Annotated in this window: 57 protein-coding genes and 3 pseudogenes (1 of these 60 cut by a window edge); 25 read left to right on the forward strand and 35 right to left on the reverse strand. The window is 67.4% G+C overall.

Annotated features, from left to right (window positions below; translation table 11 throughout):
- Positions 1–448: 448 nt before the first annotated feature.
- Positions 449–637, forward strand: a pseudogene (locus tag A9X00_RS32665) (sensor domain-containing protein); the annotation flags it as partial.
- On the opposite strand, the pseudogene A9X00_RS01985 reads toward A9X00_RS32665, so the two are convergent.
- The 9 genes and pseudogenes from A9X00_RS01985 to A9X00_RS02025 all read right to left on the reverse strand — a co-directional run.
- Positions 633–1596 (reverse strand): annotated as a pseudogene (locus tag A9X00_RS01985) (serine/threonine-protein kinase); the annotation flags it as partial. The pseudogenes A9X00_RS32665 and A9X00_RS01985 overlap by 5 nt on opposite strands.
- Positions 1597–1713: 117 nt before the next feature.
- On the reverse strand, positions 1714–3420 hold the full coding sequence (locus A9X00_RS01990; RefSeq protein ID WP_067148474.1) for a serine/threonine-protein kinase: 1707 nt from the start codon (positions 3418–3420) through the stop codon (positions 1714–1716).
- A 71-nt stretch (positions 3421–3491) separates the two neighbouring features.
- Entirely contained in the window at positions 3492–4190 is a 699-nt protein-coding gene (locus A9X00_RS01995) for a C39 family peptidase (RefSeq protein ID WP_067148477.1), read from the reverse strand.
- 176 nt (positions 4191–4366) lie between these two features.
- Positions 4367–4699, reverse strand: a complete 333-nt coding sequence (locus A9X00_RS02000) for a DUF732 domain-containing protein (protein WP_067148480.1) — start codon at positions 4697–4699, stop codon at positions 4367–4369.
- Positions 4700–4787: 88 nt separating this feature from the next.
- Positions 4788–5921 carry a BTAD domain-containing putative transcriptional regulator gene (locus A9X00_RS02005; RefSeq protein WP_067148778.1) on the reverse strand — a complete coding sequence of 378 codons (1134 nt, stop codon included), beginning with the start codon at positions 5919–5921 and terminating at the stop codon, positions 4788–4790.
- Between the two features lie 87 nt (positions 5922–6008).
- A complete protein-coding gene (locus tag A9X00_RS02010) occupies positions 6009–6707 on the reverse strand; it encodes a hypothetical protein (protein WP_067148483.1) in 699 nt (232 codons plus the stop codon).
- A 128-nt stretch (positions 6708–6835) separates the two neighbouring features.
- Positions 6836–7123, reverse strand: a complete 288-nt coding sequence (locus A9X00_RS02015) for a DUF732 domain-containing protein (protein WP_067148486.1) — start codon at positions 7121–7123, stop codon at positions 6836–6838.
- 88 nt (positions 7124–7211) lie between these two features.
- On the reverse strand, positions 7212–9089 hold the full coding sequence (locus A9X00_RS02020) for an ABC transporter ATP-binding protein (RefSeq protein ID WP_067148489.1): 1878 nt from the start codon (positions 9087–9089) through the stop codon (positions 7212–7214).
- On the reverse strand, positions 9086–10831 hold the full coding sequence (locus A9X00_RS02025) for an ABC transporter ATP-binding protein (RefSeq protein ID WP_067148492.1): 1746 nt from the start codon (positions 10829–10831) through the stop codon (positions 9086–9088). The genes A9X00_RS02020 and A9X00_RS02025 overlap by 4 nt, the downstream gene beginning before the upstream one ends.
- Before the next feature lie 110 nt (positions 10832–10941).
- On the opposite strand from A9X00_RS02025, the gene A9X00_RS02030 reads away from it, so the two are divergent.
- Together A9X00_RS02030 and A9X00_RS02035 are read left to right on the forward strand one after the other, a co-directional pair.
- Positions 10942–11508 (forward strand): DUF3558 domain-containing protein, encoded by a 567-nt coding sequence (locus A9X00_RS02030; protein WP_369830703.1) that lies wholly within the window; start codon positions 10942–10944, stop codon positions 11506–11508.
- Positions 11505–12050 carry a DUF3558 domain-containing protein gene (locus A9X00_RS02035; RefSeq protein WP_067148498.1) on the forward strand — a complete coding sequence of 182 codons (546 nt, stop codon included), beginning with the start codon at positions 11505–11507 and terminating at the stop codon, positions 12048–12050. The genes A9X00_RS02030 and A9X00_RS02035 overlap by 4 nt, the downstream gene beginning before the upstream one ends.
- Here A9X00_RS02035 and A9X00_RS02040 read toward each other — a convergent pair.
- From A9X00_RS02040 to A9X00_RS02050, 3 genes are read right to left on the reverse strand one after another with little or no spacing between them, the layout of a single operon-like run.
- The gene (locus A9X00_RS02040) at positions 12047–12559 is read right to left on the reverse strand and encodes a histidine phosphatase family protein (RefSeq protein WP_067148500.1); all 513 of its coding nucleotides are present in this window, start codon (positions 12557–12559) and stop codon (positions 12047–12049) included. The two genes, A9X00_RS02035 and A9X00_RS02040, sit on opposite strands and share 4 nt — an antisense overlap.
- Positions 12560–12600: 41 nt before the next feature.
- Positions 12601–12783, reverse strand: coding sequence for a rubredoxin (gene rd, locus A9X00_RS02045; RefSeq protein ID WP_067148503.1), 183 nt, complete (start codon positions 12781–12783; stop codon positions 12601–12603).
- Positions 12784–12820: 37 nt separating this feature from the next.
- On the reverse strand, positions 12821–13897 hold the full coding sequence (locus tag A9X00_RS02050) for a fatty acid desaturase (RefSeq protein WP_067148506.1): 1077 nt from the start codon (positions 13895–13897) through the stop codon (positions 12821–12823).
- 103 nt (positions 13898–14000) lie between these two features.
- On the opposite strand from A9X00_RS02050, the gene A9X00_RS02055 reads away from it, so the two are divergent.
- Entirely contained in the window at positions 14001–15179 is a 1179-nt protein-coding gene (locus A9X00_RS02055) for a CdaR family transcriptional regulator (protein ID WP_082974638.1), read from the forward strand.
- Between the two features lie 52 nt (positions 15180–15231).
- Here the strand turns inward: A9X00_RS02055 and A9X00_RS02060 are convergent, their stop codons facing one another.
- Entirely contained in the window at positions 15232–15660 is a 429-nt protein-coding gene (locus A9X00_RS02060; protein WP_156771892.1) for an ester cyclase, read from the reverse strand.
- Between the two features lie 9 nt (positions 15661–15669).
- Complete coding sequence (locus tag A9X00_RS02065) at positions 15670–16434, reverse strand: AraC family transcriptional regulator (RefSeq protein WP_232006647.1); 765 nt, start codon at positions 16432–16434, stop codon at positions 15670–15672.
- Between the two features lie 114 nt (positions 16435–16548).
- On the opposite strand from A9X00_RS02065, the gene A9X00_RS02070 reads away from it, so the two are divergent.
- Genes A9X00_RS02070 through A9X00_RS02080 form a run of 3 tightly spaced genes read left to right on the forward strand, consistent with a single transcriptional unit; the run spans position 16549 to position 21589 of the window.
- Positions 16549–17688, forward strand: coding sequence for an exonuclease SbcCD subunit D (locus A9X00_RS02070; protein ID WP_067148509.1), 1140 nt, complete (start codon positions 16549–16551; stop codon positions 17686–17688).
- A complete protein-coding gene (locus A9X00_RS02075) occupies positions 17685–20297 on the forward strand; it encodes an ATP-binding protein (protein ID WP_067148512.1) in 2613 nt (870 codons plus the stop codon). Before A9X00_RS02070 ends, A9X00_RS02075 begins: the two co-directional genes overlap by 4 nt.
- A 38-nt stretch (positions 20298–20335) precedes the next feature.
- Positions 20336–21589: an alpha/beta hydrolase gene (locus A9X00_RS02080; RefSeq protein WP_067148514.1), complete on the forward strand. Its 1254-nt coding sequence runs from the start codon at positions 20336–20338 to the stop codon at positions 21587–21589.
- Here the strand turns inward: A9X00_RS02080 and A9X00_RS02085 are convergent.
- Genes A9X00_RS02085 through A9X00_RS02100 form a run of 4 tightly spaced genes read right to left on the reverse strand, consistent with a single transcriptional unit; the run spans position 21576 to position 27004 of the window.
- Positions 21576–23312 carry an ABC transporter family substrate-binding protein gene (locus A9X00_RS02085; protein WP_082974639.1) on the reverse strand — a complete coding sequence of 579 codons (1737 nt, stop codon included), beginning with the start codon at positions 23310–23312 and terminating at the stop codon, positions 21576–21578. The genes A9X00_RS02080 and A9X00_RS02085 overlap by 14 nt on opposite strands.
- Entirely contained in the window at positions 23305–25128 is a 1824-nt protein-coding gene (locus A9X00_RS02090; RefSeq protein ID WP_067148521.1) for an ABC transporter ATP-binding protein, read from the reverse strand. The genes A9X00_RS02085 and A9X00_RS02090 overlap by 8 nt, the downstream gene beginning before the upstream one ends.
- On the reverse strand, positions 25125–25991 hold the full coding sequence (locus A9X00_RS02095; protein ID WP_197515029.1) for an ABC transporter permease: 867 nt from the start codon (positions 25989–25991) through the stop codon (positions 25125–25127). The genes A9X00_RS02090 and A9X00_RS02095 overlap by 4 nt, the downstream gene beginning before the upstream one ends.
- Before the next feature lie 35 nt (positions 25992–26026).
- Positions 26027–27004, reverse strand: coding sequence for an ABC transporter permease (locus A9X00_RS02100; protein ID WP_067148527.1), 978 nt, complete (start codon positions 27002–27004; stop codon positions 26027–26029).
- 136 nt (positions 27005–27140) lie between these two features.
- Between A9X00_RS02100 and A9X00_RS02105 the strand changes: the two genes are divergently transcribed.
- The gene (locus A9X00_RS02105; RefSeq protein WP_067148530.1) at positions 27141–27632 is read left to right on the forward strand and encodes a carbonic anhydrase; all 492 of its coding nucleotides are present in this window, start codon (positions 27141–27143) and stop codon (positions 27630–27632) included.
- 82 nt (positions 27633–27714) lie between these two features.
- Here A9X00_RS02105 and A9X00_RS02110 read toward each other — a convergent pair whose 3' ends face one another.
- A complete protein-coding gene (locus tag A9X00_RS02110) occupies positions 27715–28134 on the reverse strand; it encodes a PaaI family thioesterase (protein ID WP_067148533.1) in 420 nt (139 codons plus the stop codon).
- An 86-nt stretch (positions 28135–28220) separates the two neighbouring features.
- Here A9X00_RS02110 and cysD point away from each other — a divergent pair.
- From cysD to A9X00_RS02130, 4 genes and pseudogenes are all read left to right on the forward strand, one after another.
- Positions 28221–29224 (forward strand): annotated as a pseudogene (cysD, locus tag A9X00_RS02115) (sulfate adenylyltransferase subunit CysD).
- Positions 29224–31065: an adenylyl-sulfate kinase gene (gene cysC, locus A9X00_RS02120; protein WP_067148539.1), complete on the forward strand. Its 1842-nt coding sequence runs from the start codon at positions 29224–29226 to the stop codon at positions 31063–31065. Before cysD ends, cysC begins: the two are co-directional and overlap by 1 nt.
- A gap of 32 nt (positions 31066–31097) precedes the next feature.
- Positions 31098–31583 carry an RrF2 family transcriptional regulator gene (locus A9X00_RS02125; RefSeq protein ID WP_067148542.1) on the forward strand — a complete coding sequence of 162 codons (486 nt, stop codon included), beginning with the start codon at positions 31098–31100 and terminating at the stop codon, positions 31581–31583.
- An 88-nt stretch (positions 31584–31671) separates the two neighbouring features.
- Positions 31672–32085 (forward strand): DUF6188 family protein, encoded by a 414-nt coding sequence (locus A9X00_RS02130; protein WP_067148789.1) that lies wholly within the window; start codon positions 31672–31674, stop codon positions 32083–32085.
- Between the two features lie 21 nt (positions 32086–32106).
- Here the strand turns inward: A9X00_RS02130 and A9X00_RS02135 are convergent, their stop codons facing one another.
- Both A9X00_RS02135 and A9X00_RS02140 read right to left on the reverse strand, forming a co-directional pair.
- Entirely contained in the window at positions 32107–32496 is a 390-nt protein-coding gene (locus A9X00_RS02135) for a VOC family protein (protein WP_067148544.1), read from the reverse strand.
- 96 nt (positions 32497–32592) lie between these two features.
- The gene (locus A9X00_RS02140; protein ID WP_067148792.1) at positions 32593–33006 is read right to left on the reverse strand and encodes a VOC family protein; all 414 of its coding nucleotides are present in this window, start codon (positions 33004–33006) and stop codon (positions 32593–32595) included.
- Positions 33007–33045: 39 nt separating this feature from the next.
- Here A9X00_RS02140 and A9X00_RS02145 point away from each other — a divergent pair, with 39 nt between their 5' ends.
- Positions 33046–33924, forward strand: a complete 879-nt coding sequence (locus A9X00_RS02145) for an LLM class flavin-dependent oxidoreductase (RefSeq protein WP_067148548.1) — start codon at positions 33046–33048, stop codon at positions 33922–33924.
- Here A9X00_RS02145 and A9X00_RS02150 read toward each other — a convergent pair.
- Positions 33921–35636, reverse strand: a complete 1716-nt coding sequence (locus A9X00_RS02150; RefSeq protein WP_067148550.1) for an NAD-binding protein — start codon at positions 35634–35636, stop codon at positions 33921–33923. The two genes, A9X00_RS02145 and A9X00_RS02150, sit on opposite strands and share 4 nt — an antisense overlap.
- Before the next feature lie 92 nt (positions 35637–35728).
- Here A9X00_RS02150 and A9X00_RS02155 point away from each other — a divergent pair, with 92 nt between their 5' ends.
- A complete protein-coding gene (locus tag A9X00_RS02155; RefSeq protein WP_067148553.1) occupies positions 35729–36214 on the forward strand; it encodes an SRPBCC family protein in 486 nt (161 codons plus the stop codon).
- Here A9X00_RS02155 and A9X00_RS02160 read toward each other — a convergent pair.
- The gene (locus A9X00_RS02160) at positions 36188–36559 is read right to left on the reverse strand and encodes a nuclear transport factor 2 family protein (RefSeq protein WP_067148556.1); all 372 of its coding nucleotides are present in this window, start codon (positions 36557–36559) and stop codon (positions 36188–36190) included. The two genes, A9X00_RS02155 and A9X00_RS02160, sit on opposite strands and share 27 nt — an antisense overlap.
- Between A9X00_RS02160 and A9X00_RS02165 the strand changes: the two genes are divergently transcribed.
- Positions 36540–37133, forward strand: coding sequence for an NUDIX domain-containing protein (locus A9X00_RS02165; protein ID WP_232006648.1), 594 nt, complete (start codon positions 36540–36542; stop codon positions 37131–37133). The genes A9X00_RS02160 and A9X00_RS02165 overlap by 20 nt on opposite strands.
- Before the next feature lie 30 nt (positions 37134–37163).
- A complete protein-coding gene (locus A9X00_RS02170; protein ID WP_067148559.1) occupies positions 37164–37697 on the forward strand; it encodes a pyridoxamine 5'-phosphate oxidase family protein in 534 nt (177 codons plus the stop codon).
- Positions 37698–37739: 42 nt separating this feature from the next.
- Here A9X00_RS02170 and A9X00_RS02175 read toward each other — a convergent pair whose 3' ends face one another.
- From A9X00_RS02175 to A9X00_RS02185, 3 genes are all read right to left on the reverse strand, one after another.
- Entirely contained in the window at positions 37740–38075 is a 336-nt protein-coding gene (locus A9X00_RS02175) for a DUF732 domain-containing protein (RefSeq protein ID WP_067148562.1), read from the reverse strand.
- Between the two features lie 136 nt (positions 38076–38211).
- A complete protein-coding gene (locus tag A9X00_RS02180; RefSeq protein ID WP_067148566.1) occupies positions 38212–38811 on the reverse strand; it encodes a TetR/AcrR family transcriptional regulator in 600 nt (199 codons plus the stop codon).
- The gene (locus tag A9X00_RS02185; RefSeq protein ID WP_067148569.1) at positions 38784–39773 is read right to left on the reverse strand and encodes an NAD-dependent epimerase/dehydratase family protein; all 990 of its coding nucleotides are present in this window, start codon (positions 39771–39773) and stop codon (positions 38784–38786) included. Before A9X00_RS02185 ends, A9X00_RS02180 begins: the two co-directional genes overlap by 28 nt.
- An 83-nt stretch (positions 39774–39856) precedes the next feature.
- Between A9X00_RS02185 and A9X00_RS02190 the strand changes: the two genes are divergently transcribed.
- Positions 39857–40669 carry an SDR family NAD(P)-dependent oxidoreductase gene (locus A9X00_RS02190; protein WP_067148572.1) on the forward strand — a complete coding sequence of 271 codons (813 nt, stop codon included), beginning with the start codon at positions 39857–39859 and terminating at the stop codon, positions 40667–40669.
- A gap of 246 nt (positions 40670–40915) precedes the next feature.
- On the opposite strand, the gene A9X00_RS02195 is transcribed toward A9X00_RS02190, so the two are convergent.
- Entirely contained in the window at positions 40916–41704 is a 789-nt protein-coding gene (locus A9X00_RS02195) for an SDR family NAD(P)-dependent oxidoreductase (RefSeq protein WP_067148797.1), read from the reverse strand.
- A gap of 59 nt (positions 41705–41763) precedes the next feature.
- Between A9X00_RS02195 and A9X00_RS02200 the strand changes: the two genes are divergently transcribed.
- Positions 41764–42330 carry a carboxymuconolactone decarboxylase family protein gene (locus A9X00_RS02200; protein WP_067148575.1) on the forward strand — a complete coding sequence of 189 codons (567 nt, stop codon included), beginning with the start codon at positions 41764–41766 and terminating at the stop codon, positions 42328–42330.
- Here A9X00_RS02200 and A9X00_RS02205 read toward each other — a convergent pair whose 3' ends face one another.
- Entirely contained in the window at positions 42331–42723 is a 393-nt protein-coding gene (locus A9X00_RS02205) for a DoxX family protein (protein WP_232006649.1), read from the reverse strand.
- Positions 42724–42770: 47 nt separating this feature from the next.
- Positions 42771–43229, reverse strand: a complete 459-nt coding sequence (locus A9X00_RS02210; RefSeq protein WP_067148580.1) for a MarR family winged helix-turn-helix transcriptional regulator — start codon at positions 43227–43229, stop codon at positions 42771–42773.
- A gap of 62 nt (positions 43230–43291) precedes the next feature.
- On the opposite strand from A9X00_RS02210, the gene A9X00_RS02215 reads away from it, so the two are divergent.
- On the forward strand, positions 43292–43660 hold the full coding sequence (locus A9X00_RS02215; RefSeq protein ID WP_067148583.1) for a VOC family protein: 369 nt from the start codon (positions 43292–43294) through the stop codon (positions 43658–43660).
- Between the two features lie 43 nt (positions 43661–43703).
- Positions 43704–44204, forward strand: a complete 501-nt coding sequence (locus A9X00_RS02220) for a nitroreductase family deazaflavin-dependent oxidoreductase (protein ID WP_067148586.1) — start codon at positions 43704–43706, stop codon at positions 44202–44204.
- Between the two features lie 12 nt (positions 44205–44216).
- Here A9X00_RS02220 and A9X00_RS02225 read toward each other — a convergent pair whose 3' ends face one another.
- Both A9X00_RS02225 and A9X00_RS02230 read right to left on the reverse strand, forming a co-directional pair.
- Positions 44217–44897 carry a thioesterase II family protein gene (locus A9X00_RS02225; protein ID WP_067148590.1) on the reverse strand — a complete coding sequence of 227 codons (681 nt, stop codon included), beginning with the start codon at positions 44895–44897 and terminating at the stop codon, positions 44217–44219.
- Positions 44898–44918: 21 nt separating this feature from the next.
- Entirely contained in the window at positions 44919–45308 is a 390-nt protein-coding gene (locus A9X00_RS02230; protein WP_156771893.1) for a hypothetical protein, read from the reverse strand.
- Between the two features lie 361 nt (positions 45309–45669).
- On the opposite strand from A9X00_RS02230, the gene A9X00_RS02235 reads away from it, so the two are divergent.
- Positions 45670–46104, forward strand: a complete 435-nt coding sequence (locus A9X00_RS02235; RefSeq protein ID WP_067148596.1) for an FHA domain-containing protein — start codon at positions 45670–45672, stop codon at positions 46102–46104.
- Between the two features lie 199 nt (positions 46105–46303).
- Here the strand turns inward: A9X00_RS02235 and A9X00_RS02240 are convergent, their stop codons facing one another.
- The gene (locus A9X00_RS02240; protein ID WP_067148599.1) at positions 46304–47842 is read right to left on the reverse strand and encodes a class I adenylate-forming enzyme family protein; all 1539 of its coding nucleotides are present in this window, start codon (positions 47840–47842) and stop codon (positions 46304–46306) included.
- 277 nt (positions 47843–48119) lie between these two features.
- Between A9X00_RS02240 and A9X00_RS02245 the strand changes: the two genes are divergently transcribed.
- The 4 genes from A9X00_RS02245 to A9X00_RS02260 all read left to right on the forward strand — a co-directional run bounded on the left by A9X00_RS02245 (position 48120) and on the right by A9X00_RS02260 (position 52647).
- Positions 48120–48908, forward strand: coding sequence for an SDR family oxidoreductase (locus A9X00_RS02245; RefSeq protein WP_067148602.1), 789 nt, complete (start codon positions 48120–48122; stop codon positions 48906–48908).
- Positions 48909–49193: 285 nt separating this feature from the next.
- The gene (locus A9X00_RS02250; protein ID WP_082974640.1) at positions 49194–50540 is read left to right on the forward strand and encodes an amidohydrolase family protein; all 1347 of its coding nucleotides are present in this window, start codon (positions 49194–49196) and stop codon (positions 50538–50540) included.
- Positions 50537–51715, forward strand: a complete 1179-nt coding sequence (locus tag A9X00_RS02255; RefSeq protein WP_067148605.1) for a thiolase family protein — start codon at positions 50537–50539, stop codon at positions 51713–51715. The genes A9X00_RS02250 and A9X00_RS02255 overlap by 4 nt, the downstream gene beginning before the upstream one ends.
- Positions 51716–51777: 62 nt before the next feature.
- Positions 51778–52647, forward strand: a complete 870-nt coding sequence (locus A9X00_RS02260) for an LLM class F420-dependent oxidoreductase (RefSeq protein WP_067148608.1) — start codon at positions 51778–51780, stop codon at positions 52645–52647.
- 8 nt (positions 52648–52655) lie between these two features.
- On the opposite strand, the gene A9X00_RS02265 is transcribed toward A9X00_RS02260, so the two are convergent.
- The 3 genes from A9X00_RS02265 to A9X00_RS02275 form a co-directional block, all read right to left on the reverse strand.
- Entirely contained in the window at positions 52656–53192 is a 537-nt protein-coding gene (locus A9X00_RS02265) for a MarR family winged helix-turn-helix transcriptional regulator (protein WP_156771894.1), read from the reverse strand.
- Between the two features lie 130 nt (positions 53193–53322).
- A complete protein-coding gene (locus tag A9X00_RS02270; protein ID WP_067148615.1) occupies positions 53323–54123 on the reverse strand; it encodes an SDR family oxidoreductase in 801 nt (266 codons plus the stop codon).
- Positions 54124–54160: 37 nt separating this feature from the next.
- Positions 54161–54544 carry the 3' end of an acyl-CoA dehydrogenase family protein gene (locus A9X00_RS02275; RefSeq protein ID WP_067148618.1) on the reverse strand. Its footprint extends 786 nt past the window's final position, so the window shows 384 of its 1170 coding nt (coding positions 787–1170); its start codon lies beyond the right edge, outside the window — the gene reads right to left on this strand; its stop codon occupies positions 54161–54163.

Consider the following 54544-nt stretch of genomic DNA (forward strand, 5'->3'; position numbering starts at 1 on the left):
CGTGCCGCCGGTGCCGCCAGCGCCGACAGCACCCGCGGTCCCGCCCGTGACCCCGCCGCCGCCCACCCCGCCGCCGGGGCCGGCGCCGGGTTACCCCGCGTCCGGCCCGATTCCGCAGGCCGGTCAGACGCCGCGGCCCTGGGCCCCCGACAGCGGGCCGATGCCCGCGGCGAGCCCGCCGTACTACCAGGGCGGCAGCGGCAGCTGGGGCGGCCCGCCCGCGCAATTCACCGGCCCGGCGTCCGGGGGGTGGAATCAGCCACCCGCCAAGCCCAAACGCAGCCCGTGGCCCATCGTCGCCGCCGTCGCCGCCGTGATCGTCCTCGCCGTCGGCGCGGTCGGGGTATGGCTGATCATCAAGCCCAAGCCCGCGCCGCCACCCCCGGATCCCGTGCCGCCCAGCCGGCTCAGCGCCCTGCTGCTGGACCCGTCGGACATCAACAACATCATGGGCTCCTCCGAGATGACGCCCGGCAAGCCCATCACCTCGATGGACACCTCCACGGTGACGCTGTCGCTGCCGAACTGCCTGGGCGCGCTCTACACCAGCCAGGACCCGGTCTACGCGGGCACCGGCTACAGCGGAATCAGCGGGCTGGTGTCCGCAGAACCGGGCGATAACAACGACCACTGGGTGAACCAGGCCGCCGTCGCATTCCCGTCCGCCGACAAGGCCAAGGCGTTCGTGCTGGCCTCGGCGGTGGCGGGCAGGGTGGCTTCCTGGCTGCGGCGGACGATGTTGTTGGCGTGGTCCTGGTCGGGGTCGCTGAGGGCCTCGTGCGCGGCCAGGGCCAGGTCGCCCGCGCTGGCGTAGCGGTCTTCGGGCTTCTTGGCCATGCCGCGCGCGATCACCGCGTCGAACGCCTTGGGGATGCCCGAGCGAGTGTCGCTCGGCTTCGGGATGGGGTCCAACAGGTGGGCGTGGACCAGGGTGCCGGCGCTGTCGGCGCGGTAGGGCGGTGATCCGGTCAGGGCCTCGTGCAGCACACAGGCCAGCGCGTAGATGTCGGCGCGGTAGGTGACCTCGTCGTTGGAAAACCGTTCGGGCGCCATGTATTTCCAGGTGCCCACCGCGGTGCCGAGCTGGGTCAGCTTTTCATCGGTGGTCGCGCTGGCGATGCCGAAGTCGACCAGGTAGGCGAAGTCGTCGCGGGTGACCAGGATGTTGGGCGGCTTGACGTCGCGGTGCATCACCCCGGCCGCGTGCGCGGCGTCCAGCGCGGAGGCGATCTGGGTGATGATGGCCACCGCCCGCGGCGGGGTCAGCGGGCCGAACCGCTTGAGCAGGCTGTCCAGGTCGACGCCCTCGATCAGGCGCATCTCCATGTACATCTGGCCGTCGATCTCGCCGTAGTCGTGGATGGGCACCACGTGGGGTTCCTGCAAACGGCCGGCGATGCGCGCCTCGCGCTTCATCCGCTCGCGAAACACCGGGTCCTTGCTGAACGTGTCCGACATCAGCTTGACGGCGACGGTCCATTCCTTGACGGTGTGCTCGGCCTCGTAGACCTCGCCCATCCCACCGCGGCCCAGCAGCCGTTTCAGGTGATAGGGCCCGAACATCGAGCCCACCCGTGAGGCCTGCGCGTCGCTCATCCCTGACCCTCCAAACCAACCCCGGACCCGCCGACCATATCAACATCGGCCGACCCGAGCGGCTAACCGCGAGCCCCCGACTCAGCAATCAAGACGGTGAGCCCCAGGCAAGCGTCACTACGAGTGCGCGGCCCACCACTTGTACAGCTGGTCCAGGTTCGGCCCCTGCACATCCCCGCCGACGACCGCGAGCACCATGGTCTGCTGGTTCGTCCACATCACCTGCGGCTCATCGCCTTTGTACTTCCCGCACCCGATCTGGCCGAGGATGGTGTTCGGGTCCTTGTTGTGCCACCAGGTGCCCGGCGATGCCTTGTCGCCGGGGCACTTGACGGTGGTGTCGGCCTGCATGTAGCCGTTGAACGCGTCCTGCAGCGCCTTGAGGTCGCCGAACAGCCCGTATTCGCCGACGTTGGGGCCGTTGGGTTCGGTGTTCTGTCCGCACATGACCGAGACGCTCGCGCCCGGCATCGGCTGGCCCTCCAGCTTGCAGACGCCGGGCGGGTAGCCGGCGGGCAGCAGGCTCAGCAGCCGGGTCGCGGCGCCGGAGGGCGGCGCGGACGACGGTGCCGTGGTCCTGCTGGTGGTCGTCGTGGTGGTGGTCGTGGTGGTCGTCGTGGTGGTGGCCGCGTTGGGGGTTTCGTTGTCGTCGTTTCCGACGGCCAGTGAGATGCCGACGGCGGCGACGACGAGGACGACGGCGGCGGCGCCGGCGGCGACGATGATCCACGGGTTGCGCTTGCGCGGCGGTGGCGGCTGCCCGTGGCCGAAGGGTGGCGGGCCGGCGAACTGCGGTGGCGGGCCGGCCCACTGGGGTTGGTGCACCGCACGATTGGGCGCGGGCGGGGCGGCGCGCGGGATGGGCCCGCTATCGGGGACGTGTCGTGGCGCCGCGGCGACGGGCGGAACGGCGCCGACGGCCCCCTTCAGCCTCGGCAGCGTGGATTCCTCACCGTGGCGCAGGATGTTGACGGCCTGGGTCTGATCGGGGTTGGTGAGCGCGTCGTGCGCGGCGCGCGCCAGGTCACCGGCGCTGCGGTAGCGGTCTTCGGGCTTCTTGGCCATGCCGCGCGCGATCACCCCGTCGAAGGCCCGGGAGATTCCCGAACGCCTGGCGCTGGGCTGGGGGATGGGCTCCAGCATGTGGGCGCTGACCAGCACCCCGGCGCTGTCGGATTGGTAGGGCGGCGAGCCGGTCAGGCATTCGAACAACACGCACGCCAGCGAGTAGATGTCGGCGCGGTAGTCCACCTCGTCGTTCGAAAACCGTTCGGGCGCCATGTATTTCCAGGTGCCGACGGCGGTGCCGAGCTGGGTGAGCTTCTCGTCGGTCTTCGCGCTCGCGATGCCGAAGTCGACCAGGTAGGCGAAGTCGTCGCGGGTCACCAGGATGTTGGGCGGTTTGACGTCGCGGTGCGTCACCTCGGCTGCATGCGCCGCGTCGAGGGCCGAGGCGATCTGGGTGATGATGGCCACCGCGCGGGGCGGGGACAGCGACCCGAACTGTTTGAGCAAAGTCCCGAGATCGGTGCCCTCGATGAGGCGCATCTCGAGATACATCTGGCCGTCGATCTCGCCGTAGTCGTGGATGGGCACCACGTGGGGTTCCTGCAAACGGCCGGTGATGCGGGCCTCGCGCCGCATCCGCTCGCGGAACACCGGATCGCTGCTGACCGATTCCGACATCAGCTTGAGCGCCACGGTCCAGCCCTTGACGGTGTGCTCGGCCTCGTAGACCTCGCCCATTCCGCCGTGGCCGAGGGCCCGCTTGAGCTCGTAGGGTCCGAACATCGTCCCCACCCGCGAGCCCGGCGCCCCGCTCATCGTTCCTCCCAACAACCGCGACCCGCCGACCATATCAACCCCTTCCGAGCCGGCCGGCCGGCCGCGGTGCGTCACGTGGTGACGATGATCAGCTGGTCGCTGGTGTCCCATGCCTTGAGGAAGAGCGCCATCGGGATCTGCTCGTCGCGGCCCTTCGGATGGCCGCTGTCGTTGAGATGGACAATGCCGTAGGCGGTGTCGACACCGGTCACCACCACGGCGTGGTCACCCTGCGGGTCGCCGTTCTCGTCCGTCGTCTTGACGGGGATGTTCCAGATGAGCTCGGCGTTGACGCTGACGATCACCTTGTGGCCGGTGCCCAGTTCCTGCTCGATTCCCGAGATGCCGCCCGGGATCCCGTCCGCCGCCGCGTGCTGCCGGTCGGTGACGACGGCGCCGACCTTGTACTGCGCCAGCAGCGTGGGGACGTCGGCGAACATGGTGCCCTGGCCCGAATTCGGGTGTTTGGTGTCGGCCGGCGTGATGTAGATCGACCCGGGGTGGTTCCTGCTGGGGGTGGACTGGGCCTTCTTGATGATGGCGTCCTCGGAGGGCTCCTTGCCGGTCATCTGGCCGACCACATCGGCGGCGGCCATCAGCACGCAATCGTCGTATTTCTGGTGGCGCCACCACTTGGCGGCGGCGTCCGGGTCGCCGTACGTGGCACCCGAAGCCGCGCCCGCCGGGCCGGCCACCCCCAGCGCGACGGCGCCGGCGGCGACCGCGAATACGGCGGTCTTGGCGATGTTTGCGATCTTCATGGTCTTCACTGCTTGTCCTTTTCTCGTACCGCTCGGTTGCGGTTTGGTTGAGAAAAGGTTCCAATGTCGGCCTTCTCGTTATCTCAATGAATTCTTGAAATTTACTGTGCTGCAAGATTTTTCGAGCCAAACGAGGAATGGGGGACCCCGGCGATCGGGATCCCCCATTCGGGTGGGCGGATTGGCTAGGTCAGCTGGGCGGAAAGCTGCGGGCAGTAGGCCTGGGCCGCGTCGACGACGAAGTAGGCGGCCTGCTTGGTGGTGAGGTTCGTCTGGCTCAGCACCTCGGTGGCGACGTCCGTCCCGGTCTTGCCGGCGGCCAGCTCCTTGCACACCTGGTGGCCCTCCTTGATGGCCTCCTGCGGCGAGGTGAAGGTGACGCCGAGGCCCCTCATCTCGGTGATGAAGGTGTCGTCGGCCGTGCTGGCCCCGGCGGCGCCGGCGGTGGCGATCGCCAGTCCGGCGGCGGCGGCCCCGATGGCCGTGGTGACGACTGCGGTGATGCGGGGAGAGAACATTGTCGAGATCCTTTGCTGGTGGGTTCGGCCCTTGGTGTGCTCAGCTTCGGGCCCCACGCTTGGAGGATTCTCAACGAATTCTTGGCGGCTAGTTCTGGGTGACCTCGAAGGTGAACTCGTGCTCGCCGATGCGGATGTGGTCGCCGTCGTGCAGCGGGGTCGCCGAGCGGATGCGCTCGCCCTGTACCTGCACGCCGTTGGAGGAGCGCAGGTCATTGATCACCCAGCCGGTGCCGGTGTCGACGATGACGGCGTGGTGGCGGCTGACCTTGGGGGTGTCCAGCACGATGTCGTTGGCGCTGAGGCGCCCGATGCGCGTCGCGGCCTCCTGCACCGGATGGCGCTTCCCCGAGGCTTCGCGCAGATGCGCGACGGCGTTGCGCTCGGAAACCCTGGTGTGCTGGTCCAGGACCGTCTGGGTGACCGCGGCGGTGGTCACCGCGATCTTCTTGACGTCCAACGGCTCCTGGCGCAGGATCCGCTCGTTGAGGGCGCGCAGGTTGGGGCCCGGGTCGATGCCCAGCTCGTCGGCGAGCGTCTCCTTCACGCGGCGGTAGGCCGCCAGCGCGTCGGATTGGCGCTCGGTGAGGTAGTAGGCCGTGATCAACTGGGCCCACAGCGGCTCGCGGTAGGGGTGCTCCACGGTCAGCGCCTCGAGCTCGGCGATCACGGCAAACGCGCGTCCGCAAGCGATTTCGGCCTCCGCCTTGGCCGTGTGGACCAGAATCTTCTCCTCGACGAGCGAGGTGGCGTAGGTGTCGACGAACTGGAAGTCGCGCAGGTCCTCGAGCACCGGCCCGCGCCATTCCGCCAGTGCCGCCGACAAATGCTTGCTGGCCTGTTCGAACCGGGAGGCGGCGGCCGCGTGCACGCCAGCGGTCTTCTCGGCGATGAATCGCCCGATGTCGCAAGCGTTGTCAGGGATGCTGAGGCGGTAGCCCGGGGGCGCCGCGGCCAGCACCAGCCGCGGGTCGATGCCGGCGCCGCTGAGCAGCTTGCGCAGGTTGGACACGTAGGAGTGAATGCTGGCCCGGGCCCCAGACGGTGGCGATTCCTCCCACAGGGCCGTGATGAGCCTGTCGACACCGACCGGGCTGTTGCGGTTCATCAGCAGCATGGCCCCCACGGCCCGCTGCTTGGGGGTGCCCAGGGGAACCAGGACGCCGTCAACGCTCATTTCCAGCGGCCCGAGCAGACCGAACTCGAGGCGTTTGTCCACCATGGCGCGTAACACCCTCCCGTCTTCCGCGGCGTCGCGTTCATTGATTGTGATACGAACCCCGCGAATTCGGTAACACCCCAACGCGATCTAGAGCGTGACCACCATCAACTCGTCGCTCGTGTCCCACGCTTTGACGAAAAGCTCCATGGGAACCTGCTCGTCGCGACCCTCGGCGATGCCGCTGTCGTTGAGGTGAACAATGCCGCGGGAAACGTCGACACCCGTCACCACCACCGCGTGGTCGGACACGGGGTTGCCGCTCTTGTCCTTCGCGTCGACGGGCTCGCGCCAGATGATTTCGGCGTTGACGCTGACGATCACCTTGTGGCCGCCGCCGAGCGCCTGCTTGATCCCGGCGAGGCCCGAGCGGATTCCGTTCACCGCGCGGTCGTCCCGGTCGATGACGACGGCGGCGACCCGGTAGTGCGCGAGCAAGGCGGGGATGTCCTCCACGCTGGCGCCGGCGCCCGAATTCGGGTCGTCCAGGTTCGCCGGCTTGGTGTAGATCGGGCCCCCGTGGACCGTGCTCGGCATCGAGTGGGCCTTCGCGATGATGGCCGCCTCCGAGGGCGACTCACCGGTTATCTGACCGATGACGTCGGCGCTGGACATCAGGACGCAGTCGTCGTACTGCTGCTGGTGCCAGTACCTGCCGGCGGCGACGGGGTCGCCGTACACGGCCTCCGAGGCCGCATCGGCGGGGGCGGCCAGTCCGAGCGCGACGGCGCCCGCGGCCACCGCGAAGGCGAATGTCTTGGCGACTGTGGCGATCTTGGCGGCGTTCATGAGAAAAGGGTCCGACGCTGGCCTTGTCGTTTTCTCCACGAATCCTTGAAGCGTCCGGGCGTCTCCAGCGGCGGATGGGGGATTCCGTTACGGAATCCCCCATCTCGGTGATGGTTGGCGATTGCAGGCTATGCGGCCTGACCGGCGAATTGCGGGCAGTAGAACTTGGTGGCGGCGCCGACGAAGAAGTCCGCGTCCCGGGGTGACATCCTCGCCTGGCTTATCAGCGTGAGCGCGACGGCGGCCTTGCTCTTGCCGGCGGCCAGCTCGGTGCACACGTGGTGGGCCGCCCGAATCGCGTCTTGGTCCGTGTTGAAGGAGGTGGCCCCGGCGGTGCCGGCGGTCGCGAGTGCCAGCCCGACGGCGGCGGCGCCGAGCGCGCCGGCAACGGCTGCGGTGATCCGGTGTGCGAACATTGTTGAGCTCCTTTGCTCTTGGGTTCGGCTCTGACTGCGTTCAGCTTTTGGCCGCACCCTTGACGGATCCTCAACGATTTCTTGGTGACTACGCCCGGGTCATCGCGTAGTAGGCGCCGCGCCGCGCCAGCAGTTGGGTGTGGCTGCCCTGTTCGACGATGCGGCCGGACTGGACCACCACGATGCGGTCGGCGTCGCGGATGGTCGAAAGGCGGTGCGCGATAATGAAACTCGTTCGGCCGCGGCGAAGCTCGCGCATGGCGCGCTGAACGAGGGCCTCGGTGCGCGTGTCCACCGAGCTGGTCGCCTCGTCCAGGATGAGCAGCCGTGGCCGGGCGAGGAATGCGCGGGCGATGGTGATGAGCTGGCGCTCGCCGGCGCTGATGTTGGTGCCGCCGCCGCTGACCGGGGTCTGGTAGCCGGCCGGCAGCGTGTGCACGAACCGGTCCACATACGCCGCCGTGGCGGCCTCGATCACCTCGTCCTCGGTGGCGTCCGGGCGGCCGTAGGCGATGTTCTCCGCGATCGTCCCGTCGAACAGCCAGGTGTCCTGCAGCACCATGCCGATTCCGGATCGGAGCGACTGCCTGCTCACGGTGGTGATGTCGACCCCGTCGATGAGTATCCGGCCCGAGTCGACGTCGTAGAACCGCATCAGCAGGTTCACCATCGTGGTCTTGCCCGCCCCGGTCGGCCCGACGATCGCCACCGTGCTGCCCGGCTCGGCCAGCAGCGACAGGTCGTGGAGCACCGGCGCGCCCGGCCGGTAGGAGAAGTTCACCCGCTCGAACTCGACGCGGCCGCCGTTGGACGGCGGTAATGCCCGCTCCGGGTCCGGCGGCTCCTCGGGCTCGTCGAGCAGCTCGAACACCCGCTCCGCGCTGGCCACCCCCGATTGCAGGGTGTTGTACATCCCGGCCACCTGGCTCACCGGCGCGTTGAACTGCCGCAGGTATTGGACGAAGGCCTGGATGCTGCCCAGCGTGATCTGCCCGGTGGCCACCTGCAGGCCGCCGACGACGGCGACCGCAGCGTAGCCGACGTTGCCGATGAACCCCGTCGCCGGTGCCACCAGGCCGGAGAAGAACTGGGCGCCGAAGCTGGCCCGGTAGACCTCGTCGTTGAGGCGGCGGAACTGCTCGCGCGCCGCGGCCTGGTGGCCGAACGTCCGGACCACCGTGAAGCCGCTGTAAGTCTCCTCGATGTGGGCGTTGAGGCGCCCGGTGCTTCGCCACTGGGCGACGAACAGGCGCTGCGAGCGCCGCGCGATCGCCCGCGTCGCCAGCAGCGAGATCGGTACGGCCAGCAGTGTGATGCCCGCCAGCAGCGGCGAGATCGACACCATCATCGCCAACACGGCCACCACCGTCAGGGCCGCCGTCAGCAATTGGCTGATCGTCATCGACAGCGACGACTGCACGTTGTCGATGTCGTTGGTGACCCGGCTCAGCACCTCGCCGCGTTGGCGGCCGTCGAAGTAGGACAGCGGCAGCCGGTGGATCTTGTCCTCGACGTCGGAGCGCAGCGCGACCATGGTGCGCTGCACGGTGACGTTGAGCAGCCGGACCTGCGCCCAAATCAGCAGCGCGGAAACCACATACAGCGCCAGGGCCAGGGCCAGCGTTCGGGCCACCGCCGCGAAGTCCACGCCCCGGCCCGGCACCACGTTCATCCCGGACAGCAGGTCGGCGAACGCGTTCTGGCCGCGGGCGCGGGCGGCGGCGACGGCCTGCGCCTTGCTGATCCCGGCCGGCAGTCCCCGCCCGATGACGCCGTTGAACAGCAGGTCGGTGGCGTGGCCCAGGATCCGCGGCACGACCACCCCGATCGCCGTGCCCGTGATGCCCAGCGCGATCACCGCGAGGCTCAGGCGCCGTTGCGGCGCAAGGCGTTTCACCAGCCGGGTCGCCGATGCCCAGAAGTCGTGGGAGCGCCCCGTCGCCGGCGCTACGGGCGCCACGGTCATTGCTCGCCCCCCACCGAAGCCCCCACGGACTGCGAGTCGGCGAATTCCGCGTAGGTGGCGCAGTCGGTCAGCAGCGATTCGTGCGTCCCCGCGCCCACCAGTTTCCCGCCGTCGACGACGATCACCTGGTCGGCCCGGGCCGCTGTCGAAACGCGTTGGGTGACAACGATTATCGTCGCCGAACCCGACACCTCGGCCAGCGACGCGCGCACCCGCGCGTCGGTGTGCACGTCGAGCGCGGCGAAGGAGTCGTCGAACAGGTAGATCGCCGGGCGGCGGATGACGGCCCGCGCGATCGCCAGCCGCTGCCGCTGGCCACCGGAGAAGTTGATGCCGCCCTGCGCGACGCGCATGTGCAGGCCGTCATCGTGGGCCCGGACGAACCCGTCGGCGTCGGCTATCCGCAGCGCCTCCCACATCTCGTCGTCGGTGGCGTCCGGCTTGCCATAGCACAGGTTTTCGGCCACCGTGCCGGAGAAGAGGTAGCCACGCTGCGGCACCAGCCCGATCACCGACCACAGCCGCTCGGTGTGGTAGTCGCGGACGTCGACCTCGTCGACCAGCACGGCGCCGGAGGTGACGTCGTAGAGCCGGCAGATCAGCGACACCAGCGTCGACTTGCCCGAACCGGTGCTGCCCACGATCGCGGTCGTCGTGCCGGGCCGCGCGGTGAACGAAATCTCTTGCAGTACTGGGCGATCGGCGCCGGGATAGGTGAAGGTGGCGCCGTCCAACCGCACCACGCCGGTGATCCCGCCCGGCGGGACGCGCGGGTTGGGCGGGTCCTGCACGGCGGCGCGGGTGTCGAGCACCTCGGTGATCCGTTCGGCGCACACCGCCGCGCGCGGCAGCACCACCAGCGTCATGGTGGCCATCAGCACCGCCATCAGGATCTGGGTGAAGTAGACCAGGAAGGCGGTCAGCGAGCCGACCTGCATCTGGCCCCGGTCGATCCGCAGGCCGCCGAACCAGATCAGTGCGACGCTGGACACGTTGATGGTCAGCGTGGTCAGCGGCAGCATCAGCGCCTGCAGATTGCCGGCGGAGAGCGCGGTGTGCGACAGCGCGGTGTTGGCGCGGGCGAACCGGTCGCGCTCGTAGCCCTCGCGGGCGAACGCCCGGACCACCCGGACGCCGGACAGCTGGTCACGCACCACACGGTTGATGCCGTCGATCAGGCCTTGCATCCGGCGCAGCAACGGCAGCATCCGCGACATGACGAAGTAGTTGGTCACCGCCATGACCGGGACGCTGACCAGCAGCAGCCACGCCAGCGCCGCCTCCTGGTGCAGGGCCATGACGATGCCGCCCACGCACATGATCGGCGCGGTGATCAGCACCGTGCCGCCGATCTGGACCAGGTATTGGATCTGCCGCACGTCGTTGGTGCTGCGCGTCAACAGGGTTGGCGCGCCGAACCGGTCGGTCTCGTGCTCGGAGAAGGTGGTGACGTGTTCGAAGATCGCCTGGCGCAGGTCGCGGCCGAAGCCCATGCCCGCCCGCGAGCCGACGTAGACGGCCCCGACCGCGCACAGCACCTGCAGCCCGGTGACCGAGAGCATCACCAGGCCGAGCCGGACGATGGTGGCGGTGTCGCCCTTGGCGACGCCCTCGTCGATGATCGCCGCGTTGACGGTGGGCAGGTACAGCGACGCCAGGGTGCTGGTCAGCTGGAGCACCAGCAGCACCGCAACCAGCCGCCGGTACGGCCGGATGTACTGGCGCAGCAGTGCCAGGAGCATCTGGTAACTCTCGCATACGGCGCGTCCCGCGCTGGTCAACGCGGGGCCGAAATGCCTGCTCAGGCGCGGCGTCAGCGGTTGGCCGCCGCGCTCCCGCTACAGTGCATCGTGTGACGAGCACTAGGCGAGGCGCGAGGGCGCTGGCTCTCGTGGCGGCGGCCTTGGCGATTCTGATCCCGACGCTTGCGGGATGCTCGGGTTCCGGCGACAACAAACCGGGAGCGACGGCATCGTCGACGCCGGGCAACGGGGAGGGCCACCACGGGCCGATGTTCCCGCAATGCGGCGGCATCAACGATCAGACCGTGTCGGAGCTGACGAAGGTTACCGGGCTGGTGAACACCGCCCGGAACTCGGTCGGCTGCCAGTGGCTTGCGGGCGGCGGGATTCTCGGTCCGCACTTCTCCTTTTCCTGGTATCGAGGCAGCCCGATCGGGCGCGAACGTAAGACCGAGGAGCTGTCGCGCGCCAGCGTCGAGGACATCAACATCAACGGCCACGGCGGCTTCATCGCGGTCGGCAACGAGCCCAACCTGGGCGACTCGCTCTGCGAGGTGGGCATCCAGTTCCAGGACGACTTCATCGAATGGTCGGTCAGCTTCAGCCAGAAGCCGTTCCCGCCGCCGTGCGACATCGCCAAGGAACTGGCCCGTCAGTCGATTGCGAACTCCAAATGAGGCGGCGGACCGTTCGCGCCTGCGTCGCCGTGTTGTTCGCCGCGGTGTTGGTGTTGACCGGATGTTCGAGGTCCATCGGGGGTAACGCCATCAAGGCGGGCGGCAACCCCCCGCGCAACAACAACTCTCAGCAGCAGTACCCGAACCTGCTCAAGGAGTGCGAGGTGTTGACCAGCGACATCCTGGCCAAGACCGTCGGCGCCGATCCGCTCGACATTCAAAGCACGTTCGTCGGGGCCATCTGCCGGTGGCAGGCGGCCAACCCGGCCGGCCTGATCGACATCACCCGGTTCTGGTTCGAGCAGGGCAGCCTGGGCGAAGAGCGCAAGGTCGCCGACTTCCTCAAGTACAAGGTCGAGAACCGTTCGATCGCGGGCATCGAGTCGATCGTGATGCGCCCGGACGACCCGAACGGCGCCTGCGGCGTGGCGAGCAACGCGGCCGGGGTGGTCGGCTGGTGGGTCAACCCCCAGGCGCCCGGTATTGACGCCTGCGGGCAGGCGCTCAAGCTGATGGAGCTGACGCTGTCCACCAACAGCTAGCGCGGCACTTCGAAACCGGTCAGCGCGGCCCGGCCCGGCTCGAGTCCCTTCCAGCCGCCCGGCACCGCCAGCACCGCGATCGCCGACGTCGGGAATTTCGTCGAAATGCGTTCCAGCACAGCGATATCCGTGCCTTGGTCGCCGGGCTCGTCGGCCAGAATGATCGCCAGCCCCGACATCGTCGGCTCGTGACCGATGACCAGCAGCGTGCCGACGTCGACGCCCGTCTCGTTGATCTCGGCGATCATCGTCCCCGGGGTGGCGCCGTACAGCCGCTCGCTGTAGCGCACCGGGGCGTCGATCCCGGTCCTGTCCAGCGTCTGCCGGGCGCGCGTCGCGGTGGAGCACAGCACGGCGTCGACGGCGGGCGCGCTGGCGCGCAACCACTCCCCGGCCAGCCCCGCCTCCCGGATGCCGCGCGGCGCCAGCGGCCGGTCATGGTCCGGGACTCCCTCCGGGTAGTCGGATTTCGCGTGCCGCATCAACAGCAGGGTCCGCCGTTCGCTCACGGGCTCACGCTACGCCGCGTCGTCCGATACCGCGACGAAGTTCAGTCCTCATACGGGACGAAGTCGGCCTTGCTGACGCCGCAGACCGGGCAGACCCAGTCGTCGGGGATATCGTCGAAGGCGGTGCCGGGGGCGATCCCGCTGTCCGGGTCGCCGTCGGCGGGGTCGTAGATCATTCCGCAGCGTTCGCAGATCCACAGTTGGGTGGTGGCAGCGGCGTTCATGAGTGTGTCCTTCAAACGTGGGGCGGGGCGGTGGGTTTCAGGGTTCGATCGACGCGGTGACAGGGCCGAATCGGTTCGCTCGCCGGAACGTCTCGAAGTCGTTGAATCGGACGCCGTTGTCGCGCAGCACCTTCTGGCAGTCGCGCTTGATCAGCTCGCGCAGGTAGAAGGGGTCGCGCACCAGGAAGTGGTGGATCGCATGCGTTTCACCGAAGTTGAAGCACAACGCGTGGAATGGCTTGAGCCACAGCGCATTCCAGATCTGCGTCTGCTGCAGTACGTTGTGCGGTTCGACGTCGCCGTAGTAGTGCATGTTCGAGCTCACGAAGTGCAGGCAGAACGTGCGGATCATGTTGGGCGCCAGGATCGTGACCGCGAGGAAGTAGAGCGCGCTCTGGCCAGGGAGGTGGGTCGGCCCTACGAACGCCTGGTACAGCCACAGGACGATGACCAGGTGCCACAGTCCGTAGTGGAAAAGCCCGAGTGGGAAGTACGCCAACCGGTTGATGTTCGCGAGGTGACGCGCTTCCTCCGGCGTCCGGGCCTCGTGTTCGATATAGGTCTCCACCAGGTGGCGGATCCGGAATGGCTTGGTGAATATGCCGAGCATCGAATCGAGGAGCGAGACCGTCCGGTGGGGACCCCAGCCCTGGCCGTTGGTGATGGCGCGCTCCTCGAGATCGGAGTCGGTGCCGGAAACCTGGTGGTGGTGCAGGTGCAGCCGGCGGCGCACCCAAGGGTTGATGGTGCTGGGCCGGAAGAACCAGACCCCGAACATCATCGCGTTGTGGATCACGCGGTTGTTCCGGTAGTACATCGAGTGGATCAGGTCGTGCTCGATCTCATGCAGGATCGACAGCCAGAAGGCCGTCAACAGAATGGTTGCCCACCAGGGCACGACGCCCGTGGCGTAGAGAACGGCGTCGCCGAGGATGCCGGCGATGCCGATCAGGAACAAGGCGAGGCCGATTTGGTCCTGGTGCGCGGCAAGCCACGGGTGCCGTGCCCGCCACTCGTTGCCGATGTCGATCAGCGCACCGCGGATGTGGGCGATCTTGTCCCTGTCGTCGGCAGCGAGGCTGCGTTCGCCAGGAAGCCTGGTTGCGATTCTCATCGTTCCTCCTTCTGGATATATCGCTAATCAAAGTGTTCCTGGATTTGAAGAACAGTCGCTTGGCCAGCTGGAGTGAATTTTGAGCTTGATTCATACTCAGAGTGTGAATTCTGGTCAGCACCCCGAGCCTCTGGTCCCGGCTCCCATCGCCGACGCTCTCTACGTCGAACTGGCCGCGACGACCGACGACATCGTCAACGCGGTGGCGACGCAGTTTCCGGCTTTTGCCGAAGCGTTCCAGAGCGAGATGGGCCAGGCGGGCATAACGGCGGTCAACACCATGCTGGCGGGCTTCTTAGCCACTACGTGCGGACCCAGGCCCGATCGGCAGCCTGTCGACATCGCGGCCGTGCATCAGGCCGCGTTCGCCCTCGGCCGCTACCAAGCGAATGTCGGGCGGTCGATCGACCCGATCAATGCAGCCTTCCGGCTCGGAGCGCGCATCGCCTGGCGGCACTGGAGCACCGTCGCGCAGGCCCACGACATGAGCACCGCCGGCATCGTGCGCTTCGCCGAACTCCACTTCGATTACCTCGACGACCTCGCCGACGCGTGCGTCAGCGGTCACGCCAACGAGCTGGCCACGGCGAGCAGGCGCCGCCAGCGCCAACTGGAAAAACTGACCGAACAACTCCTGCTCGGCGCCGCGAGCGACGAGATTCTCGAGACCGTCCGGTTGGCAGGCTGGCAGTCACCCGACGCCATGATCGCGATCGTCCTTCCTCGCGCCGATGCGCACAATGTCGTTCCGCTGCTTGATAATCAGACTCTGCGTGCTAGCGGAGATCTGCTGCCCGGCCCCGCGCATTCGGGCCTCACCGTGTTGTTGGTGCCGCTGACTGCCGCAGCGCCCCGTGCCGCTCTGATCCAACGGCTGGCCGGCATCCAGGCGGCCATCGGGCCTGAACAACCGTGGCTCGATGTCAAGTACTCCGCGGAGCTTGCGGCGCGCGCGTGGAAATGCTGCAAGCCTGAATCCTGGCCTATCGATACCGATCGGTCGTTGGCGGCGTTGGTAATTCATGCGGATCTGCCGACCCGGGAGCGCCAGCGCGCGGCGGCGCTCGCGCCGTTCGATCACTTGCGGGCCGACGCGCGGGCACGGTACGAGGAGACGTTGCGGGCGTGGCTCTTGCACCAGGGCCGTCGGGAGGATGTGGCGCGTCACTTGGTGCTGCACCCGCAGACCGTGCGGTACCGCATGGACCGGATTCGTGAAATCCTGGGCGACGGCTTGAGCGATCCGAACCGAGTGCTCGACTTCGTGATCGCCCTCGCGTGATGTCATGGCATGAAACCAGGGATTTGCAGCCTGACCGCGTTGTGCTGTCCGCTCAGCCGCGGGGTCGCCAGCCGAGCTGGAGCAACAATCCGAGGTCGTCGCGCACGGCGCGGTGACGCGCGATCTGGCCGCCCGCGATCGTGAAGATATGCACCTGCTTTTGGTTGATCAGCCTGCCGGTGGCCTCGATGCCATTGAATGGGCCGGTGTGCTTACCCGTCATGACGGCCGCCACCATCACCAGGCCGCCCTCGGCAACACTTTCGCCCACTTCGAAATTCAGCTCGGAAAACGCGTCGCGCAGCCAACGGCTGGTTGCCAGGAATCCCGCGGGCCCACGCAGTTGTCGTTCGACATCTTCGGGGTCGTCGTCGGCTTCCTCATTCCGGTAGCCGGAAGCAATGATTCGCTGAGCCAGGCCCGCATCGCCATTCTCGATCAACCGGAAGGACTCGAGCGCAACGGCTTTCGGATTCGTCATCCGCACAGGCTACGGCCGCTGACGCGGGGTGGTATTGGATGAAACGGACATCCCACCGCACAGCGCGGCCGGAGACATCCCGGCCAGCGCGCGGCATTCGTTGATCATGTGTGGCTGGTCCGCGTAGTTGGCCTCGACCGCCAACTCGGCCCATCGGCGTCCCGCACCGTGGCTTCGAATCAGAAGCAGCAATCGCTGGAAACGAAGTATCCGGCTCAACCGTTTGGGGCCGAAGCCCACTGCGGCCTCGAACCGGCGGCGCAGTTGCCTTTCGCTGAGGCCGACGGCATCGGCCAAGCCGGACACCGGCCGGTCCGGACGCTGCCGAAGCATGCCGACGGCCCCGGTCACCGCCGTGTCGAGTGCGGGCTCGGCGCGGTGCCAATGGTCGGTCAGCAACCGCTGCAGCGCCGCCACCCGCCGCGCGGGAGTCGTTGCGGTCAACACCGTTTCGGCCAGCCGGTGGGGGTCGACACCGAATACCGAATCGACCGGCACGTGGTGGTCGCACAACTCGTCGACCGGCCGCCCGACGACCGCCGCCGCCGCACCCGTCCGCAAGCGCAGTCCCACGTACCCGCATCCCCGGTCGGCGTGCAGGTCATAGAACGTGGTGGCGGGGCCCGCGATCACGACCTCGCCCGCCGAGCTCACGAACAGGTCGACGCACCCGTCCGGTATCACCCGCAACGCTCCCGTCGGGGAACCTGACCGCACCCACCCGCACTCCACCAGCGGGGCGAGCCGTCGGTCGGGGCGAAACTCCTGGTACACGCGATCACAATATTCGGGCTGCCGGGCATGCCGGTCCGCATCCCCGGACTTGTCGGCATTCAGACCTAGACTTCGCGGTGCCCTGATAGCCACGACTCGGAAGGAGCCCGCCGGATGCGATTCCTGCACACCGCCGATTGGCAACTGGGCATGACTCGGCACTTCCTCGCCGGCGATGCCCAGCCGCGGTATTCGGCCGCCCGCCGGGACGCGGTGGCCGGGCTGGGCGCGCTGGCGGCCGAGGTGGGCGCCGAGTTCGTCGTCGTCGCGGGCGACGTCTTCGAGCACAATCAACTCGCCCCGCAGGTGATCGGGCAGTCCCTGGAAGCCATGCGCGCCATAGGGATTCCCGTCTACCTGCTGCCGGGCAACCACGATCCCCTCGACGCGTCGTCGGTGTACACCGGCGCGCTGTTCACCGCGGAGTGTCCCGACAACGTCACCGTCCTCGATCGGGCCGGCGTTCACGAGATCAGGCCCGGGCTCGAAATCGTCGCGGCGCCATGGCGATCCAAGGCCCCGACCACCGACCTGGTCGCTGAGGTCCTCGACGGCCTAACCCCCAGTCCAGGAACCCGCATCCTCGTCGCGCACGGCGGCGTCGACGTCCTGGACCCCGACCGCGACAAGCCCTCGCTGATCCGGCTCCCAAAACTCGAGGACGCGCTGAAGCAAGGCGCCGTCCACTATGTGGCGCTGGGGGACAAGCATTCGCTCACCAAGGTCGGCGACAGCGGACGGGTCTGGTACTCCGGCTCACCGGAAGTCACCAACTTCGACGACGTCGAATCCGACCCCGGTCACGTGCTGGTCGTCGACGTCGACGACGACGGCGTCACCGTGGAACCCCGGCACATCGGCCGCTGGCGGTTCGTGACCCTGCACCGCCAGGTGGACACCAGCCGCGACATCGCCGACCTCGACATGAACCTGGACCTGATGAAAGACAAGGAGCGGACCGTCGTGCGGCTGGCGCTGACCGGTTCTTTGACGGTCACCGATCGCGCGGCCCTCGACGCGTGCCTGGACCGCTACGCGCGGCTGTTCGCCCACCTGCGCACCTGGGACAGCCACACCGACCTGGCGGTGGTTCCCGCCGACGGCGAGTTCACCGACCTCGGCATCGGCGGCTTCGCCGCCTCGGCCGTCGACGAACTGGTGGCGACGGCACGCGAGGGCGACTCCGCGGAGGCCGCCGACGCCCAGGCCGCGCTGGCCCTGTTGCTGCGCCTGGCCGATCGGGGCGCCGCGTGAAGCTGCACCGGCTCGTCCTGACCAACTATCGCGGCATCGCGCACCGCGAGATCGAGTTCCCCGACCACGGTGTGGTGGTGGTCTGCGGCGCCAACGAGATCGGCAAGTCCTCGATGATCGAGGCGCTGGACCTGCTGCTGGAATCCCGGGACCGCTCCACCAAAAAGGAAGTCAAGCAGGTCAAGCCGACCCACAGCGACGTCGGGTCCGAGGTGAGCGCCGAAATCAGCTGCGGCCCTTACCGTTTCACCTACCGCAAGCGGTTCCACAAGAAATCTGAAACGGAGCTGACGGTGCTGACGCCGCGGCGCGAACAGCTCACCGGCGACGAGGCCCACGACCGGGTCCGGGCGATGCTGGCCGAGACGGTCGACAACGACCTCTGGCACGCCCAACGGGTGCTGCAGGCCACGTCGACGGCCGCGGTGGACCTGTCCGGGTGCGACGCGCTGTCGCGAGCCCTCGACGTGGCCGCGGGTGACGCCGCGGCGCTGTCCGGGACCGAGCCGCTGCTGATCGAGCGGATCGACGCCGAGTACGGCCGCTACTTCACCCCCACCGGCCGGCCGACCGGCGAGTGGGCAACCGCGATCAAGCGCCTTAACGACGCCGACGAGGCGGTCGCCGAATGGGCCGCGGCGGTCGCCGGGGTCGACGACCGGGTGCGCCGCCACGCGGAGCTGACCGAGTGGGTGGCCGACCTGGCGCAGCAGCGGGCCGCCGCCGGCCCCCGGCTCGAGGCCGCCCAGCAAGCCGCCGACCGGATCGCCGAGCTCACCAACCAGGCGCGCGAGGCCAAGCTGCTCGCCGACGCCGCGACCGCCACCTGCACCGCGGCCGGCGCCGCCCACAACGGGCGCGTGCGGCTGCTCACCGAAATCCAAACCCGCACCACGAGCGTCGCCGCGGCCGAGGCGGAAGCGCAGCAGGCCGCGGAGGCGCGCAAGACGGCGGCGGCCGGCGCGCAGGCCGCCCACGAAGCCGTCGAACATGCCGCCCAGCTCCTCGCCGATCTGCAACGCCGCGCCGAGTCCGCGCGGCGCGCCGTCGATCAGCTCGCCGCCCGCGAGGAGGCCGACCGGCTCGGCGCTCGGCTGGCCAAGATCGCCACCATCCAGCGCGACCGCGACCGCGTCTGCGCGGAACTCGCGGGCGTGAAAATCACCGACGAGTCGCTACGGCGCATCGAGAACGCCGCCGCCGCCGTCGATCTCATCGGCGGGCAGCTTGCGTTGACGTCCGCCGCGGTGGAATTCACCGCCATCGCCGACATCGAGCTCGCCACCGGCGACCAACGGGTGTCCCTGCCGGCGGGCGAACGCTGGTCGATCACCGCGACCGGCCCCACCACCGTCGAGGTTCCCGGCTTGCTGACCGCGCGGGTCACCCCGGGCGCGACCACCCTCGACGTCCAAGCCAAATACGCTGCGGCACAAGATGAATTCGCCGCGGCGCTGAAAGTGGCCGACGTGACCGACCTCGCGTCCGCGCGGTCCGCCGACCAGCGCCGCCGCGAACTGCAGGGCTGCCGTGACCAATTGGACGCGACCGTGTCCGGGCTGTGCGGCGACGACGATGTCGACCAACTGCGGGAGCGGCTGGCGCAGCTGCGTGCCGATCACCCGGCCGAACCGGACCTCGTCCCGAAAGACGCCCGCGCCGAACTCGGCGCCGCCGAGGCCGCCCGCACCGCCGCGGCCACGGAATGCGAGCAACGCCGCTGCGCCGCGGCGGCCGCGGCGGCGGCGCTCGCCGAGTCGTCAACGCGCGCAACGGTTTCCCAGAACGCGCTGGCAGCCCAACGCGCCGAGCTGGACGCCGCCACCGACCGGCTGTCCCGGGAGCGCGCCGAGGTGAGCGACGAGGACCTCGCATCCGCGGCGCAAGCCGGCCTTAAAGGCAAAGAGGACGCCGAGCGGCGCGTCACCGAACTCGCCGACGAGCTCGCGGCCGCCGCGCCGGACGTGGTCGCCGCCGAACTGACCGCCGCCACCGCGGCGGCCGACACACTGCGCGACCAATACGAAGACGCGAACAGCGCGTTGCGCGAAATCGCCATCGAGCTCTCGGTTTTCGGCAGCGAGGGCCGCCAGGGCAAGCTGGACGCCGCGCAGACCGAACGCGAACACGCCGCCAGCCAGCACGCCCGGGTCGGCAGCCGGGCGCGCGCCGCCCAGCTGTTGCGCTCGGTGATGACACGGCACCGCGACACCACCAGGCAGCGCTACGTCGAGCCCTATCGCACGGAACTGCAGCGGCTTGGTCGCCCGGTGTTCGGTCCCGATTTCGAGGTCGACATCGACAGCGACCTGTGCATCCGCAGCCGCACCCTCAACGGCGTCACGGTGCCGTACGAATCGCTGTCCGGCGGCGCCAAGGAGCAGCTCGGCATCCTGGCCAGGCTGGCCGGCGCGGCCCTGGTCGCCAAGGAGGACAGCGTCCCGGTGGTCGTCGACGACGCACTGGGTTTCACCGATCCCGACCGCCTGGCCAAGATGGGGAAGGTGTTCGACACCGTCGGCGCCCACGGTCAAGTGATCGTGCTGACGTGTAGCCCCGACCGCTACGACGGCGTCCACGACGCGCACCGAATCGACCTCAACGTTTAGCATGAAGCGCTCGACGGTATCTGTCTTGGTGGAGCGCAATGACCATGAACTCGAAACGGCGTCGGCTGCAGGAAAAGCTGGCCGCATTGCCCGGCGTGCGGGCGGTGCGTCGACCGGTCACGCCGGATAGCGCCGACGAGTTCGATCTCTACTACGTGCGGGGCGGCCGCAAGTCCGCCCACCCGCTGGTGATCATCCCGGGCGGCCCGGGAGTCGCGTCGGTCCAGATGTACAGGGGGCTGCGGCGCCGGGCCGCCGCCGCGGGCCTGGACGTCATCATGATCGAGCATCGCGGCGTAGGGATGTCACGCCACGACGACGCCGGAGAGGACCTGCCGCCCGACGCCCTCACCGTCAATCAGGTCGTCGACGACGTGGCCGCCGTACTCGACGACGCCCGCGTGGACTCCGCCGTCGTCTACGGAACGTCATACGGCACCTACATCGCCGCCGGAGTGGGCGTGCGCCACCCGGGCCGGGTGCATGCGATGGTCCTCGATTCGCCGCTGCTGTCGCGGCACGACATCGTGATCGTGCGCCGCGCGATCCGCCGGCTGCTGCTCCGGGGCGACAGCCCCGAAACCGCGCCGCTCGCACCGAAAGTCCGCAAGCTCGTCGACGCCGGCGTCATGACGGCGGCGGCGACCCAGGTCGTCGCGACAATCTACGGCCATGGCGGGGCCGCCCTGCTCGACCGGCAACTCGACCTGCTGCTCGACGACCGAAGGGTGTTGTGGTGGGCGCTATCCCGATTCGCGACCCTTTCCAACCTGCCGTACCGCTATGAGGAAGACCTCGTGAGCCGCATCGCGTTCCGCGAACTCGACTACGCCGCCGAGCCCGACGGCCTGCCGCTCGACCCCGCCGTGGCTGAGCGCGAAACCCGCACCCAGACGGCAACTTTCGAGGACGAGCCATACGATCTACCGGCCGAGATGCCGAATTTCGGCTGGCCCACCGCGGTGATCTCCGGCGGCCGCGATCTCATCACCCCGCCGCAGGTCGCCCAGCGGGTGGCGTCCCTGATTCCCAACGCGCAGCTGCTCAAGCTTCCCACCATGGCCCACAGCGCGTTGGACTTTCGCGAGCCCGCGGCCCTGGCCGTCGCCGGAGCCGTGTTCCGCGACGAATTCGAGGGCCTGGCCGCACAGGCGCCGGCGCTGGACGAGCTCCCGCCGCGGCCGTCGGTCCGCCTGCTGTGGAAGGCGATCGAGCTGGCCGTCATCGCCGAGGGCGCGCTGCCGGCCCTGCGGATCCCCGCGCCGTTGCGGCGGCGGATCAGGTCCGGATGAACCCGATCGCGGTGTAGTTCAGGTCGCCCAGACCCGCCGCCCCGAAATTCGCCAGCGTGCTGCGCACCGCGACATCACCGGGGGATTGGGTCAGCGGCAGGCTGAATCCCTCGGCCCAGATGAGCTTGTCGAGGTCGTTGGCCAACGCCTGCGCCTTCGCGGGATCGAGTTCTTCGAGCGTCCGCTCGATCGCGGCGTCGATCTCCGGGCTGCCGATCTTGCCGAAGTTGCTCGCCCCGTCGGACTGGTAGATCTGCGTCAGCGACGAGAGCGGGAAAGCGTCGCCGAGCCAGCCGAACTGCGCCATGTCGAACGCCCCGACGTTGACGTAGTTGGTGAAAAAGCCGCTGCCCGACCGCGCGACAAGTTCGAGCTTGACACCGATCTGGGCGAGGCTGTGCTGCGCGATCTGCGCGAACACCTTGCTGCCCTGCGCGTCGTAGAACAGGTCGCGGATCACCAGCTGGCGACCGTCGCGCTCCCGGAACTGGCCGTTGCGCTTCCACCCCAGGGCGTCGAGCTCCCGGCTCGCCGCCGCCGGGTCGTAGGGCACGACGTCGCTGTTGTCCTGGTAGCCCTGCTGCCCGGCGACGTAGATGTGGTTGCCCAGCGCCACCGGGTTGCTGGTGAGGCCGTACTGGACGACCTTGGCGATGGTCTGCCGGTCGATGCCCTTGGCCACGGCGACCCGTAATGCCTTGTCTTCCAGTATCGCCCCGCGCGCGCCGTTGAAGGTGAAGTGCGACCAGCTCGGCGCGGGGGCGCGGCGTATCGAAATGCCCTTGGTCCGTTGGGCGATCGTCAGCTGGTCCACGGTGCCGATCCCGACCGCGTCGATCGTGTTGTTCTGCAGCGCCGGCAACCGGGCGGCGTCGTCGAGCACCAGGTAGGTGATGCTGTCCAGCCGCGGCCGCGCGCCCCACCATTTCGGGTTGCGGGTCAACACGATTCGCTGCGTGGACCGGTCCAGCGACGACACGATGAACGGTCCGGCCGTCGGGCCGGGCCCGTCGAGCTGGCCCTTGTTGAACACCTCCGGCGTGGAGGTCATGCTGGCCGGCAGCAGCATGCCGTTGCCCGCGAACATGCCGCGCCACTCGGCGTACGGCTTGGCGAACGTCATGACCGCCTGCCGGTCGTCGACCCCCCGGGTCACCGACGCGACGCGGTCGGCGCCGCTGAATCCGGCGATCTCAAAGGCCTTGTCCACGCCGCTGAGGGCGTGGATTTGGCTGGCGATGTCCTGCCAGGTGATCGGGGTACCGTCGGACCACACCGCCTTGGGGTTGATGGTGTAGGTGACCACCTGCGGGTCGGTCCCGGTGAGCTCGACGCTGGTGAAGTAGTCGGTGTCGACCGTGGTCGACCCGTCCGGCCCGATGACGAACGCCCGCGGCAGGGTCGCCTTCATCATCGAGGCGACCTCGGCCGCGTTGCCGTCGATGCTGAGAATGTTGAAGTTCGGCGGGAAGTCGCTGAGCGAGAGCCGCAGGTTGCCGCCGTCCTGCAGCGTGGCGGGGTCGCGCGGGTTGAGGTCGCTGGTGGTGCCGATCGAGGCCTTGTTGCCCGTCGTGGGCGTCAGGTCGATGGCCGGCGAGCATCCGGTGAGCACCAACCCGGCGACCACCAACACGCTCAGCACCCGTCGAGACTGCGTCCAGCGCCTGAAAAGAGCCGACCACGACGCTCTGAGCGCAGTCTCGGCGACACAAACCCTAGACATGCGGCACCGCGCCCAGCAGCCGCCGCGTGTAATCGTGCTGCGGATTGGCGAACAATTGCTCGCTGTCGCCCTGTTCGACGATCGCGCCGGCATACATAACCGCCACGTCGTGCGCCAGGTGTTTGACCACCGAAAGGTCATGGGAAACAAACAGATACGACAGGCCGAACCGCTCCTGCAGGTCGAGCAGCAGGTTGATGATCCCGGCCTGGATGGACACGTCGAGGGCGGACACCGGCTCGTCGAGTGCCAGGATCTTCGGCTGTAGCGCCAGCGCCCGCGCGATGCCGATGCGCTGCTTCTGCCCACCGGAAAACTCGGCGGGGTAGCGGGTCGCGTCCGCGCGGCGCAGGCCCACGATCTCGAGCAGCTCGGCCACCCGCGCGAACGTGGCGTTCTTGTCGAAGCCGTTGGCCCGCAACGGTTCGGCCAACAGCTCGAAGACGGGCAGCCGCGGGTCCAGCGACGCCACCGGGTCTTGGAACACCACCTGGATGTCGCGTCGCAGCTCCCGCCGGCGCGCCGGGCTCAACGAGGCGACGTCGTTGCCCAACACCTCGATCGAACCGGATTGCGGGGCAACCAGTTCCAGGATCTCGTGCAGCGTGGTCGACTTGCCCGAACCGGACTCGCCGACGATGCCCAGCGTGCGGCCCTGCCGCAGCTCGAAGCTGATGCCGTCGACGGCGCGGACCTCGCCGACGGCGCGGCGGAACACCACGCCCTTGGTCAGCCGGTAGGTCTTGGCCAGCTCGCGCACCCGGACCACGACCGATGACTCACCAGGAGTCGCCTCGGTGCGCACGGAGGTGTTCACCCCGTAGATGTCCGCGGCGCTGCGGTCGCCGACCTGATCGGTGCGGATGCAGGCGGCCCGATGGTCGACGGAGACCTCGATCAATTCCGGTTCGGCGGCGCGGCATTCGTCGATGGCCAGCGGGCAGCGCGGCGCGAACGGGCATCCCGGATCCAGTCCGGCCAGCGACGGCGGCGCGCCGGGGATGGGCACCAGGCGGGTGCCCTGCGCGGCGTCCAGCCGGGGAACCGACCCCAACAGCCCGACGGTGTACGGCATCTGGCGGGCCCGGTACAGGTCGCTCACGCCGGCCGACTCCACGACCCGGCCGGCGTACATCACCAGCGCCCGGTCGGCGAACTCGGCGACCACGCCGAGGTCGTGCGTGATGATGAGAACCCCTGCGCCGGTGACGTCGCGGGCCGTCTTGAGCACCTCCAGGATCTGCGCCTGCACGGTGACGTCCAGCGCGGTGGTGGGTTCGTCGCAGATCAACAGGTCGGGATCGTTGGCGATCGCGATCGCGATGACGACGCGCTGTCGTTCGCCGCCGGACAGCTCGTGCGGAAACGCCCGCGCGCGCCGCTCGGGCTGCGAGATGCCAACCAGCTCAAGCAGTTCGACGGCGCGCCGGCGGGCGGCCTTGCGCCCGACGCGCGGCTGGTGGACCTCGATCGCCTCGGCGATCTGATCGCCGACGGTGTACACCGGGGTCAGCGCCGACATCGGATCCTGGAACACCATGCCGACCGTCCTGCCGCGGAACCGCGACATCGCGTCGTCGCCGAGCCCCAGCAGCTCGTTGCCCTGCAACCGGACCGAACCGCGCACGCGCGCGTACTCGGGCAGCAGCCCCACCACCGCCATCGCCGAGACGGACTTGCCCGACCCCGATTCGCCGACCATGGCCACGACTTCGCCGGGTTCGATGTGATAGCTGATGCCGCGCACCGCGGTCACCGGCGGGCCATCACTCGGAAACGTGACGGCCAGGTCGGAAACCTCCAGCAGGGGGCTCACCGGCGCCCCAGCCCGCTGCCCGGGTCGAGCGCGTCGCGCAGCCCGTCGCCGGTCAGGTTGGCGCACACCAGGATCAGCACCAGCACCCCGGCCGGGAACAGGAAGACCCACGGGAAGGTGGTCGCCGACTGGGTGCCGTTGGCGATCAGCGTGCCCAGCGACACGTCGGGCGGTTGGATCCCGAAACCGAGGAAGCTCAGGCCGGTTTCGGCCAGGATGGCCGACGCGACGTTGAGCGCGGCGTCGATGATCAGGATGGACGCCACGTTGGGCACCACATGCCCGACGATGATCCGCCGGCTGGACACCCCCATATACCGTGCGGCGCGGATGAATTCGCGCTCCCGCAGGCTCATGGTCATGCCGCGGACCATGCGCGAGCTGATCATCCACCCGAAGGCGGCCAGCAGCAGCACCAGCAGCAGGACGCTGGACGACTTCTTGACCCGCGGCGTCAGTATCGCGATCAGGATGAAGCTGGGCACCACCAACAGCAGGTCGACCACCCACATCAGCACCCGGTCCCGCCATCCGCCGAAGTAGCCGGCGATCGACCCGACGGTGGCGGCGATGCCGGTGGAGATGAACGCGACGCAGACGCCGATCAGCATCGACTTCTGCATGCCCCGCAGGATCTGCGCCAACAGGTCCTGGCCCATCGCGTTGGTGCCCAGCCAGTGCCGCGCGTTCGGCGGTTGCAGCAGCGCGTTGAAATCGAGGTCGTCGTAGGAGTAGGGCAGCAGCGAGGGCAGCGCGTAGCAGCCGGCGAACAGCAGCACCAGCAGCGTCAGCGCCGCCACCGCGGTCCGGTTGCGCGCGAACCGGCGCAGCACCAACGTCCGGCGCGACGTGAACCCCGCCACTTCCGGCGACGAGACTTCTTGGGCTGCCGTGGATGTCATGACACCCGCACCCGCGGATCGAGCGCGGCGTAGAACACGTCCGACAACAGCCCGGCCAGCAACACCACCGTGCCGGAGAACAGCGTGATCGCCGCGATGATGTTGGTGTCCTGGGCCGTGATGCCCTGCACCAGCCATTCGCCCATGCCGTGCCAGCCGAAGATCTTCTCGACGAACACCGCCCCGACGACCAGGCCGGCCACCCCGTACGCAAACAGGGTGGCCAGCGGGATCAGGGCGGTGCGCAGCCCGTGCTTGAACAGCGCGCGGCGACGGGTCAGCCCCTTGGCGCGGGCGGTGCGAATGAAGTCCTGCCCGAGGACGTCGAGCATCGCGTTGCGCTGATATCGGCTGTATCCCGCCGCGCCCATCAGCGCCAGGGTCAGCGTGGGCAGGATGAGGTGGCGCAACCGGTCCACCAGCTCCGGCCAGAACCCGCCCGTCACACCGGGCGACGTCTCCCCGGTGTAGTCGAACAGTTGCACGCCGACGGCCCAGTTGACCCGCAGCGCACCCAGGATCAGCAGGTTGGCGATGACGAACGACGGGGTGCTCAGCAACAACAGCGCCAGCAGCGTGACGACGCGGTCGCTGAGCCGATACTGGCGGATCGCGCCCCACGCCCCGGCGACGATGCCCAGCACCGTCCCCACCAAGGAGCCGACGACCAGCAGCCGCAGGCTCACCCCGACTCGGCGCCACAGCGTGGCGGCGACGGGTTGCCCGGTGATGGTCGAGCCGAAGTCGCCCTGGACTACGTGCGAGGCCCAGTGCGCGTAGCGAATCGGAATCGGCTTGTCCAGGCCGAGCGCGTGGGCCTTGGCGTCGATGACGGCCTGCGGCGGGCGCGGGTTGCGCTGCAACAGGCTATCCAGCGGCGAGAAGGCCACCGAGGTCAGGCAGTAGGTCAGGAAGGATGCCAGCGCCAGCAGCACGACATAGTTGAGCAACCGGCGCGCGAGGAACCGGATCATGCCCGACCGAGCCTCCCACGCCGCATTGGGACAGGTTAACCAGCCGAGCGCGGCCTTGTGATCCGGCTGATTTTCATGGCTGAATTACGGGTGGCTCGCTGCTACCTTCAGGCCGCCACACCCAGAGGAGGCTTGCGTGACGGTTACCGACCACTACCTGGCCAACAACGCCCAATACGCCAGCACCTTCAAGGGCCCGCTGCCGCTGCCGCCGAGCAAACACGTCGCGGTCGTGGCGTGCATGGACGCCCGGCTCGACGTCTACCGCATCCTCGGCCTCAACGAGGGGGAGGCCCACGTCATCCGCAACGCGGGCGGCGTCGTCACCGACGATGTCATCCGCTCGCTGGCCATCAGCCAGCGGCTGCTGGGGACCCAGGAGATCATCCTGATCCACCACAGCGACTGCGGCATGCTCACCTTCACCGACGACGACTTCAAGCGCGGCATCCAGGACGAGATCGGCGTCAAGCCGCCCTGGGCGGCCGAGGCGTTCCCTGATCTCGCCGAGGACGTCCGGCAGTCGCTGCGCCGCATCGAGAACAGCCCGTTCGTGACCAAGCACGTGTCGCTGCGCGGCTTCGTCTTCGACGTCGCCACCGGCAAGCTCGAAGAAGTCACCCTCTAGCGCCCCAGCCCTCTTCGTCGAACGTGTTCTCAGGGCGAGAAATTGGCCATATCTTCGCCCTCAGTGCACGCTCGGCGCCGCACTAACCCACCTTGTACGTCGCCAGCGCCTTGGCGACCAGCGTGCCCGACGGGTCGACGATCTCGGCCTCGCAGTTGACCAGCGACCGGCCGCGCCGCAGCACCCGGCCCACCCCGATCAGGTCGGTGGCCCGCGCCGGCGCCATGAAATCCAGCGCCATCGACACCGTCACGCCCCGCAACGACGGGGGAGCGTCCGCACCGCACCATGCCGCCGCCATGACGGTCAGGTCAGCCAGGGTGGCGATCGCACCGCCGTGCACCATGTCGCCCACGGTGACATTGGTCGGATCCCACGGCAGCCGCAGCCTGACCTCGTCGTCGGCCAGCTGATCGGCGACGATTCCCAGCTTCGCGACGAAAGGCGATTGGGGGAGGAATTGCGAGATGACATCGCGGCCGCTCTGCGTTTCAGTTGCCATGCGTCCATGCTTTCGCACCGGCGAGCCCCCGCAAATACCCGACAGGTCATTGACACCGGCGGGGTCGGCTGGTTCTATATAGGACAATGACCATAAAGATGGTCAATTCGACCAGGATTATCAAGAAATAGATCCGCATCAAGAATGCAGCGAGGTGGCCATGACCAGCGCCGTGAACACGGCTCCCGCCGCCGGCCAGTATGAGTTGAGCCATCTGCGCTCGCTCGAGGCCGAGGCGATCCACATCATTCGGGAGGTGGCCGCGGAGTTCGAGCGCCCCGTCCTGCTCTTCTCGGGCGGCAAGGACTCCATCGTGATGCTGCACCTGGCGCTCAAGGCGTTTAAGCCCGGGCGGCTGCCGTTTCCGGTGATGCACGTCGACACCGGCCACAACTTTGACGAGGTGATCGCCGCCCGCGACGAGCTGGTCGCCGAGTCCGGGGTGCGGCTGGTGGTGGCGTCGGTGCAGGAGGACATCGACGCCGGACGGGTGGTCGAGACGATCCCGTCGCGCAACCCGATCCAGACCGTGACGCTGTTGCGCGCCATCCGCGAGAACAAGTTCGACGCCGCGTTCGGCGGGGCGCGCCGCGACGAGGAGAAGGCGCGCGCCAAGGAGCGAGTGTTCAGCTTCCGCGACGAGTTCGGGCAGTGGGACCCCAAGGCCCAGCGCCCCGAGCTGTGGAACCTCTACAACGGCAGGCACCACAAGGGCGAGCACATCCGCGTCTTCCCGCTGTCCAACTGGACCGAGTTCGACATCTGGTCCTACATCGGCGCCGAGAAGATCAAGCTGCCGTCGATCTATTTCGCGCACCGGCGCAAGGTGTTTCAGCGCGACGGCATGCTGCTGGCGGTCGACCGGCACATGCAGCCGCGCGCCGACGAGCCGGTGTTCGAGGCCACGGTGCGGTTCCGCACGGTGGGCGACGTCACATGCACCGGCTGCGTGGAATCGGAGGCTGCCACCGTCAGCGAGGTCATCGCCGAGACGGCGGTGGCGCGGTTGACCGAGCGCGGCGCGCCCCGCGCCGACGACCGGATCTCGGAGGCTGGAATGGAAGACCGCAAACGGCAGGGTTACTTCTGATGACAACGTTATTGAGGCTCGCGACCGCCGGCTCCGTCGACGACGGCAAGTCCACCCTGATCGGGCGCCTGCTGTACGACTCCAAGGCCGTGATGGAAGACCAATGGGCGTCGGTGGAGCGGGCGTCGGAGGAGCGCGGCCACGACTACACCGACCTGGCGCTGGTGACCGACGGCCTGCGGGCCGAGCGGGAGCAGGGCATCACCATCGACGTCGCCTACCGCTACTTCGCCACTCCCAAGCGGAAATTCATCATCGCCGACACGCCGGGCCACATCCAGTACACCCGCAACATGGTGACCGGCGCGTCGACGGCTCAGCTGGTGATCGTGCTCGTCGACGCCCGCCACGGCCTGCTGGAGCAGTCCCGCCGGCACGCCTTCCTGGCGTCGTTGCTCGGCATCCAGCACATCGTGCTGGCGGTCAACAAGATGGACCTGATTGATTGGGACAAAGAGAAATTCGAGGCGATCCGCGACGAGTTCCACGCCTTCGCGGCTCGGCTCGACGTGCAGGACGTGGCCACCATCCCGATCTCGGCGCTCAACGGCGACAACGTGGTGACCAAGTCGGACAACTCGCCGTGGTACGAGGGCCCGGCGCTGCTGTCGCACCTCGAGGAGGTCTACATCGCCGGTGACCGCAACCTGGTCGACGTGCGCTTCCCGGTGCAATACGTCATCCGGCCGCAGACCCACGAGCATCGCGACCACCGCAGCTACGCCGGCACCGTGGCGAGCGGGGTGATGCGCCCCGGCGACGAGGTGGTCGTGCTGCCCGTCGGCAAGACCACCCGGATCACCGCCATCGAGGGTCCCAATGGCCCTGTGGAAGAAGCGTTTCCGCCGATGGCCGTCTCGATCAGCCTGGCCGACGACATCGACATCTCCCGCGGCGACATGATCGCGCGCACCCACAACCAGCCGAGGGTCACGCAGGACTTCGACGCGACCGTGTGCTGGATGGCCGACAACTCGGCGCTGGAGCCGGGCCGCGACTACCTCATCAAACACACCACCCGAACCACCCGCGCGCGCGTTACGGCGCTGGAGTACCGGCTCGACGTCAACACCCTGCACCGCGACAAGGGCGCAAGGGCGTTGCAGCTCAACGAACTTGGCCGCATTTCGCTGCGGACCCAGGTTCCCTTGCTGCTCGACGAGTACACCCGCAACTCCAGCACCGGCTCCTTCATCCTCATCGACCCGAACACCAACGGCACGGTGGCGGCGGGCATGGTGCTGCGCGAAGTCGCCGCGCAGACCGCAAGCCCGAACACCGTGCGGCACAAGTCGCTCGTCGGCGAAGGCGCCCGGACCCGTGGCAAGACGGTGTGGTTCACCGGCCTGTCGGGCTCCGGGAAGTCGTCGGTGGCGATGCTGGTCGAGCGGACGCTGCTCGAAAGCGGCGTTCCCGCTTACGTTCTCGACGGCGACAACCTGCGCCACGGCCTGAATGCGGACCTGGGCTTCTCGATGGCCGACCGCGCCGAGAACCTGCGCCGGCTGGCGCACGTGGCGGCGCTGCTGGCCGACAGCGGTCAGGTGGTGCTGGTGCCGGCGATCAGCCCGCTGGCCGAGCATCGCGAACTGGCCCGCAGGGTCCATGCCGACGCCGGCGTCGACTTTTTCGAGGTGTTCTGCGACACGCCGCTCGACGAGTGCGAGAAGCGTGATCCCAAGGGGCTGTACGCGAAAGTCCGTGCAGGTGAGATCCAGAACTTCACCGGCATCGACAGCCCCTATCAGCAGCCCGAGAACCCGGACCTGCGGCTGACGCCGGATCGCGGCGTCGAGGAGCACGCGCAGCGGGTCATCGACCTGCTGGAGTTGCGCCCCTAAGGAACCCTTACCGGGGTGGCACAATCCTCACCATGCGGATGTCGGCCAAGGCGGAATACGCGGTGCGGGCGATGGTCCAGCTCGCCACGGTCGACGGCGGCACGCTGGTGACGACCGACGAACTGGCCCAGGCCCAGGGCATACCGCCGCAATTTCTCGTCGACATCCTCACCAACCTGCGCACCGATCGCCTGGTGCGAAGCCACCGCGGCCGCGAGGGCGGCTACGAATTGGCCCGCCCCGGAAACGAGATCAGCATCGCCGACGTGCTGCGCTGCATCGACGGCCCGCTGGCCAGCGTCCGCGACATCGGGCTCGGCGATCTGCCCTATGCCGGGCCCACCGCGCCGCTGGCCGACGTCTGGCGGGCGCTGCGTGCCAGCATGCGCTCGGTGCTGGAGGAGACGACGGTCGCCGACGTCGCGGCCGGCGCCCTGCCCAAGCACGTCGCGCAACTCGCCGACGACTATCGCGACCAGGAACACGTGCGGCACGGCTCGCCGCGCGGCGGCGATTAGCCGTCACGCGATCCAAGAAATCCCTGATCTCGGTGGGGTTAACCGCGCGGCCGCGCGGGAAACCCGATTTGAGGATGGTGTGAACAAAATGACCGAACAAAAGTTGATCGAGAACTGGATCGAGGGCTGCGCATTACAGCGGATCATGTTCCGCGATGGTCTGGTGCTGAATTTCGATGATGACAACGAGCTCGTCATCTCGGCACCGCTGCGCCTGACCCTGCCGGCCGTCGCCACCGCCCCCGCGGAGATCGTCGCGATCGACCCGAATAACCCGGCTACCCAGGAGCGTCCGCTCTTCGATTTCTCCGGGCAAAAGTGCACGGGTTTTGCCTGGTCTGACAGCGGAGACCTGCATCTCGAGTTCTCCGACGGTCACCAGATCGACGTGCCTCCGTCTGATGAGGCCACCGCGTGGGAGCTGTACGGCAAGTACCACGGGTATGCCGCCTGCTTATCGCACGGCAAGGTGCGGGTGGTGCGGCACGACGTGGACGAATAGCGACGAATAGCGACGAATAGCTCAGCCGCCCGACCCGTAGGGGCGCGTGAGGATTTCCATTGCATGCCCGGAGGGATCCAGGAAGTACACCCCGCGGCCGCCGTCCCGGGTGTTGATCTCGCCGGGCCGATTGGCCCCCGGATCCGCCCAGTGCTCCAGGCCGCGCGATTTGATCTTGCCGTAGATCTCGTCGAACTCCTCCTCCGAAACCAGAAACGCGTAGTGCTGGCGGCGGACCTCCTCGCCCTCGGCGACGTCGGAGTAGTCAAGGCTGGCGCCGTGGTCGAGCGCGACAACCATGAAGTGGCCAAACGGCTTCGGGTCCGGCAGGCCGAACAGTTCGGCCAGAAATTCCGCGGACTCACGCTTGTCGCGCGACGCGACGATGGTGTGGTTGAAACTGATGCTCATAGTTCAATCATCCGCTTCTCGCGAGCGTGCGTGTTTGCACAACGACACGCCGTGCCGGCTGTCATTTTGCGCACCCTCGCGCGAAGGCTGGACGCCCTACTTGGGCGCCGTGAGCTCCAGGGCGATGTTGTCCGGGTCGCGGAACTCCAGGATGTACGACGGCCCAATGTCTTTGACGGGCTCGTGCGGCACGCCGACATCGTCGAGATGCGTTGCCGCGGAGTCCAATTCGGCCTTGCTGCCGAGCCGGAAGGAGATGTGGTCGAGCCCGCAGCGATCCTCGTGGAAGCGGTCCGTGGCGACCGGCCGCAGGCCGAGCAGCGTGCCGCCCAGGTCGTAGATGACGCCGCCGAACAGGAAGCCGAACTGGTTGCGGGTGGCTTCGTCGGCGTTCTCGGGGACCTCGAGCAGCACGGGCCAACCGAACACGCTCTCGTAGAACTGCCGTGACCGCTCGATGTCGGTGACGGTCAGCCGCACGTGCGCGATGGAGGTGCTCGTGAAACCCATCTGCTTCATGGTGCCAGAATCCCGTCTGTGCAGATAGCAATGACCATGCCGGTGATGGAGCCGGACCTGGATGCGACGGTGCTGGCGGCCTGGGCGCGCGAGATCGACGAGGGCCCGTTCTCGTCGCTGTGCTGGGGCGAGCGCATCGCGTTCGAAAACCCGGACAACCTGACGCTCCTCGGCGCGCTGGCGGCGTGGACCACCCGGGTGCGCCTGATGACGACGGTGATCGTGCCGCAGCTGCACGACCCGGTCATGCTGGCGAAGGGCCTGGCCACCGGCGACATGTTGAGTGGCGGCCGGCTGACGGTGGGCATCGGCGTTGGCGGCAGGCACGAGGACTATCACGCCGTGGGCGCCGACCCGGCGACGCAGACGATGCGCGGCATGGCCGAACGTGTGGCGGTGATGAAGCGGGTGTGGGCCGGCGAAAAGATCACCGAGTCGGTACTGCCGGTAGGGCCGGCCCCGGTTCAGCCCGGTGGCCCGCCCCTGTTCGTCGGCACCATGGGTCCCAAGACCGTGCGCAGCGCCGCGGCCTGGGCGGACGGGTTGGCCGGCACCACGTTGGACCTCGACGTCGCCAAGCAGAACGAGCTGTTCGACGTGGCGCGGGAGGCGTGGACCCAGGCCGGCAGGTCCAAACCGCAGCTGGTCACGTCGTTCTGGTTCGCGTTCGGCGAACCGGAGCAGGCCCGCGCCCAGGTGCATCGCCACCTGCTGCGCTACATGAACTGGATTCCGGCCGAATACGTGGACGCGATGGCGCCCATGACCGGCTGGTCCGGCAGCGAGGACGAGTTGCTGGCCGTCTTGCGAAAGTTCGAGGGAATCGGCACCGACGAGGTGCAGCTCATCCCCACGAGTTCGGACCTCGACCAGCTGCGCCGTGCAGCCGACGTCGCCGCGAAGCTCTAGGCCGAGGCCCGTTCGTCGTCGGCCGAAGGCTCCTGCGGCGGCTGGCCCTTGCGCAGCGTCGCCAGCAGCTCGCGATACGGGCCGACCAAATAGACGGTGTCGCCGCCGCGCAGCCAGGCGTCGCGGCGCGGGTGCAGTTCGACGGGTGTGTCCTGGCGGGTGATCGCGATGACCCGGGTCTGGGTGGACAGCTCGAACATCTTGAGCCCGTCGAGCTCGCTGCCTGGAGCCACGTGCATGGCGCCGACCATGAAGGAGCGCTGCCCCACCCAGAACGTCCCCAGCACCTGCAGCCCCATCGCGGCGCCGATGAACCACGGCGCGGCCAGATCGACTGTCGAGCGCACGTTTTCGAAGCCGAACCGCTGCGCCACCGCGGCCCCCAGCGCGCGGTCGTAGATGCGCAGCACGATCGGCACGTCGGGCCGGACCACCTCCGGCATCACCCGCGGGCCCAGCATCTCGCGCAGCACGATCCCGGTCTCGATGTTGGTCATGTCGTCCTGGGTCAACACCGCCACCGCGCGGGCCCGGTCGACGCGGGCCGACGCCAGCGTCTGGCGCAGGGTCGCGTCCCCGAAGATCACCGGCACGTCCAGGTCGTCCGCCGCCGACAGGAAGCGGTTGTTGTCGTCCCGCTCGATGACCGCCACCTCGTAGCCGGCGCCGGCCAGGTCGGCGACGACGCGGCTGCCGAACGAGCCCAGCCCGACGACGATGACGTGATCGCGCAGGTGGCGCGCGCGCCGGCGCCCGGCCGAGTGTGCGAAACGACGCGACAACAGCAGGTCCGCCATGAACGCGACCAGCAGCGCCGTGGTCGTCACGCCCGCGAGCATCAGCATGATGCTGAACAGCCGCAGCCAGGTCGGTTGCGACAGGAAGCTGAAGTCGCCGTAACCGACGGTCGCGATCGTCTCGGTGCTGAAATACAGCGCGTCGAGCCAGGTCATCGTCGCCCGAGGCTGGTAGCTGAACCGCAACACGACCGTCGACCCGAGCAGCAGCAGTGCCACGGCGAACAGGGCCCGCGGCAACATCGGGTTGACGTCGTCACGCAGGCCGCGTGCGGCATCGAGCAGTCGACGCAGCCAGGCCCGCCGCGAGCGCCGTGCGGTCGGCTTCGGGACCTTGATGCCGCGGGCGGCCAGCTCGTCGGCCGTGCCGATCATCGCGGTCCAGTCGCCGGCGTGCACCGGCAGATCCCGGCCCGGGCACGGCTCCACGGCGCCCGGGGTGGCGCAGTTCTCGCCGTGGATGACGGCGACGGGCGCCAGGTCGCCGTAGATCTCGCGCAGCGTCGCGTCGCGCGGCGCCGCGGAGCCCGAGACGACGAACTTGATGCCCGCCGCCTCGAACGGGTGCACGGTGTGCGCCAGGCAGGCCTCGACGACGGACGGCGCCGCGAGGTCCGCGACGTCCAGAATCGCTCCGGGGCGCTTGTCGGCCGCCATCGCCGTCCGCAGCACGTCGTTCGCCAGCCGCGCCACCACCCGGATATCCGGGTTGGCTTTCCTTGCCAGCAGGGCGATTTCGAGATTGATCGCGTCGTCGTCGCCGGCGCAGATCACGGCGCGGGCGCGGGCGATCCCGGCGGTGGCAAGCTCGGTCGGGCTGGTGAGCTTGACGATGTGCACGCCGGCGTTGTTGAGCTCCTCGACGATCGTCGTCGCCAGCGCGTCCTCGCCGCTGACGATGATGTGGCTACGCATGCCGGAGCGGCGGATCTCCCTATCTTCAGGGGCCATCGCTGCATTATTGCCGTCGCGGTGGCATCGCACGAGTCCACTGCCATACTCGGGCCATGCCCACAGCGCGGCGCGGCCACAGCGGGATCGACATCGCCGCACCGCCCGAGGTCGTCTACGACCTGATCGCCGACGTGACTCGGATGGGCGAGTGGAGCCCGGAGTGTTACCGCTGCGAGTGGCTGGACGGAGCGACCGCGGCGGCCCCGGGCGTCCGCTTCCGCGGGCACAACAGGCTCGGACGCATGCGCTGGGCGAGGACGGCGGTGATCGAGACCGCCGAGCGGGGCCGCGAATTCGGCTTCGCCACCATGAACGACGGCGCCGGCCGCGAGGAAACCCGTTGGCGCTACACGATGGAGCCGTCGGCGTCCGGGACGCTGCTCACCGAGTCGTTCGAATTTCTGTGGTGCTCGGTCGCCAACAGGCTCGCCGAGGCCCTCGTCCCGCGGGGACGTCAGGTCAACCGCGGCATCGAGGAGACGCTGCGGCGGATCAAGCGCGCCGCGGAGGCGCTACAGGACTTTGAAGTCCGAGGGTGACCAGAACGCCCGCATGGACGTGATCTTCGCGTCCTCGTCGAACGTCATCGTCGAGATGGGGGAGAGCCGGCTGCGGCTGTCGCCGCCGTCGAGCGTGAGGTTCCAGAAGAACGCCGCCTCGCTGCCCCCGACCCGGATCTCGAGGAGTTCGGTGTCCTTCTTGGCGTCCTGGAATCCGGCATAGAACTCGCGGATCGCGTCGTGGCCGCGGCGGATGTCCGCGCCGATCGGGTCCTCGAGGGTCGCATCGGCGGCGTAAAGCGCCACGATGTCGTCGGTCTTGGCGGCGGCGACGAGCGCGAGGTAGCGCTTGACGGTCTCGGTGATGGCTTCGGGGGATGGCATGGCCTGGGACGCTACCGCACCGGTGATACTGGGCGACGTGCCCTTCATCGAATGCGTCGCGTCCCGCGAGGTCTATCGGAACCGGTGGCTGGCGGTGCGTGAGGACCAGATCCGCCGCCCGGACGGCAGCACCGGCATCTACTCGGTGGTCGACAAGCCGACCTACGCGCTGGTGATGCCCTACGACGGGAACCGCTTCCGGCTGGTCGAGCAGTTCCGCTACCCGCTCGGCGCGCGGCGCTGGGAGTTCCCGCAGGGCAGCGCGCCCGATCACACGGAGGTCGACCCGCACGAGCTGGCCGAGCGTGAGCTGCGCGAGGAGACCGGGCTGCGCGCGACGTCGATCGAGGCGCTGGGCCTGCTGGACGTTGCCGCCGGGATGACGAGTCAGCGCGGCTGGGTGTTCCTGGCCACCGGGATCGTCGAGGGCGAAGCGGAACGCGAGCACGAGGAACAGGACATGCACAGCGAGTGGTTCTCGCGCGCGGACGTGGAAGAGATGATGCGCACCGGGGTGATCGTCGATACGCAGTCGATCGCCGCCTACGGCCTGTTCCTGCTGCGGGAGCGATGAGTTCTGCGCGCGGCTTCGGTCAGTACCGATATGACGATCACAGAGCGCAATCTCGACGGGTACGGCGCACCGACCATTGAATGGGACCGCGTCCAGGCCGTGTTGGACGGCGAGCTGCCGCAGGCGCCGGAAACCGGCGGTCCGCAACGCCACACCGTGTGGCTGACCACGATCAATCCCGACGGCAGCCCGCACGTGATGCCGGTCGGGGTGGTTCGGTGGGGCGGAAGCTGGTACTTCACCTCCGGGCCCGCGACCCGCAAGACCCGAAACCTGGCACGCGATCCTCGATGCGTGGTCAGCGTCGCCACCGATCCGTTCGACCTCGTCGTCGAGGGCGCCGCCGAGCGCGTCACCGAAGCCGACGAATTGGCTTCCGTTGCAGCCGTTTTCGCCGACGACGGATGGCCCGCCGAGGTCGCGGGCGACGCGCTCACGGCGCCGTTCAGTGCGCCGTCGGCCGGCCCGGCGCCCTGGTATCTCTACCGAGTCAAAGCGTCGACGGTGTTCGCCCTCGGCACGTCGGAACCGTTCGGCGCCACCAAGTTTGACTTGCGCAAATAAGTGCGGGGACCCACATCGGGTCCCCGCACAGGGTGGTCGCCGCTAGCTCGAGGTGACGTACTGCGGGCAGTACGCCGACGCGGCGTCGACGGCGAACGTCTTGGCGCCCTTGGGGCTCAGGCCGGTGGACTGGGCCACCGAGTCGATGACCTCCCGGCTCGACTGGCCCTGGTCGAGTGCGTTGCAGACGGTGTGCGCTTGGCGGATGGCGGCCGCCGCGCTGGGCGGCGTGATCCCGTCGGACTGCAGCTGAGCCAGGAACGCGGCATCGCCCGTGCTCGCGCCGGCGGTGCCGGCGAAGCCGAGCGTGGCCAGGCCGAGAGCGGCGGCGGTCAGGGCGGCGCCGGCCACGGAGGCGATGAAACGACGAGTAAACATTGCGGGTATCTCCTAGTGCTGATCTGGCTTCGGGTGAGCGCTACGGTGCGCTGGCATGAGAATCAGCAGTGGGCCTTGACGGTTTCTAAAGAAATTCTTGGAGGACTGTCAGGGGCAGGTCAGCCGGGAGTGCCGGTCACGGAGCGTAGCCGGCGTGTGGGGATGCTGTCGGGGGAAGACCGGCCGCGGCCCGGATCTCCCGGCGCGCCGCGGCGCGGTCGGCGTCGGGAAATATGTAGTGGCTCAACGCGGTTCGCGCGACCGCACCCGCGAGGTCGCGCGGTTTCACCCCCGTGGCGAAGGCACCCTCGCGCGCGCAGCGCTGCAAGACCGCCGTCAACCCGTCGGCCAGCATCGGCAACGCCTGCGCCATCTGGTCGTGGGCGAACGTCGGCTCGAGGTCGAGCAGCCGCCCGGGCGGTTGCGCCTCGACGAAGGTCGCGACGACGTCGACCGCGGCCTCCAGCCGCGCCAGTCCCACTACTCCGGACATCGCGGCGTCCATCGCGTCGTTGAAGCGCCGCCGCTCGCGCTTACCCAGCGCGTCGATGAGTTCTTCCTTGGACGCGAAGTAGCGGTAGATGGTGGGGCGCGAAACCCCGGCCAGGGTCGCCACATCCGAGAGCGACATCCTGCGCGCGCCCGTCCGAAACACCAGCCGCTGGGCAGCGTCGAGGATCCGATCGGACAGATCCCCCGCGGCGACCCCTACAGCTTGCCGAGCTCGCGCAGCCATGCGATCAGCAGCCTTAGGCCGTCGTCGAACGACATCGGCGCATAGCCGAGCCGCCGGGTGGTCAGGTTGTCGGTCGCCCGGGGCTTGCGTTCGCTCTTGGCCGCGGCCTCCGCGATCGCCATCAGGGTGGGCCCGAATTCGGCGGTCAACGCCTCGGGGTCGCTGCGGTAGTCGAGATCCTCGACGCGGTGGTCGATTCCGGCGATCTCGCAGGCGCGGTTGATGCCGCCGGCGGTGCTGAAGGTGTCCTCGGGACGGCCGACCAGCAGGTAGCGCTCCCCGGCCACGCCCTTGTCCAGCGCGGCGATCGAGCCCTTCGCGACGTCCGCGCCCGCCACCCAGGTCACGGGAAAAGCCAGATAGCGCTTGATCTTTCCGCGCATGCCGGCCAGCAGCACCCGGTTGAAGCTGGTGCGGTGCAGGGCGCGCGCGACCACCAGGCCGGGACCGAAGATGGCGCCGGGGTGGCACGTCAGCACGTCGTCGCCCGCGGCGGCGCGCCGGTGCGCTTCCAAAAAGGCGGCGAGCTTGGTGACGGTGTAGGGGTCGCGCGGCGGGTTCTTCAGCACGGGCGCCTCCTCGAAGTCCACGCCGGTGCCGAGGTCGAGGAAGGTGGCGGTGCTCAGCGCGACCACCCGGCGCATGCCGTGGGTCTTGGCCGCGTCCAGGACGTGTGTGGTGCCGACCGTGTTGACGGCCTTGAAGTCCTCGAGGTCCTGGCTCGCGCCGCCGAGCAGCGCGGCGCAGTGAATGGCGGCCTCGGCGCCCTTCGCCGCGGCCAGCACGTCGTCGGCGTCGGTGATGTCGCCCTTGATGAGCTCGACGCCGATCCCGGCCAGCGCGGCGGCCTCGTCGGGGTCGCGCACCAGCGCGCGAACGTGGTCGCCGCGCTCGATCAGCTGCTGGCACACGTTGCCGCCGGTCTGCCCGGTCGCGCCGGTGACGAAGATCGTGCTGGCCATAGCGGCCCTCCGGGTTGTTACATATCGGACAGATGCAGTAATGACTGTAAACCTTGACGTCGGTTTGTTCTATATTGAGCTGCATGGCACTCGACCCCTCCAGCGTTCTCCTGACCGACCGCGTCGCGGTCGTCACCGGCGGCGGCGCGGGCATCGGCCGCGGCATCGCGCGGGGGCTGACGGCCTTCGGCGCGCGCGTCGCGATCTGGGAACGCAACCCCGAATCGTGCGCGTCGGCCGCCGAGGAGATCGGAGCGCTGGGCATCACCGTCGACGTCCGGGACAGCGCCGCGGTGGACGCCGCGCTGGCGCAGACCTCCGCGGAGCTGGGGACGGTGAGCATCCTGATCAACAACGCCGGCGGGGTCTTCTGGTCGGGCATCCTCGACACCAGCGAGAACGGTTGGGACGCGCTGTACAAGTCGAACCTGCGCCACGTCTACCTGTGCACGCAGCGGGTGGCGCGCGTCCTGGTCGAGCAGAAACTGCCCGGCAGCATCATCAGCGTCACCTCGATCGAAGGCGTGCGCGCCGCACCCGGTTACGCGACCTACGCGGCGGCCAAGGCCGGTGTGATCAACTACACCAAGACCGCCGCGCTCGAGCTCGCGCCGCACGGCATCCGGGTCAACGCGCTGGCGCCCGACATCACCCTGACCGAAGGCATCAGGGAGATCGCGCCGCCCGGCTCCGAGGAGCGATTCGGCCTCACGGTCCCGATGGGGCGCGCCGGTCACGTCGACGAAATGGCCGGCGCCGCAGTATTTCTCGCATCCGAGATGTCCAGCTACATCACCGGGCAGACGATCCACGTCGACGGCGGCACCCACGCCGCCAGCGGGTGGTATCACCATCCGGAAACCGGTGCGTACGCGCTCGGCCCGGCGAGCGGCTGAGCGCCCGTCACGACAACGGCGCGGCGAAGAGGAGTCGACATGGACGTGAACAACACGGGAGGCATGGCCTGGCGCCGCCGTTGTCCGGAGCAAACCTATGGGACAGTGGCGCTATGGCATTCGATGAGTTGTCCACATTTCGCGGCACTCCGCCGTGGCGTGATCCGCTCACCATGTCGTTTGGACTGCACCGCAGGCTGCTGCTGTTGCGGTTTCGCTGGCACGACAAAGCCGCGCAGCGAAACGCTAAGCGCCGGTGTCCAGACCGGCGTGCGCCGACATCCCGCCGTCGATCGAGAACATCTGCCCGGTGATGTAGCGGGACGCCTCCGAGGCGAGGAATGCGACCAGGTTTGCGACGTCTTGCGGTTCGCCGAGGTACGGCGTCAAGGTGGCCCGGCCGAGCCGGCCAATGACGTCCTCGGACAGGTGTGCGCGGACGGCGTCGGTGAGGATCAGCCCGGGCACGACGGTGTTGGCCCGCACGCCGGCCTTTCCCTCGCTGGTCGCGACGTACATCGTCAGGGCGTGCACGCCGGACTTCGACACGCCGTAGGCCAGCCGGGTGCGGTCGCCCGACAGCGCCGCGCCCGACGACATGTTGACGATGGAACCGCCTCCGGTCCTTCGCATTTCGGGAACCGCGTGCTTGCACATCAGCAACTGGCTGCCGAGGTTGACGTCCAGCGATCGCCGCCACACGTCCAGCGGCATCTCGGTGACGGTGGTGTCCCGGGACAAGAAGTCGCTGGCCGTCAGCGCCGCATTGTTGTGCAGCACGTCGACGCGGCCGAACTCCGCCACCGTCGAGCGCACCACGTCGCGCGCGGTGTCTTCGCGCGCGAGATCGCCGCCGAGCGCGATCGCCCGGGCGCCCGTTCGCGCAATCTCGTCGGCGACCCCGGCGGCCTTCGCCTCGTCGATGTCGACCACGGCGACGGCGGCGCCTTCGCGGGCCAACTCATGCGCCGTCGCCGCACCAATTCCGCCGGCACCCCCGGTGACTATCGCGACCTTTTCGGCAAGTCTGGACATCGAGTCCTCCCAAATCATCGGGGCTTTTCGGTGATGCACAAGAAAGTTAGCGTGATCTGATGCCGCGTATTGCGCCAATTCCGATGGAAGAGCTCAGCTCGCACTCCCGCGAAATCGTGGAGGCCGGGGTCGCCGCCGGGCTCTACGCAACCCCGGTGCCCCTGCAGATATTCGCGTATCGCAGCGCACAACTCGAGCAGGTCGACATGGCCAGACACCAGCTGGGTGCCGGCACCCTGCTCGGCGGCCGGATCCTGGAGCTATTGCGCATCCGCAGCGCACAACTCGGCGAATGCGAGCCCTGCAGCCAATCCCGCAAGCACGACTCGATCACCGAGGAGGACGTCGCGTGCCTGCTCGCCCCGGGCCACGACGCGCTCACCCCGCAGGAACAGATGGCCGTCGAGTTCCTCGACCTGCTATCCGCCGACCACCACGCCATGGACGACGAGTTCTACAAGCGCCTGGGGGAGCACTTCACCGCCGCGCAGATCATCGAGCTCGGCTTCACCTGTGCCGGGGTGATGGGATTGCACCGCTTCATTCACACCCTCGACGTCTACGGCGACTCGGCGCCCGTCATCGAGTACGACGCCGATCAGGTCGACAGCACCAAGCCCGCGTGACTACGTAAGCGGATAGGGCCCGAAGCGGCCCCAGGCGACGAAGAGCGCGAGCGCCAGCAGCACCGCGTTCATCGCGACGAACGGTGTCTCCTTGCGTCGGGCGTGCACCACGGCGGCGCCGATCATCACCGCCGCGAGCCCGAGTGCGGCCAGCGGCACCAGGATCGGCGCGATGTGCACCAGGGCCGGCACGATCAACCCGATCGCGCCGAGGATTTCGGCGACGCCGATGAGCCGGATCGTGTTCGGGCTGTAGTCCTCCGCCCAACCGAAGCCCGAGCCCACCAATTGGTCCTTGGTGCGAACGAGTTTCAGCAGCCCGCTGCCGAGGAATGCGACCGCCAGAACGATCGCGACGATCCACAGCGCCATGTTCATCTCGCGATCATTCATCGACAGGCCATCCGCCGCAAGGGTGTCGGGGTCTGCCGCAAAACGCGCTATGCGCCGTCGTTGCCATCGCGCAGGGACTGGATCATGCGCTGCAGGATCCGGAACGCGTTTGACTGCTCGGCCTCGGTCATGCCGGTGAGCATTCGTAGCTCGACGGATCGAACGGCAACGCTTGCCTTCTCCCGGGTCCGTCGGCCGCGTGCGGTGAGCCGCGTGGGAAGAACCTTGCCGACGGGTGCCTCCGTGGGCCTGGTCACGTAGCCCTCTCGTTCCAGACCCTGGAGCACCACGTTCATCGACTGCCGTGTCACGAATGCTCCCCGCGCGAGCTCGGAGTTCGACAGGCCCGGGCGTTGAGCGAGCAGCTCGAGGCAGGAGTACTGCGTGACGCTCAATTCGAGCGGGCGCAGCACCTCCTCCATGGCCGCGCGGAGGACGCTCGACGCTTCCTTCAGGAGATAGCCCAGTGAGGTCTCCAGGTCGACACCGGCGCCGTCTTGACTCATGTCAGTATTCTGACATACAGTCCTCTATGTCAGAAAACTGACACGAAAGAAAGGAGCGCATCATGCCCGCCACCGGCCCCGACTTCATCTCCCTGCAAGTGCGCGACCTCGATGCTTCGCAGGCGTTCTACCAGCAGTACCTGGGCCTCGTCCGCTCGCAGGCCGGGCCTCCGCACGCCGTCGTCTTCGAGACGAAGCCGATCGCGTTCGCAGTGCGCGACGTCGTTCCCGGCACCGATCTCGCATCCGTTGCTCAGCCCGGCATCGGCGCCGCGATCTGGCTGCACGCCACAGACGTCCAGGCGATTCACGATGCTCTCGCCGCCGACGGTCACCCCATCGTCTCCGCGCCGATCGACGGCCCATTTGGTCGGACGTTCACCTTCGCCGACCCCGATGGCTACCAGGTCACCCTCCACGACCGCGCCTGATCTCCTACTAGAACCGCGAATACCGTTGCGCGAGAATGACACCATGTCCGACCGGTCGTTCGACGCCACCAACCCGTTCCACCGAATGATGCGCACCTTCGCGGCCACGAAGGTGGGCGCGGCGTTTCTGCGCCCGACGGCACACCATCTGGACCGACTCGTCACCAAGGTCACCGGCGGCAGGAAGAGCTTCGCCGAGATCGCGACCGGGATTCCCGCGGTCATCCTCACCACCACCGGCGCCAAGTCGGGTCAACCCCGCACCGTCGCGTTGTACGGAATCCCGCACCCCGACGGCGTGGGCCTCATCGCGTCCAACTTCGGCGGCGAAAAGCACCCGGCCTGGTACTACAACCTCAAGGCCAACCCGAAAGCCACCGTGTCGATCGGGCGCGACACCTGGCAGGCCACCGCGCGGCTCGCCACGCCGGCCGAGCGCGACGACATCTGGGCGAAGGGCGTCAAGATGTACCCCGGCTGGCGCAAGTACGAGGTGCGGGCCGGCGAGCGCCACATCGAGGCGTTCGTTCTCAGCCGGGATTGAATCGACCGGCTTCTATGCTGCCGCGATCGTCGACAGTAGGGGACGCAGCGTCGTAAACAGCGGCTGCCGATCACGCAGATAGAAGTGGCCGCCCCGGAGAATCCGTACGGAGAAATCCGCCGTTGTCCGCGAACGCCATTCGTGCAAATCGGATTCACGCACGAGCGGGTCGTCGCTGCCGCCGAAGACATGAATCGGGCAGGACAGTTCCGCGGTGTCGGCTCCCTCGTCCGTCATGCATAGCCGCAAGTCGTGTCGGGTGGCGCTGATGGCTCGCTCGTGCAGAGTGGGCCACCGCGTCAGTTGCGCCGGCAGTCCGCCCACATCGGACAGGACCTTCGCGAGCTGGTGGTCGTCGAGCAGATCCACGACGTGAAGTGGCGGCGGAAGGTGCGGCGGCCCGTACGCGGACAGGAATACCGCCCGCGGTAGCGGGAGACCCTGCGCGGCGCGCATGCACGCCAACCGATACGCCAGCAGGGCGCCGAAGCTGTGGCCGAAGAACATATGCGGCTCGTGCAGGGTGGATCGCAGGTGATCGTGCACCTCATCGACGAGCTGCCGAAGCGTGGCGAAGCGCTGTCGATCGGCGACCTCGACCGGAACCACCTCGACGGCCGGACTCAGCGCTTTACGCCAGGCGTTGAATGCCGACCCGCCGCCCCCGGCGTGGTGAAAGCAGAACAATTGCACGGTCCCGACGCCTTTCTGGGCCTAGCTGGCCGCGCTCAGCAGCGTCAGCTCCTCGGCCAGCACCCGGACGATGGAGCGGATCTGTTCCTCGGAATGGCAGCTGGTGACAAAGAACCGCAGGCGCGCTTCGTCTTCCGGTACGGCCGGGAACACGATCGGGTCGGCAGTAATGCCCCGCCGTGTCAGGGCGTCCGACAGTCGCAGTGCCTCGCTGGAGCTGCCGACGATGCAGGGGATCATCGGGGCGCTCTCGCTGTCGCCGGTGACGATGTCGGCTTCTCGTGCCAGGCTCAGGAAGAGCGCGGCGTTCTCGCGCATCCGGCGCTGGTGCTCGAGCAGCGCCGGGCGCCCGGTGGCCCTGCGTTTCGCCGCCTCGGGCGCGATCACGTCGAGGCTGTGGTTGGTGTCCATGATGTGCTCCATTTCCGTACCGCCGGACCCGGGTGGGCCGCGCTTACAGGTAGGAGCTTCAGGCCGGGCGAACCCGGACATTTTTTGCGAAACTTTTCCAACCGTCGATTGGCTAGAAGGTGCACTTGTACCGCTGCAAGGACGTGACCGCTATTGCGACGAGCGGATGATCCGTTGCGCACAGGAAGAGGCAGCTAAACAACGACCGCCGGCGTAAAGGCCGGGGAGCATAAGACCCGCCGAACCGGGGTACTTCTTCTAGCCTGCGGGCATCTGATCGTGCTCGAGGTAGGAAAAGGAGCCGTCCAATGGGCTGGCACCATGCAAAGCGGGCCGCTGTCGCGGGTGGCGGCACCAACGCGTGAACCGCGACGACGACAACCCAAACCTCAATCAAGCAGCAGGCGAGACCACTGCGGATTTCGGCACCGAATTTCTTGGCGAGTTTGATGACCGTTCGAGTGTTACTGCCGAAGCGGAAGCCGCCGAAGGGTTGCCGAGCGGATCGGCTCTGCTGATTGTCAGGCGTGGCCCGAACGCTGGTTCTCGGTTCTTGCTCGACCAGCCCGTCACCTCGGCGGGACGACATCCCGATAGCGATATTCTCCTCGACGACATCACCGTGAGCCGCCGCCACGCCGAGTTTCGCCTCGGCGAGGACGGCAGCTGGACCGTTGCCGACGTCGGGAGCCTCAACGGCACCTACGTCAACCGTCAGCCGGTGGACTCGACGGTGCTTGCAAACAACGATCAGGTGCAGATCGGTAAGTTCCGGCTGGTCTTCCTGACCGGATAGCCGCCCGCCCGTTCGCCGGCGTGTGAATATCGGTCGCCACCACATCGCGACCGGCAGTGACAAGTGCGTTCACAGTCGCTGTCCCTACCAACCCGAAGGCGCCGGTAAAAAGTACGGATTGAGGCATCTGTCCTCCTTCACTCCTGCGGCGTCGTTCGGCGGACTGGCGCGGTTTTCCAATCTCTGCTCCGTGTTGACGTCAGTTCTTTGGTTCGATCCGCGAACGGATAAGCGCGGCCAACTCGCGTTTGCGCACCTTCATCGAAGGCGTCATCGGGATCTCATCGATCGAGTCGAACACGACGATCGACCTGGGCACCTTGTAGGACGACAACCGGTGTTGAAGGTGGTGCCGGATCTCTTCCGGAGACAGCGCAGCGCCAGGACTCAGCACCACCGCCGCCGTGACGATCTGGCCACGCACGCCCTCGTCATCGACACCCACCACGACCGCGAGTGCCACCCCGTCGAGTCCGCTGATCTCACGCTCGACCTCGGCCGGTGCGACGTTGGCCCCCGACGTCTTGATCATGTCGTGCATGCGACCCGCGAAAAAGATGCGATTGCCTTCGCGCACACCCAAATCGCCCGTGCGATAGAACCCGTCGGCATCGAAGGCCTCTGATCTGGCCACCTTCTGGAGCCTTGTTGTGATAGTTGGTCCGCGCACCAGGATCTGCGCAGTGACGCCGTCGTCTGCCTCCCCATCTTGATCATCGACCAATCGAAGCTCGAAGCCTGGTTGGAGATCATCGAGTGGGGCGGCGATCGGATACTCGGGCACCGCGACATCGCGGCCCCACGAGTAGATCCCGAAGGTCTCGGTCATACCTAGCGCGGGGATGTTGGCGAATTGGCGGGTGCGTTCCTCGGCTGCGGGCTGCCCGGCTGTGCTCCTACCGATTACTGCACCGGACGCCCAAGTCGAACGTTCGGCACAATGGGTAACGCCGCCGGCGTCCATCGTCGGAAACAGGGCCATCACGAGCCCGCCGACCCAGAAGAACGGCATTGTCGCTCTTGTGTAGCTTGTCTCGTTGAAGTCGAACATCCTGCGCAGGTAGTGCGCTTTACCGACGATGGATCCCTGTGAATGTATGACCCCTTTGGGTTCGGCGCTCTGCCCCGATGTGTAGATGCACAACGCCTCATCGTCGCAATGCACTTCCCGCTGAGCCGTTTTCAGCACTCCGCCCCATCGCGCCTCGCGACCCTCAGCGACGACCCAATTGGTGTCGCGGGTCCACTGCTCCTTCGACTCGTCGAGCACGACGGTCCGCAGGAACGGTGCGTCTGCGAGGGCCAGCAGCGGGCCGTCAAGTTGGCCCTTTCCGCCGAGAGCGGCGCCGATGAGTGTGACGAAGTCTCGTGCCAGGAATGTCCGGCTGGCGACCAACCAGTGCAGGTCGGCATGGAGGAGCACGCGAGCCAGCTCCGCGGGCTGCAAGAAGGTGCTCATCGGAACACACACAGCTCCGACGCGGCTGACCGCAGCCCACCACATCACCCAGGCCGGACCATTGCCCAGCAGCAAACCGATACGGCTGCCCTTACCGATGCCGTGAGCCAGCAATCCCCGTGCAAGCACGGCAGATTCGCGCTCGAGGTCAAGGTATGACAATGTACCGACGTCCGAAACGACGCAGGGTCTTTCGCCGAAGGTCTCGGCGAGGGCATCGATCCACTGCGGAACGGTGGTGGCCTCATGGGGGTGTACGCAGGTCGCACCGGTGGACATTGCGCGTCCCTTCCAGTCGTCAGTCGCCCGCGTTCGGCAATCCCAGGGTGGGCGAGACTCCGTCGTGGGGACGGTTGGTCGATCGAAGTCTTGCCGGCACGCTATCTGTCGTGGGCCGTTTACTCAAGATTGCGACTAGGACGGGCCCCGTCGCGAAGCGCGCGGCCGCAATTGTTCGGATACCCGACAAATCCGTCCAATTGTCATATTCTTGACCACCGATACCGCATCGGTCGTGATCTTGACTAAATTGAGGTGACCGGACAGGCTGGTGCGGATGGAGCTGGCAACGCGATACGGGCCGTGGGCCGTGGTGACGGGTGGATCGGAAGGTGTCGGCCTGGAATGGTGTCGTGCTCTGGCACGCCAGGGCATTAATCTGCTGATCTTGGCACGTCGCGTTGCGGTGCTAGAGGAAGCCGCGACAGAACTGCGGGCTGCCGGTGTAGACGTCCGGACGGTCGCCCGTGACATCACCGATCCTGATCTGCGTGATGTATTGCGAGCAGCCACTTCCGAAATCGAAGTCGGGCTGGTGGTCCACAACGTCGGTTCATGGGACCGCACACACGGCGATTTCCTTGACGACTCGCTCGATGTAGGCCTGAAGACGATCGACGTCAATTGCGTCGCAGCGGTGACGTTAGCGCATCTGTTTGCCCCCGCCATGGCGGAACGTGGCCGCGGAGGGCTGATCTTCGTCGGATCCCTCGCCGGCATCGCAGGTCAAGCGCTCGAGGCGACTTACTCAGCGGCTAAGGCATTCACGCAGCACTTCGCCGAGGCCCTGTGGTCCGAACTGACCGATCGGGGAGTCGACGTAGTTTGCGTGCCTTTGGGCGGCACTCGGACGCCGGCGTTGGAGGCCAAGGCGCTGATGGACGTTTCTATGCTCCCAACAGCCGAAGAGGTCGTCACCGAAGCAATGGCACATCTGCAGGACGGGCCCGTCTTCGTGCCAGTCGAAGCCAATCGGCGGTTCTTCGACAAGACCACAGCCCTCGATCGCCGCGCGGCGACCCAGACCATGTCCAGGCTCGCCCGCCGCGCTGTGGGCACCGGCTAAACCAACGGGAGACTTGGACTGTGCATCCGCCTGGACGCTGGCCAACGCTTCGCACCGACGTGATCGGCCGCCGCGCCCTTCTACCGCGCCGGTGGCCAATTAGTCGCAGTCTTGACCATCTGCGCGGGGCGATGATAACTTCAACTCACTCGAGAGTTGTCTTTGGTGTAGGTCTCGTCCTCCGGCCTGCCCAGATCCTGGTTGCGACAACCTATTCGGATCGGACGAAAGAGCGGATGATTCGTCCGGCCCAAAGCACATGGAGATATCGGACGGAGTCCACAAATGCGCGTTGAAGACATGATCCTGGTCAGCATTGACGACCATGTGATCGAGCCGAGGAACATGTTCGACCAGCATGTGCCGCAGCGTTATAAGGACCAGGCCCCTAAGTCCATCATGGACGAGAATGGCTTCGAGAAGTGGTGGTTCCAGGGCGTGTGCAGCGGGTCAACCAGTCTCAACGCGGTTGTCGGCTGGCCCAACGAAGAGTGGGGACTGAACCCCAGCACCTTCGCCGAAATGCGTCCCGGGACTTACGACGTGAACGAGCGTGTCCGCGACATGAATCGCAACGGCATTCTGGCCTCGATGTGCTTCCCCTCCTTCACGGGGTTCAGCGGCCGGTTCTTCCAAGAGGCTGCGGACAAGGACCTCTCGCTGATCATGCTGAAGGCCTACAACGACTGGCACATCGACGAATGGGCGGCGTCCTACCCCGGCCGCTTCATCCCGCTCGCCCTTGCGCCGGTATGGGATCCGAAGGCGATGGTCGACGAGATCCGCAGGGTCGCGCGCAAGGGTTGTCGCGCGATTGCGATGCCCGAACTGCCTCATTTGCAAGGGCTTCCGAGTTACCACGACATGGAGTACTGGGGTCCGGCATTTCAGGCCGCCGCAGAGGAACGGGTCGTATGGTGCCTACACATCGGCCTCGGTTTCGCTGCGATCAATTCCGCGCCAGGAGCACCGATTGACAACTTCATAATCCTCGCGACGCAGATTTCCACGATCGCTTGCCAGGACCTGCTGTGGGGTGGGGCGATGATGAACTATCCGGACCTCAAGATCGCGTGGTCGGAGGCCGGCATCGGATGGATTCCGTTCTACCTGGATCGGTGCGATCGCCATTTCACCAACCAGCGCTGGCTCGACAATGACTTTGGCGGCAAGCTTCCCAGTGAGGTGTTCCGCGAGCATTGCATCGCCTGCTATGTCACCGATCCGACCGCGCTACGCGTCCGCAACCAGATCGGCATCGACATAATCGCGTGGGAATGCGACTACCCGCACTCGGATTCAATCTTTCCCGACGCCCCCGAGTTCGTTCACGCAGAGCTCGCGGAAGTAGGTGCCACCGATGAGGAGATCAACAAGATCACCTGGCAGAACACCTGCCGATTCTTCGGGTGGGAACCGTTCAAACACATCTCGCGGGCCGATGCCACCGTCGGGGCGTTGCGTGCTAAATCACCTGACGTCGATACCGTGATCCGGTCGAAGCACGAGTGGCGCAAGCTCTACGAAGCAGCCCACCCTGATGAGGTGCTGCCGACCATGGATCCGGCAACGGCAAGCGAAGCCCAGGTCAGTCTGTTGCCGCCAAGTTCGTCTTCGGCCGGCGTGCAGTGACTGCCTCTCAGCCGGTAGTTGTCAGCGCCGTCCGTACTGCCATCGGTACCGCGTACAAGGGCACCCTCGTCGATACCCCGCCCGAGGTGCTGGCGCTAACCGTCGTACAAGAGGCCGTTCGACGATCCGGTATCGATCCGGACCGCGTCGATGACATCGTGCTCGCCGAATCTCTGAATGGCGGAGGTGATCTCGCGCGGTACGTGGCACTCCTTTGTGGCATGACGAAGGTTCCCGGGCTGGCCGTCAACCGGCACTGCGCGGCCAGCCTGGCGGCGGTCGGGGTTGCCGCCGGCGGGGTTGCCAGTGGCATGGAGGACGTCGTCGTCGCCGGGGGTGTGCATTCGTCATCGTTTATGCCGCAACTGAAACGGCGGGTACCCGGCACGGCCGATGAGATGCAAGACTGGTTTCCGGCGACGCATCCCGAGACGGCCGATGCGCCGGGATACGACATGTCGATTCCGGTGGGCTTCAACACCGCGAAGCAAGCCGGATTGACCCGCGATGAACTCGACGCGTGGGCTTTGCGATCGCACCGGCGCGCCATCGCTGCCATCGATGCCGGAAAGTTCGTGGATGAGATCGTGCCGATCAAAGTCAAACTGAGGGACGGCACGATCACCGAATTCGCGGTCGACGAACATCCCCGCCGTACCACTACGGCCGAGAAGATGGCGTCGCTGCCGGTTCTGCACCCGGAGATCCCCGACTTCTCGATCACAGCGGGAAATGCCAGCGGCGCCAACGACGCCGCGGCAGCATTGACGGTCATGAGCTCGAACTTGGCGCAGTCCGAACCGATCGAAACACTTGCGACGATCCTTGGGTGGTCGGCGGTGGGCGTCGAGCCGCGGTTGATGGGATATGGCGCGATCTCGTCCATCGAAAAGGTGCTTGAGCGGGCGGGGCGCAGCGTCCGGGACGTCAGACTATGGGAGATCAACGAGGCCTTCGCATCGGTGCCGTTGGCTGCATGCCGCGAACTGGGCATTGACGAGGACAGGGTCAATATTTATGGAAGCGGCTGCAGTCTAGGCCACCCGATCGCCGCCTCGGGCGCACGGATGTTGACGACGTTGATCCACGAATTACGGCGCCGCGATGGTGGATTGGGGGTAGCGGCGATGTGCGCCGGCGGTGGGCAGGGTGGCGCTGTCCTCATTGAGGTCTGAAACAAAGAGACACAAAGTACCCGAAGCTGCGCAGCTGGCCAGTTGCAAAGACAAGGAACACGATGAAGCTTGGGCTGCACCTCGATGACTACACCTGGAATTCGGCGAACGGGTCCCTTCCGGCACTGCTGTCACAGATCGCACGTGCGGCGGAAGACGGCGGCTTCTCACGCTTGAGCGTCACCGACCATGTCTGGCAGACAAGCGCGCATGGTGTCGAAAGCGACCCGATGCTAGAGGCCTACACCACCCTCGGATTTATTGCCGCTGAAACGAATTCCCTCGAGCTGCTGACCTTGGTATCCGCGGTCACGTACCGACCGCCGGGTCTCCTCGCCAAGATGGTGACCACACTGGACGTGTTGTCGGGCGGACGCGCGATGCTGGGCCTCGGGGCCGGGTGGAATCAAGAGGAGGCCACCGGTCTCGGTTTGGAATTCGGGCCCAACCGGGTGCGCTTCGAACGCCTCGAGGAGGCCCTCCAAGTCTGCTTGCAGATGTTCTCCGACTCAACGAAATCGTTCCGGGGCAGGTATTACACGCTGGCGAGCACTTTGAATTCGCCGATGCCACAAGCGAAGCCGCGGCCCCGCATTCTGGTCGGTGGGGGAGGCGAACGACGCACGCTGCGGCTGGCGGCACGGTACGCGGATGCGTGCAACGTCTACGGCGGACCAGACGCGGGGCAGAAACTTGCCGTCTTGCGAGAACACTGCCGGCTGGCAGATCGTGACTACGACACGATCGAGAAGACGGCGATCCTGGCATTGGACCCCAACGGACCCGACGGACCTGACGGGTTGTTGCGGCGACTCGCAGCACTTCGCGATTTGGGTTTCGACAGTGTGATGGGCGCCGTACCGGGCATCGATTCGATGGCGCCTCTGGAAACGCTCATCGCCAAGGTTCTGCCCGAAGTCGCTAGCTGGTAGCGGCGGAATTACTCTTCGGCTATTGGATGAACGTCTTTGTGATCGAGCCTTATGGCATATAGGAGCTCGATCAGTGTGCGCTGCTCTGCCTTCGATAACGATCCGAGCCCGAAGTCGTCCTCGGCGAGGATCGTGTGCGCGCGTCGCAGTCGGCGGCGGCCAAGAGGAGTCAGTTCGACGACGGTGACTCTGCCGTCGTTGGCGTCTTGATGGGTGGTGACGATGCCGCGATCGGACAGGCGAGCCACGACGTTTGTGATGCTGGTCTGGTGAACGATGAAGCGCCGAACGTAAAACCTGATCTTTCCCAGCGGCATCTGCCCACCGCCGATGAATTCGATGACGGAGAGCAGATCGTAATCAATCCACGACATGTCTAGACTGGCGAGCTGCTCGTTCATCCAGTCGACGAGTACCTCGCGAGTCCTCAGCAACGAACTGAACGTCTCCATCGCGTGCGCGTGCTCGTGGCCGTACTTCGATTCCCATTGATCGCGACCCCAACGGATTGAATCTTCCTCAGGGGTCTCGGCGTTCGGACTCACAGCGGGCACGCTCTTTCACCACCTCGATAGGTCCACATCTGGACTAACTGTAGCCCTTGAGGTACGTGCTGCGCTGAGCGGCGTCGGGGTGTTGGGTGGGTGGATGCGCGAAGGGTTTTGGAAGCCGCCGTCAGTGGGCGCGCAGCATCGACTCCATGTTGCGTCCCATGACCGATGTCGCTGCCTGCCGGGGCAGAATGCGCGTGAGCATACCGGCGATGACCGCGTTGCGTGCTCCCGGTACGGCGACCCAGCGCTTACCCAGCTTCGCCAACCCCTGCTCGACGAAATCATCGACCTCCATCGGAGGGAAGAGCCGCGACGGCTTGCGGGCGGATCGTCGGTATGTCTCCGTGTTGACGCTGCTGGGCACAAGTGTCAAGACGTCCACGTTCGAAGATCGAAGCTCGTAGCCGAGGCCCGAACCGAATGCCAGGATGAATGCCTTCGACGCACCGTAAGTCGTGACATACGGCGAGCCGACCACCGCGGTGAGCGACGACATCAACACCAGACCACCGCGACCACGCCGGCGCAGCCGGTCCCCGAATATCCTTGCCAACCCGACATATGCACGGACGTTGGCGTCAAGCTGCGCGTTCAGCTGAGCCATCTCCGTGTCGAGGACCTGCCAGCTGCCACCAGAGAAGAGGTGGTTGACGATGACCAGCCCGACATCGCACTCGCTGCTGAAGTCGGCCAACGACTGCGGCGCTGTTGGGTCGGTCATGTCGAGTACCACGGTGCTCACCGCGTGTGAGTGCTGCGCGGACACATCGTCCGCTGTGCGTTGGAGGCCGTCGGCGTTGATGTCGGTGAGAACGAGATCGAAGCCGCGGGAGCCGAGGACGCGGGCGAACCCGGCGCCGATACCTCCTGCGGCACCGGTGATTACCGCTGTGGGGCCATAGCGTTTGCCGAACCCAGTCACCTTCGCCTCCTTAGGCGTTCGTCGATAGCCGCCGATCTCAACGCATTCTTGGCAGGCCAAGTAACCGTTCAGCGATATTGTTTCGATTGATTTCGGTTGTGCCGCCAGCGATTCGGGTGAGCGGACTATGGTTGACATGGTACTCAACCCAGCCGTCCGCCGCGGCCGCCGTCACCTCGCGACCGTAAAGCCCGGCCGACCCGCACAAGTCCTGCAGAAGCCGGGCGGCGCGGACGTAGCGTTCGGCCACAAACACCTTCACCTGCGAGCCGGCGACACCGGCGGGGCCGTCTTTCTCTACAGCGGCTCGCAGCCCAAGGAGCGCTCCGACCTGGTTGTCAACGGCTATGGTCGCCACTGCCTCGCGCACAACGGGATCGTCGAGAAGGCGCAAACCTCTCTCGTCATGGGTCGCCGCGAA

This window comes from Mycobacterium sp. 1245805.9 (assembly GCF_001672915.1).
GTDB lineage: Bacteria > Actinomycetota > Actinomycetes > Mycobacteriales > Mycobacteriaceae > Mycobacterium.

What these genes read in the sequence shown, in the direction of transcription:
- A9X00_RS01990 (WP_067148474.1), bottom strand. Translation starts at nt 3,420, where the DNA reads ATGAGCGGGGCGCCGGGCTCGCGGGTGGGGACGATGTTCGGACCCTAC.
- A9X00_RS02000 (WP_067148480.1), bottom strand. Translation starts at nt 4,699, where the DNA reads ATGTTCTCTCCCCGCATCACCGCAGTCGTCACCACGGCCATCGGGGCC.
- A9X00_RS02005 (WP_067148778.1), bottom strand. Translation starts at nt 5,921, where the DNA reads ATGGTGGACAAACGCCTCGAGTTCGGTCTGCTCGGGCCGCTGGAAATG.
- A9X00_RS02010 (WP_067148483.1), bottom strand. Translation starts at nt 6,707, where the DNA reads ATGAACGCCGCCAAGATCGCCACAGTCGCCAAGACATTCGCCTTCGCG.
- A9X00_RS02015 (WP_067148486.1), bottom strand. Translation starts at nt 7,123, where the DNA reads ATGTTCGCACACCGGATCACCGCAGCCGTTGCCGGCGCGCTCGGCGCC.
- A9X00_RS02020 (WP_067148489.1), bottom strand. Translation starts at nt 9,089, where the DNA reads ATGACCGTGGCGCCCGTAGCGCCGGCGACGGGGCGCTCCCACGACTTC.
- A9X00_RS02025 (WP_067148492.1), bottom strand. Translation starts at nt 10,831, where the DNA reads ATGCTCCTGGCACTGCTGCGCCAGTACATCCGGCCGTACCGGCGGCTG.
- A9X00_RS02035 (WP_067148498.1), top strand. Translation starts at nt 11,505, where the DNA reads ATGAGGCGGCGGACCGTTCGCGCCTGCGTCGCCGTGTTGTTCGCCGCG.
- rd (WP_067148503.1), bottom strand. Translation starts at nt 12,783, where the DNA reads ATGAACGCCGCTGCCACCACCCAACTGTGGATCTGCGAACGCTGCGGA.
- A9X00_RS02050 (WP_067148506.1), bottom strand. Translation starts at nt 13,897, where the DNA reads ATGAGAATCGCAACCAGGCTTCCTGGCGAACGCAGCCTCGCTGCCGAC.
- A9X00_RS02060 (WP_156771892.1), bottom strand. Translation starts at nt 15,660, where the DNA reads ATGACGAATCCGAAAGCCGTTGCGCTCGAGTCCTTCCGGTTGATCGAG.
- A9X00_RS02070 (WP_067148509.1), top strand. Translation starts at nt 16,549, where the DNA reads ATGCGATTCCTGCACACCGCCGATTGGCAACTGGGCATGACTCGGCAC.
- A9X00_RS02080 (WP_067148514.1), top strand. Translation starts at nt 20,336, where the DNA reads ATGACCATGAACTCGAAACGGCGTCGGCTGCAGGAAAAGCTGGCCGCA.
- A9X00_RS02085 (WP_082974639.1), bottom strand. Translation starts at nt 23,312, where the DNA reads ATGTCTAGGGTTTGTGTCGCCGAGACTGCGCTCAGAGCGTCGTGGTCG.
- A9X00_RS02100 (WP_067148527.1), bottom strand. Translation starts at nt 27,004, where the DNA reads ATGATCCGGTTCCTCGCGCGCCGGTTGCTCAACTATGTCGTGCTGCTG.
- A9X00_RS02110 (WP_067148533.1), bottom strand. Translation starts at nt 28,134, where the DNA reads ATGGCAACTGAAACGCAGAGCGGCCGCGATGTCATCTCGCAATTCCTC.
- cysC (WP_067148539.1), top strand. Translation starts at nt 29,224, where the DNA reads ATGACAACGTTATTGAGGCTCGCGACCGCCGGCTCCGTCGACGACGGC.
- A9X00_RS02125 (WP_067148542.1), top strand. Translation starts at nt 31,098, where the DNA reads ATGCGGATGTCGGCCAAGGCGGAATACGCGGTGCGGGCGATGGTCCAG.
- A9X00_RS02130 (WP_067148789.1), top strand. Translation starts at nt 31,672, where the DNA reads ATGACCGAACAAAAGTTGATCGAGAACTGGATCGAGGGCTGCGCATTA.
- A9X00_RS02135 (WP_067148544.1), bottom strand. Translation starts at nt 32,496, where the DNA reads ATGAGCATCAGTTTCAACCACACCATCGTCGCGTCGCGCGACAAGCGT.
- A9X00_RS02140 (WP_067148792.1), bottom strand. Translation starts at nt 33,006, where the DNA reads ATGGGTTTCACGAGCACCTCCATCGCGCACGTGCGGCTGACCGTCACC.
- A9X00_RS02145 (WP_067148548.1), top strand. Translation starts at nt 33,046, where the DNA reads ATGACCATGCCGGTGATGGAGCCGGACCTGGATGCGACGGTGCTGGCG.
- A9X00_RS02150 (WP_067148550.1), bottom strand. Translation starts at nt 35,636, where the DNA reads ATGCGTAGCCACATCATCGTCAGCGGCGAGGACGCGCTGGCGACGACG.
- A9X00_RS02155 (WP_067148553.1), top strand. Translation starts at nt 35,729, where the DNA reads ATGCCCACAGCGCGGCGCGGCCACAGCGGGATCGACATCGCCGCACCG.
- A9X00_RS02165 (WP_232006648.1), top strand. Translation starts at nt 36,540, where the DNA reads ATGGCTTCGGGGGATGGCATGGCCTGGGACGCTACCGCACCGGTGATA.
- A9X00_RS02160 (WP_067148556.1), bottom strand. Translation starts at nt 36,559, where the DNA reads ATGCCATCCCCCGAAGCCATCACCGAGACCGTCAAGCGCTACCTCGCG.
- A9X00_RS02170 (WP_067148559.1), top strand. Translation starts at nt 37,164, where the DNA reads ATGACGATCACAGAGCGCAATCTCGACGGGTACGGCGCACCGACCATT.
- A9X00_RS02175 (WP_067148562.1), bottom strand. Translation starts at nt 38,075, where the DNA reads ATGTTTACTCGTCGTTTCATCGCCTCCGTGGCCGGCGCCGCCCTGACC.
- A9X00_RS02180 (WP_067148566.1), bottom strand. Translation starts at nt 38,811, where the DNA reads ATGGCTGCGCGAGCTCGGCAAGCTGTAGGGGTCGCCGCGGGGGATCTG.
- A9X00_RS02185 (WP_067148569.1), bottom strand. Translation starts at nt 39,773, where the DNA reads ATGGCCAGCACGATCTTCGTCACCGGCGCGACCGGGCAGACCGGCGGC.
- A9X00_RS02190 (WP_067148572.1), top strand. Translation starts at nt 39,857, where the DNA reads ATGGCACTCGACCCCTCCAGCGTTCTCCTGACCGACCGCGTCGCGGTC.
- A9X00_RS02195 (WP_067148797.1), bottom strand. Translation starts at nt 41,704, where the DNA reads ATGTCCAGACTTGCCGAAAAGGTCGCGATAGTCACCGGGGGTGCCGGC.
- A9X00_RS02200 (WP_067148575.1), top strand. Translation starts at nt 41,764, where the DNA reads ATGCCGCGTATTGCGCCAATTCCGATGGAAGAGCTCAGCTCGCACTCC.
- A9X00_RS02205 (WP_232006649.1), bottom strand. Translation starts at nt 42,723, where the DNA reads ATGAATGATCGCGAGATGAACATGGCGCTGTGGATCGTCGCGATCGTT.
- A9X00_RS02210 (WP_067148580.1), bottom strand. Translation starts at nt 43,229, where the DNA reads ATGAGTCAAGACGGCGCCGGTGTCGACCTGGAGACCTCACTGGGCTAT.
- A9X00_RS02215 (WP_067148583.1), top strand. Translation starts at nt 43,292, where the DNA reads ATGCCCGCCACCGGCCCCGACTTCATCTCCCTGCAAGTGCGCGACCTC.
- A9X00_RS02220 (WP_067148586.1), top strand. Translation starts at nt 43,704, where the DNA reads ATGTCCGACCGGTCGTTCGACGCCACCAACCCGTTCCACCGAATGATG.
- A9X00_RS02230 (WP_156771893.1), bottom strand. Translation starts at nt 45,308, where the DNA reads ATGGACACCAACCACAGCCTCGACGTGATCGCGCCCGAGGCGGCGAAA.
- A9X00_RS02240 (WP_067148599.1), bottom strand. Translation starts at nt 47,842, where the DNA reads ATGTCCACCGGTGCGACCTGCGTACACCCCCATGAGGCCACCACCGTT.
- A9X00_RS02245 (WP_067148602.1), top strand. Translation starts at nt 48,120, where the DNA reads ATGGAGCTGGCAACGCGATACGGGCCGTGGGCCGTGGTGACGGGTGGA.
- A9X00_RS02250 (WP_082974640.1), top strand. Translation starts at nt 49,194, where the DNA reads ATGCGCGTTGAAGACATGATCCTGGTCAGCATTGACGACCATGTGATC.
- A9X00_RS02260 (WP_067148608.1), top strand. Translation starts at nt 51,778, where the DNA reads ATGAAGCTTGGGCTGCACCTCGATGACTACACCTGGAATTCGGCGAAC.